59 protein-coding genes (1 of these 59 only partly in view) are annotated in these 54,243 nt (G+C 69.0%); 25 read left to right on the top strand and 34 right to left on the bottom strand.

The genetic code is table 11. The features are described from left to right. Positions 1–1,073, bottom strand: the 5' portion of a protein-coding gene (locus M8I34_RS41725; RefSeq protein WP_250055627.1) for a NucA/NucB deoxyribonuclease domain-containing protein. The gene continues 235 nt to the left of window position 1, outside the view; only the first 1,073 of its 1,308 coding nucleotides appear in the window; it begins with the start codon at positions 1,071–1,073; the stop codon falls past the left edge of the window. Between the two features lie 159 nt (positions 1,074–1,232). Here M8I34_RS41725 and M8I34_RS41480 point away from each other — a divergent pair, with 159 nt between their 5' ends. Further along, positions 1,233–1,364: a hypothetical protein gene (locus M8I34_RS41480; RefSeq protein ID WP_284051054.1), complete on the top strand. Its 132-nt coding sequence runs from the start codon at positions 1,233–1,235 to the stop codon at positions 1,362–1,364. An 895-nt stretch (positions 1,365–2,259) separates the two neighbouring features. Next, positions 2,260–4,266, top strand: a complete 2,007-nt coding sequence (locus tag M8I34_RS42040) for a DUF742 domain-containing protein (protein ID WP_374211019.1) — start codon at positions 2,260–2,262, stop codon at positions 4,264–4,266. Positions 4,267–4,348: 82 nt separating this feature from the next. Here M8I34_RS42040 and M8I34_RS32420 read toward each other — a convergent pair whose 3' ends face one another. Continuing rightward, positions 4,349–5,071, bottom strand: coding sequence for a hypothetical protein (locus tag M8I34_RS32420; protein WP_250055625.1), 723 nt, complete (start codon positions 5,069–5,071; stop codon positions 4,349–4,351). Positions 5,072–5,394: 323 nt separating this feature from the next. Here M8I34_RS32420 and M8I34_RS32415 point away from each other — a divergent pair, with 323 nt between their 5' ends. Further along, entirely contained in the window at positions 5,395–6,057 is a 663-nt protein-coding gene (locus M8I34_RS32415) for a ParA family protein (protein WP_250055623.1), read from the top strand. Then, positions 6,057–7,175 (top strand): ParB/RepB/Spo0J family partition protein, encoded by a 1,119-nt coding sequence (locus tag M8I34_RS32410; RefSeq protein ID WP_250055621.1) that lies wholly within the window; start codon positions 6,057–6,059, stop codon positions 7,173–7,175. Before M8I34_RS32415 ends, M8I34_RS32410 begins: the two co-directional genes overlap by 1 nt. 74 nt (positions 7,176–7,249) lie before the next feature. Here M8I34_RS32410 and M8I34_RS32405 read toward each other — a convergent pair whose 3' ends face one another. From M8I34_RS32405 to M8I34_RS32300, 22 genes are all read right to left on the bottom strand, one after another. Beyond that, complete coding sequence (locus M8I34_RS32405) at positions 7,250–7,600, bottom strand: hypothetical protein (RefSeq protein ID WP_250055619.1); 351 nt, start codon at positions 7,598–7,600, stop codon at positions 7,250–7,252. After that, positions 7,597–8,154, bottom strand: coding sequence for a WhiB family transcriptional regulator (locus M8I34_RS32400; protein WP_250055617.1), 558 nt, complete (start codon positions 8,152–8,154; stop codon positions 7,597–7,599). Before M8I34_RS32400 ends, M8I34_RS32405 begins: the two co-directional genes overlap by 4 nt. Then, on the bottom strand, positions 8,151–8,609 hold the full coding sequence (locus M8I34_RS32395; protein ID WP_250055615.1) for a hypothetical protein: 459 nt from the start codon (positions 8,607–8,609) through the stop codon (positions 8,151–8,153). Before M8I34_RS32395 ends, M8I34_RS32400 begins: the two co-directional genes overlap by 4 nt. Continuing rightward, positions 8,606–9,286: a GGDEF domain-containing protein gene (locus tag M8I34_RS32390; RefSeq protein WP_250055613.1), complete on the bottom strand. Its 681-nt coding sequence runs from the start codon at positions 9,284–9,286 to the stop codon at positions 8,606–8,608. Before M8I34_RS32390 ends, M8I34_RS32395 begins: the two co-directional genes overlap by 4 nt. Before the next feature lie 164 nt (positions 9,287–9,450). Beyond that, positions 9,451–10,143 (bottom strand): hypothetical protein, encoded by a 693-nt coding sequence (locus M8I34_RS32385; protein WP_250055611.1) that lies wholly within the window; start codon positions 10,141–10,143, stop codon positions 9,451–9,453. 65 nt (positions 10,144–10,208) lie between these two features. Then, on the bottom strand, positions 10,209–10,703 hold the full coding sequence (locus M8I34_RS32380) for an AAA family ATPase (protein ID WP_250055609.1): 495 nt from the start codon (positions 10,701–10,703) through the stop codon (positions 10,209–10,211). 79 nt (positions 10,704–10,782) lie between these two features. Next, on the bottom strand, positions 10,783–11,457 hold the full coding sequence (locus M8I34_RS32375; RefSeq protein WP_250055607.1) for a hypothetical protein: 675 nt from the start codon (positions 11,455–11,457) through the stop codon (positions 10,783–10,785). Between the two features lie 52 nt (positions 11,458–11,509). Then, the gene (locus M8I34_RS32370) at positions 11,510–12,076 is read right to left on the bottom strand and encodes a hypothetical protein (RefSeq protein ID WP_250055605.1); all 567 of its coding nucleotides are present in this window, start codon (positions 12,074–12,076) and stop codon (positions 11,510–11,512) included. Positions 12,077–12,123: 47 nt separating this feature from the next. Continuing rightward, positions 12,124–12,615 (bottom strand): Pycsar system effector family protein, encoded by a 492-nt coding sequence (locus tag M8I34_RS32365; protein WP_250055603.1) that lies wholly within the window; start codon positions 12,613–12,615, stop codon positions 12,124–12,126. Positions 12,616–12,711: 96 nt separating this feature from the next. Further along, a complete protein-coding gene (locus tag M8I34_RS32360; RefSeq protein WP_250055601.1) occupies positions 12,712–13,368 on the bottom strand; it encodes a DivIVA domain-containing protein in 657 nt (218 codons plus the stop codon). Positions 13,369–13,384: 16 nt separating this feature from the next. Next, positions 13,385–13,936, bottom strand: coding sequence for a hypothetical protein (locus tag M8I34_RS32355; protein ID WP_250055599.1), 552 nt, complete (start codon positions 13,934–13,936; stop codon positions 13,385–13,387). Between the two features lie 120 nt (positions 13,937–14,056). Then, positions 14,057–14,506, bottom strand: coding sequence for an RRQRL motif-containing zinc-binding protein (locus M8I34_RS32350; RefSeq protein ID WP_250055597.1), 450 nt, complete (start codon positions 14,504–14,506; stop codon positions 14,057–14,059). 3 nt (positions 14,507–14,509) lie between these two features. Then, positions 14,510–15,064: a hypothetical protein gene (locus tag M8I34_RS32345; protein WP_250055595.1), complete on the bottom strand. Its 555-nt coding sequence runs from the start codon at positions 15,062–15,064 to the stop codon at positions 14,510–14,512. 97 nt (positions 15,065–15,161) lie between these two features. Then, entirely contained in the window at positions 15,162–15,650 is a 489-nt protein-coding gene (locus tag M8I34_RS32340; RefSeq protein WP_250055593.1) for a hypothetical protein, read from the bottom strand. Between the two features lie 130 nt (positions 15,651–15,780). Further along, positions 15,781–15,963 (bottom strand): hypothetical protein, encoded by a 183-nt coding sequence (locus M8I34_RS32335; RefSeq protein WP_250055591.1) that lies wholly within the window; start codon positions 15,961–15,963, stop codon positions 15,781–15,783. Positions 15,964–15,977: 14 nt separating this feature from the next. After that, positions 15,978–17,462 (bottom strand): hypothetical protein, encoded by a 1,485-nt coding sequence (locus M8I34_RS32330; RefSeq protein ID WP_250055589.1) that lies wholly within the window; start codon positions 17,460–17,462, stop codon positions 15,978–15,980. Positions 17,463–17,658: 196 nt separating this feature from the next. Further along, on the bottom strand, positions 17,659–19,815 hold the full coding sequence (locus M8I34_RS32325) for a hypothetical protein (protein WP_250055580.1): 2,157 nt from the start codon (positions 19,813–19,815) through the stop codon (positions 17,659–17,661). Further along, on the bottom strand, positions 19,815–20,267 hold the full coding sequence (locus M8I34_RS32320) for a hypothetical protein (RefSeq protein WP_250055578.1): 453 nt from the start codon (positions 20,265–20,267) through the stop codon (positions 19,815–19,817). The genes M8I34_RS32325 and M8I34_RS32320 overlap by 1 nt, the downstream gene beginning before the upstream one ends. Positions 20,268–20,382: 115 nt before the next feature. Then, positions 20,383–20,577: a hypothetical protein gene (locus tag M8I34_RS32315; RefSeq protein WP_250055577.1), complete on the bottom strand. Its 195-nt coding sequence runs from the start codon at positions 20,575–20,577 to the stop codon at positions 20,383–20,385. Between the two features lie 498 nt (positions 20,578–21,075). Further along, positions 21,076–21,321: a hypothetical protein gene (locus M8I34_RS32310; RefSeq protein ID WP_250055574.1), complete on the bottom strand. Its 246-nt coding sequence runs from the start codon at positions 21,319–21,321 to the stop codon at positions 21,076–21,078. A 129-nt stretch (positions 21,322–21,450) separates the two neighbouring features. Then, complete coding sequence (locus M8I34_RS32305) at positions 21,451–22,125, bottom strand: hypothetical protein (protein WP_250055572.1); 675 nt, start codon at positions 22,123–22,125, stop codon at positions 21,451–21,453. 270 nt (positions 22,126–22,395) lie between these two features. After that, positions 22,396–22,794, bottom strand: coding sequence for a hypothetical protein (locus M8I34_RS32300; RefSeq protein ID WP_250055570.1), 399 nt, complete (start codon positions 22,792–22,794; stop codon positions 22,396–22,398). Positions 22,795–22,983: 189 nt separating this feature from the next. Between M8I34_RS32300 and M8I34_RS32295 the strand changes: the two genes are divergently transcribed. The 4 genes from M8I34_RS32295 (at position 22,984) to M8I34_RS32280 (ending at position 26,411) form a co-directional block, all read left to right on the top strand. Beyond that, entirely contained in the window at positions 22,984–23,343 is a 360-nt protein-coding gene (locus M8I34_RS32295) for a putative quinol monooxygenase (protein ID WP_250055568.1), read from the top strand. After that, entirely contained in the window at positions 23,340–24,593 is a 1,254-nt protein-coding gene (locus M8I34_RS32290; RefSeq protein WP_250055566.1) for a helix-turn-helix transcriptional regulator, read from the top strand. Before M8I34_RS32295 ends, M8I34_RS32290 begins: the two co-directional genes overlap by 4 nt. Positions 24,594–24,801: 208 nt before the next feature. Next, positions 24,802–25,842 (top strand): AAA family ATPase, encoded by a 1,041-nt coding sequence (locus M8I34_RS32285; protein ID WP_250055564.1) that lies wholly within the window; start codon positions 24,802–24,804, stop codon positions 25,840–25,842. After that, positions 25,839–26,411 carry a guanylate kinase gene (locus M8I34_RS32280; protein ID WP_250055563.1) on the top strand — a complete coding sequence of 191 codons (573 nt, stop codon included), beginning with the start codon at positions 25,839–25,841 and terminating at the stop codon, positions 26,409–26,411. Before M8I34_RS32285 ends, M8I34_RS32280 begins: the two co-directional genes overlap by 4 nt. A gap of 7 nt (positions 26,412–26,418) precedes the next feature. Here M8I34_RS32280 and M8I34_RS32275 read toward each other — a convergent pair whose 3' ends face one another. Both M8I34_RS32275 and M8I34_RS32270 read right to left on the bottom strand, forming a co-directional pair. Beyond that, entirely contained in the window at positions 26,419–27,258 is an 840-nt protein-coding gene (locus tag M8I34_RS32275) for an NAD(P)-dependent oxidoreductase (RefSeq protein WP_250055561.1), read from the bottom strand. A 4-nt stretch (positions 27,259–27,262) separates the two neighbouring features. Further along, positions 27,263–27,910 carry an HAD family hydrolase gene (locus M8I34_RS32270; protein ID WP_250055559.1) on the bottom strand — a complete coding sequence of 216 codons (648 nt, stop codon included), beginning with the start codon at positions 27,908–27,910 and terminating at the stop codon, positions 27,263–27,265. 42 nt (positions 27,911–27,952) lie between these two features. Between M8I34_RS32270 and M8I34_RS41475 the strand changes: the two genes are divergently transcribed. Continuing rightward, on the top strand, positions 27,953–28,324 hold the full coding sequence (locus tag M8I34_RS41475; protein WP_308372731.1) for a helix-turn-helix transcriptional regulator: 372 nt from the start codon (positions 27,953–27,955) through the stop codon (positions 28,322–28,324). A 914-nt stretch (positions 28,325–29,238) separates the two neighbouring features. On the opposite strand, the gene M8I34_RS32265 is transcribed toward M8I34_RS41475, so the two are convergent. Next, positions 29,239–29,445, bottom strand: a complete 207-nt coding sequence (locus tag M8I34_RS32265) for a hypothetical protein (RefSeq protein ID WP_250055557.1) — start codon at positions 29,443–29,445, stop codon at positions 29,239–29,241. A 7-nt stretch (positions 29,446–29,452) separates the two neighbouring features. Between M8I34_RS32265 and M8I34_RS32260 the strand changes: the two genes are divergently transcribed. Further along, positions 29,453–30,886 (top strand): hypothetical protein, encoded by a 1,434-nt coding sequence (locus M8I34_RS32260; RefSeq protein ID WP_250055555.1) that lies wholly within the window; start codon positions 29,453–29,455, stop codon positions 30,884–30,886. 262 nt (positions 30,887–31,148) lie between these two features. After that, complete coding sequence (locus M8I34_RS42035) at positions 31,149–31,631, top strand: helix-turn-helix transcriptional regulator (RefSeq protein ID WP_374211018.1); 483 nt, start codon at positions 31,149–31,151, stop codon at positions 31,629–31,631. A gap of 215 nt (positions 31,632–31,846) precedes the next feature. Here M8I34_RS42035 and M8I34_RS32255 read toward each other — a convergent pair whose 3' ends face one another. Next, positions 31,847–32,089: a hypothetical protein gene (locus tag M8I34_RS32255; protein WP_250055553.1), complete on the bottom strand. Its 243-nt coding sequence runs from the start codon at positions 32,087–32,089 to the stop codon at positions 31,847–31,849. A 166-nt stretch (positions 32,090–32,255) separates the two neighbouring features. On the opposite strand from M8I34_RS32255, the gene M8I34_RS32250 reads away from it, so the two are divergent. From M8I34_RS32250 to M8I34_RS32230, 5 genes are all read left to right on the top strand, one after another. Next, complete coding sequence (locus tag M8I34_RS32250; RefSeq protein WP_250055551.1) at positions 32,256–34,622, top strand: SpoIIE family protein phosphatase; 2,367 nt, start codon at positions 32,256–32,258, stop codon at positions 34,620–34,622. Positions 34,623–34,649: 27 nt separating this feature from the next. Then, entirely contained in the window at positions 34,650–35,252 is a 603-nt protein-coding gene (locus tag M8I34_RS32245) for a hypothetical protein (protein WP_250055549.1), read from the top strand. 290 nt (positions 35,253–35,542) lie between these two features. Next, positions 35,543–36,319 carry a Ku protein gene (locus tag M8I34_RS32240; RefSeq protein ID WP_250055547.1) on the top strand — a complete coding sequence of 259 codons (777 nt, stop codon included), beginning with the start codon at positions 35,543–35,545 and terminating at the stop codon, positions 36,317–36,319. 284 nt (positions 36,320–36,603) lie between these two features. Further along, positions 36,604–36,801 carry a hypothetical protein gene (locus tag M8I34_RS32235; protein ID WP_250055545.1) on the top strand — a complete coding sequence of 66 codons (198 nt, stop codon included), beginning with the start codon at positions 36,604–36,606 and terminating at the stop codon, positions 36,799–36,801. A 170-nt stretch (positions 36,802–36,971) separates the two neighbouring features. After that, positions 36,972–37,796, top strand: coding sequence for a hypothetical protein (locus tag M8I34_RS32230; protein ID WP_250055543.1), 825 nt, complete (start codon positions 36,972–36,974; stop codon positions 37,794–37,796). Between the two features lie 234 nt (positions 37,797–38,030). On the opposite strand, the gene M8I34_RS32225 is transcribed toward M8I34_RS32230, so the two are convergent. Then, entirely contained in the window at positions 38,031–38,930 is a 900-nt protein-coding gene (locus tag M8I34_RS32225) for a DUF4231 domain-containing protein (protein WP_250055534.1), read from the bottom strand. 205 nt (positions 38,931–39,135) lie between these two features. Between M8I34_RS32225 and M8I34_RS32220 the strand changes: the two genes are divergently transcribed. Further along, positions 39,136–39,396 carry a hypothetical protein gene (locus tag M8I34_RS32220; RefSeq protein WP_250055532.1) on the top strand — a complete coding sequence of 87 codons (261 nt, stop codon included), beginning with the start codon at positions 39,136–39,138 and terminating at the stop codon, positions 39,394–39,396. A 261-nt stretch (positions 39,397–39,657) separates the two neighbouring features. Beyond that, positions 39,658–40,062, top strand: a complete 405-nt coding sequence (locus M8I34_RS32215; protein WP_250055530.1) for a hypothetical protein — start codon at positions 39,658–39,660, stop codon at positions 40,060–40,062. A 43-nt stretch (positions 40,063–40,105) separates the two neighbouring features. Here M8I34_RS32215 and M8I34_RS32210 read toward each other — a convergent pair whose 3' ends face one another. Then, entirely contained in the window at positions 40,106–42,781 is a 2,676-nt protein-coding gene (locus M8I34_RS32210) for an ATP/GTP-binding protein (RefSeq protein WP_250055528.1), read from the bottom strand. A 200-nt stretch (positions 42,782–42,981) separates the two neighbouring features. On the opposite strand from M8I34_RS32210, the gene M8I34_RS32205 reads away from it, so the two are divergent. Further along, positions 42,982–43,257 (top strand): hypothetical protein, encoded by a 276-nt coding sequence (locus tag M8I34_RS32205; protein WP_250055526.1) that lies wholly within the window; start codon positions 42,982–42,984, stop codon positions 43,255–43,257. Here the strand turns inward: M8I34_RS32205 and M8I34_RS32200 are convergent. Next, complete coding sequence (locus tag M8I34_RS32200; RefSeq protein WP_250055524.1) at positions 43,221–45,029, bottom strand: zeta toxin family protein; 1,809 nt, start codon at positions 45,027–45,029, stop codon at positions 43,221–43,223. The genes M8I34_RS32205 and M8I34_RS32200 overlap by 37 nt on opposite strands. Before the next feature lie 150 nt (positions 45,030–45,179). Between M8I34_RS32200 and M8I34_RS32195 the strand changes: the two genes are divergently transcribed. The 3 genes from M8I34_RS32195 to M8I34_RS32185 all read left to right on the top strand — a co-directional run bounded on the left by M8I34_RS32195 (position 45,180) and on the right by M8I34_RS32185 (position 49,133). After that, positions 45,180–47,279, top strand: a complete 2,100-nt coding sequence (locus M8I34_RS32195) for a helix-turn-helix transcriptional regulator (protein ID WP_250055521.1) — start codon at positions 45,180–45,182, stop codon at positions 47,277–47,279. A 6-nt stretch (positions 47,280–47,285) separates the two neighbouring features. Beyond that, entirely contained in the window at positions 47,286–47,843 is a 558-nt protein-coding gene (locus tag M8I34_RS32190) for an XRE family transcriptional regulator (protein WP_250055519.1), read from the top strand. Positions 47,844–48,320: 477 nt separating this feature from the next. Beyond that, complete coding sequence (locus M8I34_RS32185) at positions 48,321–49,133, top strand: hypothetical protein (RefSeq protein ID WP_250055517.1); 813 nt, start codon at positions 48,321–48,323, stop codon at positions 49,131–49,133. 149 nt (positions 49,134–49,282) lie between these two features. Here the strand turns inward: M8I34_RS32185 and M8I34_RS32180 are convergent, their stop codons facing one another. Beyond that, the gene (locus tag M8I34_RS32180) at positions 49,283–49,498 is read right to left on the bottom strand and encodes a hypothetical protein (RefSeq protein ID WP_250055515.1); all 216 of its coding nucleotides are present in this window, start codon (positions 49,496–49,498) and stop codon (positions 49,283–49,285) included. A gap of 195 nt (positions 49,499–49,693) precedes the next feature. Here M8I34_RS32180 and M8I34_RS32175 point away from each other — a divergent pair, with 195 nt between their 5' ends. The 3 genes from M8I34_RS32175 to M8I34_RS32165 all read left to right on the top strand — a co-directional run bounded on the left by M8I34_RS32175 (position 49,694) and on the right by M8I34_RS32165 (position 51,304). Then, the gene (locus tag M8I34_RS32175) at positions 49,694–50,287 is read left to right on the top strand and encodes a helix-turn-helix domain-containing protein (RefSeq protein WP_250055513.1); all 594 of its coding nucleotides are present in this window, start codon (positions 49,694–49,696) and stop codon (positions 50,285–50,287) included. Positions 50,288–50,375: 88 nt separating this feature from the next. Further along, positions 50,376–51,167 (top strand): hypothetical protein, encoded by a 792-nt coding sequence (locus M8I34_RS32170; RefSeq protein ID WP_250055511.1) that lies wholly within the window; start codon positions 50,376–50,378, stop codon positions 51,165–51,167. Beyond that, positions 51,164–51,304, top strand: coding sequence for a hypothetical protein (locus M8I34_RS32165; protein WP_250055509.1), 141 nt, complete (start codon positions 51,164–51,166; stop codon positions 51,302–51,304). The genes M8I34_RS32170 and M8I34_RS32165 overlap by 4 nt, the downstream gene beginning before the upstream one ends. A 929-nt stretch (positions 51,305–52,233) precedes the next feature. On the opposite strand, the gene M8I34_RS32160 is transcribed toward M8I34_RS32165, so the two are convergent. After that, complete coding sequence (locus M8I34_RS32160; protein WP_250055507.1) at positions 52,234–52,653, bottom strand: hypothetical protein; 420 nt, start codon at positions 52,651–52,653, stop codon at positions 52,234–52,236. Next, the gene (locus tag M8I34_RS32155; RefSeq protein WP_250055506.1) at positions 52,647–53,297 is read right to left on the bottom strand and encodes a MarR family transcriptional regulator; all 651 of its coding nucleotides are present in this window, start codon (positions 53,295–53,297) and stop codon (positions 52,647–52,649) included. Before M8I34_RS32155 ends, M8I34_RS32160 begins: the two co-directional genes overlap by 7 nt. Between the last annotated feature and the right edge of the window lie 946 nt (positions 53,298–54,243).

The following is a 54,243-nucleotide window of genomic DNA, read 5'->3' as shown; positions in this document are numbered from 1 at the left end:
TTGTAGGCCTGGGTGGCGTTGGCGTCCCAGTCCTTGTACAGGCGCATCAGCCGCTTTCCTGAAGCGATGGAGCCCGGGATGGACTTCCCGTCGTGCGTGGGCCAGGTGGTGGCGGGTTTGGTCTGGGCATCGTAGATGTGCTGCGCGACCTCACCGTGAGCGGTGGAGGAGCGGGAGTAATGCATGACCGGCACCACGCGGTCGAAGATCGCAGCAGAGGCCGCAGCGCCCACGTAGCTCGCCGAGTCCTGACGCACTCCGGTTTCGGTCACCTTGATATCACCGGCACCTATGTCTTGCGGGACATGGGTGTTGGGCTGGATGACGCAGCGGGAGACGCCGTCGCGGCTGTAACCCTGGGCCCGGGTGGATGAGACGGTCACGGTGGCAGTAGCGCCTGCGTTCCACTGATCTCGGGTGAGGTACTTCGTGTTCTCGCCGGCGACCGTGCAGGCCGCGTTGGAGCCGTCCGAGCCGCTGTAACCAGCGGTCTTCCAGTAGATACCGAAAGTCTTGTTGCTGTTGGGGGTACCTTCGGTGATCTTGTAGTTGCGGATGGCAGCCTGCATCGTGTTGGTACGGCTGCCCTCGGCGCCGGTGCCCGCGATCACCACGTCGAACTTGGCTTTCGCGACAACCTTGCCGTCCTTCTTAAAGAAGTGCCCCGACTTCTTGATTGCACAGAAGTTGTAGTGGTCGATGACCGCCGAGTCCTCACGGTTGCCCAGCTCGGTCTGGCACGACGCGATAGTGACATTCCCCTGCCCGGCAGCCACACCCTGATGCCGCTTGGCGTACGTCTGGTCCGAGCGGTAGGTCTTGCCATGGCGCGCGCCCCAGTACTCACCCTTCTCGGTCAGGGTCGCCGGCTCAGCCCTGAGCGCCTGGGGCCTCTTGTGTTGAGCCAGCCACGTTGCGACGTCGTCACCGATGTCAGGCAGGTCCTTGACGTCGGCGACCTGGTACACGCCGTCTTCGGCCGCCGTGTCCTGGCTGCCGCTGTTGGCGTGCGCGGCTGTCGGGACAGCGACCAGCATCAGTCCGGAAAGCCCTGCAAACACACGTCTTTTCACGATTCTCCCCGTTTTCCGTTTGTACTGCTGACGCATACTCACACGAGCGCAGAAGGTGCACGACCGGATTTAATCGGACACAACTGGCCTGAACTTGCCACTCTTTTAGTCATTAACTGACCAAATAGGTCACATTCGTCAGGTACTTCCATACGCCGGATGGCTGTCCCGGATGCGCTGACGCCCCCACCCGCCGCCCCGCAGCCACAGCTCGGGAACTGCTCCTTGGGAAGCGGCAGGGGCGGCGACCAACTCGTCACCGCCGCTGGCGTACTCCTCGCCGCCGCGTAGTCCCCCGCCCCACCTGCGCGGGCCCGGGCCGGTCATCCGGATCGGGCCGCGCTGTGTTCGCGAGGGCCGCAAGCCGTGCTCGCGGCCGCTCGGCCGGGTCCTTGTCGCCCTTGGTCCGGTTCGGTACCAGGCTGACCGCGACGAGACTGCGCTCCGCGCCCTACCGGCGGTGCACAGTCGGCATCAGCCGGCGCCTACTGGAAGTCCCGCATCAGGGGCGGCCGAGCACGAGGAGCGTATCGGTCAGGGTCGGCGTCGAAGACGGGAAGGCACTCGCCCCAATACATCAGCAGTGTGCGAGCGATCGTGCCCGCTGCGCGGGCGGGCGTCGTGCGGACGGCTGGCCGATTTAGCTCCGTCCTCAGAATTGATCTTCTGTGCCCAAGCAATCATGTCGTCCTCGCAAGGCCGCTCCAGGGCTGACCCAGCACGAAGGCGACGTGGCATCAGCGACCCCACGCACCGTGGAAGTTCGGATGCAACGGCAATCCGGGCTCCCAGGGCTGCGCCGTGTTGAGTCAGATGTCGACTGCTTCTGCCGCGCCATTCGCAACCCGCGATGGCGACGCCAGGAGCGCCACGCAGCAGCGGTAGCTGCAACCAGCGCTGCGCCAAGGAATTCGGTCGGCAACTGCGTAACCAGCTGTTGAATCATCAGGTCGAGTGCGTGGTGCATCAGATCTCCACAGGCAGCGCGGATGCGCCGGGGTCGGTCGTATGAGGGGCCGCACGTTCCGGTGGACATCGGGCGGCGAAGTACACGCTGCGTCTGGTGAGATGAGCAGGTCCACTTGTTCACGTGTCCGGCGGACAAGATCGGACAATGACTGGGTTGTGCGTACGCGTAGGGGGAAAGTTGGCGCAGGGAAGAAGGCGGACACGCCCGTGGGGTCCGTTGAAGGGTGTCTCCGAAGAGGCCAACAACCTGGCGATGCTGTTGCGTGCTTGGTTGAACGAGGCAGACATGTCGCTGGACCGCCTCATGCCAGAGCTAAAGCCGGAGCACTTCATGAGCGGCCGGATACCTAGCCGTACAACCGTGTCGGAGCGGCTGGCAGGTGTGCGATTGGAGTGGGAGTTCGTCGAAGCCGTGGCGGATGCGTGCTCTCCTCGCAGCACGGCCCAGCATCAGTTCCTGCTGGAACAGGCCCGCGCGATTCAGAACCAGACCGCCAAGCAGGCTGCTGGTCCGAGGGAACTCGCGGAATCATCCCGGGAAGCGGGCGCCCGGGCGGCAGAACTTGTTGCTGTGCAGCGACAGTCGTTGGTCCTTTCCGACAAGCTCCTGCTGGCAATGGAGCGTGCCGTCGAGTTGGAACGAGAGCGCAACAACGCCAACCAGATGGTTCTCGTGCTGTTGGCCATGGTGGACCGGTTGCAGCGCAACATCGAGACCCTGTCCGCGGAACGCGACGGACGGCGCCCGTCTAGTGCCCGGCACACCAACGTGGAGGAAATCCACGAACGGCTGGCTCGCAGCGAGGAGCAGCGCAGAACCGCTGAAGCCGAACTTGAGCGGGCGCGAGCGGAGCGGAGCAAAGCTGATCGGCTTGCCGAAGAGGCTGCGGAACAGCTCCAGGCACTCAAGGAGGAACTGGAAAGTCTGCGTCAAGGTGGTCCGGGTGCCCCGCAGCAGCCCGACGAGAAGGAGTCTGCAGTCGCAACCAGCGTGGCGATGCGAGACGCTATCGACGCTGATGCTGACGACATCGACCAAGCCCTCGCCAAGGCAAGCCGGCATCTGGACGCCGGTGCCAACCGCCTGGTCCGACTGGCCGACGAGCTCCACCAGAACGCCTCGATCTCGTTGGACATCTCTGCGGACAACCTACTCAGCAGCAACGATGCGGCGGACAACCTCAAGACCCGTTCCGATGCCGGAGGTCTGGCACAGCCAGACGCGGGAGAGGAAAGCGCCTCAGACAATGCTCAAGACCTGGAGGAGGCAGTGCTCCGCACGTACCAGTACAAGCGCGGTCTCCCCGGTTTTCTCGACTTCGTTAGTGACCAGGCGAGGCTCGTCCCTGGCCTGGTTGCCCTGTTACGTACGCGGAGCTTCGACAACGATGCGAACGAGATCCTGGACTTTGCAGGACGGAGCGGCTCTTCCGACGCGATCATTACCTGTCTACCGGCGCTACGGGACAACGGGCATGACCCTGATGCATACCGGATCATCAACGCTGCGGGGAGGGAGCGCACGAGCGGCGACCTGGTCGACCTTGTGCACGCGTTGCGGGAGGCGGGCCTGGGGTCTCAGGCGTACCAGGTGCTGACTGCCGCCGGGCGCCACCGTCCCATCAACACGCTCCTGCCCCTGCTGGACGGCCTCGACAGCCTCCGGGACAGCGAGTGGGTCCTTGAAGCCGCTGCCAAAGACCGGTCATCAGCATCCTGCGATGCTCTCGCCAGTGCGCTGCGCGATTCTGGCTGGCACGACACAGCCGCGATCCTCGACCAAGCCCGGGCCCTCATCCCCACCCCGCCAACAGAAGTTCCTGCGGGACAGCAAGGGGATGCTATGGCGTATCCGTACGCAGTATCGTCCGATTTTCCTCCCGTCCGGCTACACCTGCGCATTCCCTCCTTCCAGCCCAGAGAGATCGATGAGCCCTTGGTAAAGCCTTACGCCATGAGCGGTGGAAGGACACGTCCGCGCATGAACCTTCCGGCCGACGCTCTGGTCACGACTCTGGCGGACGAATCGCAGGTGCAGTCCTTGAACATCCCTGAGCATCGACGAATCTGCCGTCTGTGCAAGCAACCCAAATCGGTGGAGAGGATTTGCAGTGTGCTGTCGCTTCCTCTGGGCGTGGCCCGCATCCTGGTAGCAGACCTAGCCGAGGCTGGCCTGGTTGCCGTCCATACGTCACCTTCGCCACCTTCGCCACCGGCAACATGATGTTCGGCTGATGCTGCGACGGCCCCGGTCGGGCTCCGGCCAGTAGGCATCCCGGGAACCCGGCCTCTGAGCGAGACCCGCGTCAGGGCAGGACCCGGACATTAGCCGCGGTTTGGCTTATGACTTCGGAGACTAGGGCGAGGGCGTCATCGCACTGTTGTCGAACTCCCGCCAGGTCTCTGGTGTTGCGGGCAGTGCCGCGGGAGGAGCTCGGGTCTTCGTAATCGAGGTCGTGGACGATGGCGTTGCGGGCCTTGAAGAAGTCGTCCAGTTGCTTGAGCCGGGTGTGGCTGATCTGGGCGTTGGTGATTCCGAGGGTGTCTCGGAGCCGGCTCTTGAGGTCGCCACTTCCTTGGAAGCTCGCCTTCGTACGTGCGGCGACGTAGAGCCTGATCATCTCCTCGCGTGGCGTCGGGCTCAGGATGGCGTCTGCCAACGGGGCGGAAGGTCCCTCTGCCAGTTCCAGTTTCACGTAGTCGTTGAACTTGCGGGCTGCGTCGGCATTTCCCTCTATGAGCAGGGGGACGGTGTCGCGGAGGAGGCGCTTACAACTGGCGTCCAGGCCACTGGAGGTGAAGACGATCGCCGCGCGAAGCAGGTCTGTTTCGTCCCGCCCGAGCCGGCCGCGGGCATCCCTTCCTGATGCCTGTTGTTTCGCGCTTCTGACCAGGGCGAGTCCATCGAAGACTCCTTGGACGGATTGGTGAGCTGCCGTCAGGAAGCGCCAGGCGTGGGTTACGGCGGAGCCTCGAGGCTTGCTCCATAGAGGAGTTAGCTCGATTGATGTGTAGCCGTTGCCGCCCATGGGCTTCGCCGCCTGTCCGTGCTGCACACAGTGCTGCCGGCCAGCTCCGTGATGTCGGCAGCCTAGACACCTCGCTACTGGGTTTTGTGGTTTATTCATATTTTCTGGAGGAATGCCGAGAGTCGGCTCGGCAGGCCTGCCGACTCCTTCGGACAGCTGACCTCTTGAAGGCTGTGGTTTACCGCGGTAAACGACACGACTGGGTCCGCAATAGGGGATCAATTACATGAATCGCCCATGCCGGTGCAGGTCAGACGCCTGTTATCTGCGATGATTCGGCTTGCCCGAAGTACCGGAACGTGCGGGAAGCATACGGAGCATCAATGACTGCCAGCGTCTACGTCGTCTCTATCGACCCCCAAGCCTCCACTGTGTGGTGGGCGAACCGAATCACTGACCTGCCCTTCGACTTCTCCCAGGAGCATGAGACTCCGGAGAACCTCGCGATCCTCAAGGACACGGGGGCAAGGGTCCACGTCATCGCCAACCAGAAGGGTGGCGTGGGAAAGACCACCACCACCCTCAACCTCGGTGCTGTCGTCGCCGACGTCGTGGCCTCCAGCCAGAAGGGGCTCCAGCACGTCTTCATCGATACCCCCGGCAGCCTCCAGGACGAGAATCTCCTCCTCGAAGCGTTGAAGTACGCGCACGACGTGATCGTGCCGATTCCGCCCGAGGGCCTCGCCTTCGATCCCACCGCGCGCACGATCCGGAAGGTGATCGAGCCCAGTGGGCTCCCCTTCAAGGTCGTCATCAACAACTGGGATCCCCGCGACGGCACTGCGGACCTGGAGGACACCAAGGAGTACGTGGACGCCGAGGGGTGGCCGCGCGCCAACAACGTCATCCGCCGCTACAAGATCCACACGCGGGCATCCGTCGAAGGCCGCGTCGTCACGCAGTACCCGAAGAACCGTGTCGCCATGGAGGCCCGCGAGGACTTCTTCCGTCTGGCGCTTGAGCTCGGGTACGGGGGGACCGTCTGATGACCGGCCGCCGTACCAGCCTCGCATCACTCGCCGGCCAGAAGGTCGACGACGTACCCGGCAAGAGCGACCCTCTGCTGCTGACACTCCCCCTCGAGAAGCTGGTCCCCACCCGCTTCAATCCGCGCCGCAACTTCGGCTCAGAGGAGGATCTCAAAGAGTTCGGGCTCAAGCTGAAGAGGCGCCAGCTGCAGCCGGCCGTAGTCGTATCCCGCAGCGGCTACCTCAAGCTGTGGCCTGAAGAGGAAGACAACGTCGGCGAGACGCCCTACGTCATCGCCAACGGGGAACGCCGTTACCGCGGATCCCATGCGGCAGGGCTCACGACTCTCAACGTCGTCCACAACGAAGACGTCGCCAAGAGCCGGGCAGATTTTCTCGACGCCGTCCTCTCCGAGAACAACGACCGCGAAGACCTGGACCCGATCGAGCGCGCTCTCGGCATCGAAACGATGGTCACGGAGCTCGGCGGAGCCGACAAGGTCGCTGCGCACTACGGCAAGACCAAGGGCTGGGTAAGCCAGCAGCGCAAACTCCTGAAGCTCACTCCTGCGCTCCAGGACCTCGTGAGCAAGGGCGATCTGCCGATCCGTGTCGCTCGGGACATCGCCGGCCTGTCGGCGGCAGAGCAGGCGGCCGCGTGGAAGGAAGAACTGCGACGCCGGGCCGCTGCCCAAGCTGGCTCGCGTCCTCGTAGGGCCAAAGCTCAAATCGACAATGCTCCGGCCAAGCAGTCTCAGACCAAGGAACTCGAAGCTGGGCAGAAGGCGGCGTCCTCATCGGAGCGGTTTACCGCGGTAAACCGCTCCGAGATGCCGGAGAGTGCCGAGAACGCGGAGAGTCAGGTACCAGCGGTTCCACCTCAGGCGGCTGCTGGCACCCCAGCAGTAGCGGCGGTTGCTGCTGAAGCGGACCCGTCGGAGACGGACACGGTCAGCCAGCCGAAGCGGCTGCCGTACGACAACCCCTTCTACATTGTTCAGCATCTGCACATGAAGATGGCCAGCGACCACTTCGTCGAGGGCGGGCGCGCTTGGATGGCAGTCCTACGCAAGCAGCACCCCGAGGAGTACCAGGCACTGCTGCGAGATCTGAGCGAGCAGGAGCAGCCAGCCTGACGTCGGCGCTGAACGAAAAAAGCGGCCCCCGTCGCCCGGATCGAGGTCCGGGCGACGGGGGCCGCTTCGTGTGCTCAGGTGGGGTTGGCGGCGATGAGCCGGAGTGCAGGTGAGGCGGGGTCGTCCAGCAGCAGCGCGGACTGCAGCACGTGCAGCTCGGTGACGGCCAGGAACATCGGCTCGGTAGGGGTGCGTGGCAGGTGCAGGTAGCCGGTGACACGGAGCTCGTCGCCCGGGGTCAGGTCGTGAAGTACCGCGTGTGCCATCACCGGGTCGGTGACACTGCACGGTAGGACCAAGTCGTCCGTGCCGTCGTGCGTGGGGGAGACGGTGAGGCGAAACCGTGCGGTCGACCGGGTGGCGTCCCGCGGCATGGTCGGCTCATCCAGGAACCCGTCGAGAACAAGCAGGTCCGTGAGCGTCATGCCGCCTCCTTCAGGGCTTCTGCGAGGGCCGCGAGGTTCTGCGCCTGCCGGGCCGGAGTCATCGGCTCACGCCACGGCTCGTACGGGGCGGGCCGGCTGGGGATGAGCTCCAGCTGAAGGCGGGCGAGGGCTTGTTCGCGGACGGTCGGTGGGGCGACGCGGGCCGCGCGCTTCTGCTGGCGTCGGCGGCGGTCCTGGTCGGCGACGACCGCGGCCCAGTCCTCACCGAGCCGTGCGGTGAGCTGCTTGCGCAGCTGCTTGCGGTCGCGGGCGGTGGTCGCCGCCCACACCCCGGTCTTCGTCAAGTCGGGGTTGGCGAGCGCCCACTTCAGGCACCCCTTGACGATCGGGCAGCCGGAGCAGGCGTACTTGACCTTGGTGAGCGCCTTCTCTCGGGCGCGGGGGTCTTCGTCGGTGTTGCGGATGTCCTCGATGGAGAACAGGGCGGGGGTCGTGCGGCAGCGCAGCGGCTGGTCGGTGTGAGGGAAGGGGATCCGGTCGTCGGCGGGGATGAAGGTCGGCGGCTGGGGGACGCCGGCGCGGGAGCCGCTCATGAGGTGCCCTCCGGAGCGAGGTGGGGGAGCTGGAGGAGGACCTGGTCCACAAGGTCCTGCGGTGGGCGCCACGGTCCGAGCTGGCCGTGCAGCCACGGGATGGGGAGCGCGAGTTCCTGGACGTCGGCGAGGACCAGATGGTGCGCGCCGGGCTGTGCCCACTTCGAGCACGGCGCGGTACCGACGGCGTCCTGGTGGCATCCGACGAGGCGGGCCACGCCGATGACAGCCCGGGTGTACAGGGTGCGGTCGCGGATCGCAGTAGCGACCAGCGGGTCGCGCAGCGGGGCCCGCTCGGTGACCTGCCCGGCGTGCAGCAGCAGCCATCCGCGCCAGGACCAGGGGGCCGGCCGGTTCTCCACGTGCTTCCCAGCCAGGATGCAGGCCGCCCAAGGCTGGCGGATCGTGATGCCCCGGATCCCGGTGTCCGGGTCGGCGGTGGTGGTCTCGCTCATGCAGCACGCCCCAGGGAGTCGGTGCCCGGCCGTCCGGCGCGGCGGCCGTTGATGGAGGGCACCGTGGCGTGCTGCGGTCCGGCGAGGACCGCGCGGCCGGTGTGCTTGCCCGCGTACATCGCGGCGTCGGCAGCCCGCTGGAGCAGGCTCAGGTCCGTCGTTCCAAGGACGTCGGGGGAGGCGGCACCGACCGACGCGGCGACGTCGACCAGGGCGCCGTCGCCGACCTGGACGGGCTGGGCGAGCAGCGTGGTCAGGTGCGCGAGTCGGATCTCGCGGCGGGCTCGCCCGATCCGTACGGCCACGGCGAACTCGTCTCCTCCGAGGCGGCCGACCGCGCCGCGGCTGCCCGCCCAGGTGGTGAGCCGCTGTGCGGTGACGGCCAGGACGCGGTCGCCGGCAGCGTGTCCGCCGGGTCCGTCGTTGATCTGCTTGAAGTGGTCCAGGTCCACCATGACCACTAGGGCGTGGTCGCCGTACCGGTCGGCGATCTGCCGGGCGCGGGTGGTGTAGCCGTCACGGCCAAGCAAGCCCGTCAGGGGGTCGCGGCGGGCGGCGGCGAGCTTGCGGTGCAGGCTGACCGCGTGCACGGTCCAGCCGGTCAGCGGCACGGCAAGGGTGGTGATGAAGAGAGCGCGTTGCCCGATCGGGGCCTGTACGCGCACGGTGGAGGCCATACTGGTCTCTCCCTCTCGTCTTGTACGGGATGGGTGGCCCGAGGCAGGCGTCGGTTTCCAGGCCGTGTGCGCCTGCCTCGGGGCGTATCTGCGGCGGAACACCGCGACCGCCCCGGCCGGTGGGCCGGGGCAGCACGGAGGAGCGCCGCGTTCCTGCGGAAAGGTCAGGCGTCAGCCGTGGTGCTGGCAGCCACGCGCTCGGTGAACTTCGGAGCGTCGGCGGCACGCACCCATTCGCCGTCGGTGATGAGCCTGGTGTCGTCGGCGGGCGTCTTGTGGTCGCCCCAGAACGGGTGGAGGACCGGTACTCCACCGCTCCACCGGTCGAAGTGCCGCCAGGTGAAGTACGGGTGGGCCGGGTCGTCGTAGAAGCACTCGCCCGCCGGGACGTACGCCTCGGTGAGATCGAAGACCTTGCCGGTACCCGGGTGGGTCCATTCGGTGCGGCCGATCTCGTCTTCCGGGATCGGGTGGCCGCCGGCGTCGATGCGGCGGTCCATCCAGGAGACGGTGACCTGGCAGCCGCGGTGGTCCCATGTGTTCGGGTACGGCTGGCCGACGGAGTGGTAGTCGACGTGGACGTCCAGTTCGGTCAGCGGCCGGCGGCCGCGCAGTTCAGTGCGGACCAGGCGGGCGCGGCCGGCCTCGATCGGCTCGGTGTACGGGTCGTCGAAGCGACCGGTGCCGCCGCCGTTGACGAGCCAGCCGCTGACCGAGGCGTAGACGCGGCCTTCGCGGTCGGGGGCGTCCTCGGTGAACGCCCAGTCGGCGATCACCAGCGGGACATCGCCCGCGAAGAGCAGGGTCCCGTGCTCGGTGTCGGCGATCGTGTGGTCGGCGGTGTTCCAGTCCTTCATGGCGAGTCCTCCGGGTAGTGATGGATGGAGCGAGCAGGTCTGCGGTTCGGGATCGGGTGCGTGGATCAGCGCAGGGCGCCAGCAGTGGCGGTGAGTTCCGAGGCCAGGTGCACCGAGACGAACCCTTCGGCGTGCAGCTGGTCGGTGGTGGGCAGGAGCTGGTGATGCTCGCGCACGATGTGCGAGGGCACCACGCGGTCGCGGCACGCGTTCTGCGCCTCCACCATGGCCAGCGGGATGTCGAACAGGACCGCGACCGCAGGGCGCTGCCAGTAGCGGGCGCGGGCGATGAGCCCGGCCCTGACGTTCGGGTAGACGTTGGTGGAGTCCACCAGGACGGGCAGGCTGCGAGAGAGCCGGGCGTCCAGGAGCAGGGTCTGGATCTGGACGGCGACCGGGGTGGCGGACTGGTCGGCCTCGGAGTCGGTGGCAAGGCACCGATAGGTGTCCAGGGACACGCGCCAGCTGTTGGGGTAGCGGGCGGCGAAGGTGGATTTGCCGGAGCCCGGGGGGCCGACGAGGGCGCAGAGTGTGCCTGCGGGGCTGATCAGAGGGTTCATCAGATCCTTCCAGCGGTGCGGGCGGCTGATTGGCCACCGCACCGCCCCGGCCGGGGGCCGGGGCGGAACGGGTAGCCCGTCAGGCGGTGGCGTGCAGGCCGGTGAGGTCGTCGTCCAGGAGGTCGTCCTGGTCGTGGTCCTCGGTGTCGGCTGCGGACGGGGCGGCGGGGAGGCCGGCGGCGCGGGCGGCGAGCTGGTGGCGGATCTGTTCCATGCCGGTGATCGGCACCGGCTGGTCGCCCTCACCGGTCAGCAGCGTGAAGCACGGCTTGGTGTTGCCGTACTTGTTCTGCTGGCTGCGGTAGTGCAGCCAGACGCCAGGAGCGAGGAAGAAGGACGCCTCGCCGTCCTCGTAGCCGCGCCACCGGTCCTCGTCCCGCAGGAGCTGGTCGCCCTGGTCGATCCGCCACGAGGCCGAGGCAGCGCGGGAGGCGGCGTCGTTCTCGGTGGCGGCGGCGACCTGTGCCAGGCCCTCGTCCAGGGTGGCCGGGGCCTGGCTGTGCGGCCGGCCCCGGCGGGCCTGGATCAGCAAGCGGCGCACCGGCGACAGGATCAGGTCGGCGAGGTCGTTGATCGCGACGGCAGCGATGACTGCGATGGCGCCGGTGGCCGCCAGGCGCCAGTCGCCCGACCAGGTCTCGGGGTAGTAGGTGTAGCCAGCCCAGGCGCCGAGGGCGCCGCCGATCAGCATGGTGGCGATGTCGACGGCTTCCGTGGTGGCGTCGGCGAGGGCCAGCAGGGTTGTTCGCTTCATGGTGTGCTCCTTGGTTCGTCGGCCTGTCGGGGACAGCAGGTACGGAGGCGGGTCAGGACCGGGGGAAGGGGTGGAGGGTGAAGGTGTGGCCGGGGCCGTAGGTGTGGGGCTTGGCGGTCAGCACGTCGGGGTGCTCGTCGGCGGCGGCCAGCAGCTCGGTCTCGATCCAGCTCGTGGTGCGCTGGAGAACCAGGCGCTGCGGGTGGAAGTCGGTGAGGAGGAGCGGGATGTCGTCCGCGGAGCGGCGCGCGTTGTGCAGGTGGCGGCGGATGATGTCGCGGGCGGTCTCGTCGTCCGGGCGGTCGGGCAGCGGCCTGGGCAGCGCCCGGCAGGTTCCGGCGTGGGTGTTGGCGAGCTCGGCGGCCCGCTGCTGGGTCAGGAAGTCGCTGCCGGGGCGGTCCTTGTGCCGGGCAGTGACGTAGGTGCACCCGAGGCAGGCCACGGCGTAGTACTGGCCGCTCCAGCTGGAGGCAGTGGTGTAGACGAGGACGACGGCGCCGGCGAGGCCGAGGTATCGCTGGGCGACGATGACGCCCTCAGGCGCCCACGTCTCCGGCCAGGGCTCGGGGGTGGTCTCCAGCTCGGCCTGGGCGGTGGTGCGGGAGAAGAGGGTCAGCATCAGGATCAGGACTCCTCGAGATTGTGCGGGCGGTTGGTTGGTGCGGGTTACAGCGACGCGAGCGCGGTGGAGGCCGGCGCCGCGATGGCCGCGAGGACCAGGAGGCCCAGGGCGGCGAGGATGAGGTTGACCGCCGTGCCGAGCGTGGTGAACTTGCGGACGGCCAGGACGGACAGGACCCGCAGGTCGGCAATGCGGTGGTCCTGGGCCAGCACCTCGGAGATCTCGTAGTCAGAGAGCTGCGCGAGGTGGGGAAAGCTCCCCGGCGCGGGCGTGTGGCCTGCGCCCCCGAGGTGGGGACGGACCACCAGGAGGAGTAAGGCCGCGGCCGCGGCGAGGGTGAGGACTGCCAGACCGCCGATCATCCTGGTGGTGATCGGCAGTGGTTTGTCGGCAAGGCTGGCGATACCGGCCAGGACGGCCCCGGTGAACGCGAGCAGCAGCGACGCTTTGGAGTCGGTGCGGCTGATCTGGACGGCCACCTCAGCGAGCTTGGTGGTCAGGTTCTGGTCGGTCGTGGCGGGCAGGGCGGTGGTCACGGGCGGCTCCAGGTCGTCTGGGCCGGGCTGTCCGGCTCCCCGTCACCACCCGGGCCGCGTGTGCGGTGCGGGTGGATCAGGCAACCGTCAGACCGGTCAGGTGGTGACCAGGTCCGGCAGCGCGACGGCCCGGCAGGTCTCCGCGTGCTCCTGCGCCCAGCGCTTGAGCTTGCCGCCCTCGAACCGGTTCTCCATGAAGGAGGTCCGGCTCTCGGCGGTGTCGCTGACGATGCGGTCCTCTTCCTCGCGGTAGCCGCAGCCGGAGCAGAGGCTGACCAGCAGCAGCGTCACCGTGCTGCCGTAGGCACCGCGGGCCTTGACGTAGAGGGTCAGGACGACGTCCGCGCCGACGAGGTTGCGGTACCGGGCGACGACGCCCTCCGGGTTCGAGGCCGGGTTGGCGGCGAGCTGGGCCTTCAACCGCGCGATCTCTCCCTTGAGCTCCCGGACCTTTTCGTCGGCCAGCCGCTCGATCCGGTTCGCCCGCTCCTGCGCCTCGTTGAGCAGTTGGTCACCGAGGCGTGAGGAGCGCTTGGCCGCAGCGAGGCGCTCCTCGTGCGTACGAGCGGTAGCCGCTGCCCGCTCTAGGTACTGGTTCCGGTCCTGGTCCAGCTTGCGTTGCAGTTCCAGGACGCGGTCGCGCTGGGCATCCAGTTCCTTCGCCAGACGCTCCGCCTTGCCACGGGCGAGGGGTAAGGCGCCCGCGTGGGAGATGAGTTCGGCGAGGCGGGGTGTGCTGATGATCCTGGGCATGCTGGCTCCTTTGTGGTCAGCGGATGATGGGGCGCAGGCTCAGGCCACGCAGGGCGAGGGTGGAGGCGGTGGTCCAGGCCAGGGCGGTCAGCCCGGTGGCGACGTCGCGGCCGGCGGCCGGGGTCTGGGACCAGACCATGAAGGTGGTGGCGGCGCCGTAGGCGATCCAGGTCAGCCGGGCGCCGACCGCGCCGGTGAGGAAGCCGAGGCCGAGGGAGCCGAGGCCGAGGCACTGCCACAGGAGGTAGGCGGTGGTGGCGGTGAGCGGCAGGCCGACGGTGTGGGCGGCAAGGTAGGCGTGGACCGGGCGGTCGATGGTGTGCAGCCACTGAGTGAGCTGGTGCCAGTCCTGGTGGCTGGCCCAGCCGAGTACCGCGGGGATGGTCAGTTTCAGCAGTACGGCGAGCACGACCAGGCCGACGGCGCCGAGGGCGATGGTGACGCCGATCGGGAGGTCGCCCGGCGTGCTGGACTGCGGCCGGGGCGGCGCCGGACGGCGAGGCGGCGGAATCCGCTTGCCGTCGGGGATGGTCTCCATCGGCGGCACGCGGTCGGGGCGGTCGGTCATAGGTCTCCTTGCGGTGGTGTGGCGGACGGTGTGGTGCTGTGGGCGGGCCGCTGTCCGGCTCCCCGTCACCACCCGCTGTGCGGTGGGTGGATCAGGCAACCGGCAGACGCGGTCGGGGAGTCAGGCGGCCTGCTGAGCGGGCGGCAGGCAGACGTAGGTGCCGGGCAGGGCGGGTGTGCCGTCGTGGCACTCCAGGCAGCTGCCGAGGGTGCGCAGTGGGAGGCAGTGGTAGTACCGCTTCTGGCAGGACGGGCAGGTCTGACGTGCTGCCATGGCCTTATCGAGGGCTGCTTCTTTGGCGAGGGTCATCGGCCGGACCGGCAGGGCGAGGGCGACCTCGTACAGCCAGGCCCGGCGCATCCCGCTGCGGCACTCGATCTCGGCGACGGGGGCCTGGCCGCCGGGCCGCAGCTGCATCTCGCGCAGCTGGCGGCGGGTGGCCAGCCCCTTGGGTGCCTGGCGCCATAAGTAGACGGGCAGTTGGTCGTCGGCGTACATCTCCACGTCCCGGATGGCCGGCTCGTTGTGCGGCGGCGTCGGGGCGTCGGCGTCGTGGGCTGCGGTGGTCATCGGTCAGGCGGCGCGCAGTCGCTGTTGGAGCTGCTTGACGACTCGGGCGGCTTCGGCGTCGTCGGCGGCGGTCGCCTTGTCCATCGCCCGCCGCATGCGCGGGGGCTGGGTCTGGACACCGCTCACGTCGCGCAGGGCTGCGATCCACCGCTCGCGGGCCTTGGAGCGGCCCATCTGGTCGACGGCGACGAGCTCGTAGAGCAGCGTCTCGTCCAGGTCGCGGGCGGTCTTGTTGCGGCGGGCGTTGATGAGGGTGACGGTGCCGCCGCCTTTGCCGGGCCGCAGGCCGGTGGTGCTGTAGAGCTGGCGCGGCTTGGCCCGCAGGAGGTCGGCGGTCTGGTCGGCCTTGTCCTGGGGGATGTTGGCTGCGGCGGCCTGCGTGCTGGTGAACAGCTGGAGGAGGCCGCCGGGGGTGGTGAGGACGATCTCGGTGACGGCCAGGGGCCGGCGGCCGAAGTGGTCGGCGACCAGGGCGGCCGCCTTGGGGGCTTGGGCGTTGATGTACGCGAGGGTGGAGCGGCTGCCCATCAGCCGGTAGCGGCCGGTCTCCAGGGGCATGGTGTCTCCTTGCGGTCGCGGCCGGGGCTGTCCCGGCTCCCTCCCGTCACCCGGCCCCGCTCGTGTGCGGCGGGGTTGGGTGGCGAGGGGCAGCCGTTCAGCGCCGGGCGGCGCGGCGGCCGCGGGTGCGGCGGGTGTTGATGTCGACGCGTGCGCGACCTCGGGCCCTGACGTCGATGTGCGTCGAACCGCTGCCTCGGCCTGTGCCCAGGAGCTTGAGGAGGACCACGCCGCCGATGCCGACGCCCACGGCGATGGCGCCGGCCTTGATGAGGGCGGCGAGTGCGGTGAGGAACGCGGCGGCGAACCACAGGCCCACGCAGAGTGCCAGGACGATCACCGCGATCAGCGCGGCGTTGATCAGGCGGGGGTCGGCTCCGGGCCGGGTGGGCTGGGGGAGGGGGACGTAGGCCGGCTGTCCGTCGAGGCCGGCGACCAGCTGCATGCCGGGCGGCGTGCGGTAGGGGGCGACGGCGCCGTGCGGCGTGGGGGCGGTGTAGATCGTGTACGCCTCGGGCTCGTCCACCGCGTGGACGACGAGCGGATCGTGGCGGGCGCCGTTGGGCGGGTCGGGGTATCGGGGCATGATGGTGTCCTCCTCGGTCAAAGGGGAGCGGGCGGCAGATCATTGGCGTGAGAGGCCGCTCGGGCGCTTCGGTGCCCTCGCCGGTCCCAGGGCGTTTCGGTCGCCCTGGGGCCAGCGGGACCACCGCGCGTCAGTGGCGGGGGTTGAGCGCGCCGTAGCGCGCGGGCAGTGCGTCCGCGTCGGCGGTGGTGGTGTGCCGGGGCAGCAGCACGGAGATCTCCGCGCCCTCGGGTTCGGCAACCAGCGGCCGGTCGGTCAGCGGCACCAGGTTGACCTCGTAGTCCGGGATCTCGTCGTTGGTCTCGTCGTTCATGTCGTTCCTTCCGGTCAGGCCGCGCTGGATGCGGCGGAGTCGAGCAGGGTGATGGCCTCTTCGATCACCGAGTCCTCGAAGCCGGGCTCGTCGGCGAGGCGCTTGTTCGCGGTGCGGACGCGGTCTCCGACCCAGGTCTCGCCCTTGCCGTAGCGGTTTGCGAGGGCTTCAAGGTCGGGGGTCTCGTTGTTCAGCAGGCACTTTGCGACGTACCGCTCAGCCTCATCGCGCTGTCGCTCGCGCACATCGCGAGGGACGCGACCACCGATTTCCGAGGCGCTTTCCGAGGCGCTCGGGGCCGGGATCGCGAGGAGAGTGCCGCCATTTTTCGAGGCACTTTCCGAGGTGTGGCCCGAAGAAATCGAGGCGCGGCGACGGCTGCCTTCCGAGGCGCCCTGACGGGCCTGCTCGCGCTTCTGGGCACGCTCCTGGGCCTGCTGACGCTTGATCCGCTCTGCCTCTTCGTGCGCCCGCGCCTCGGCCTGGGCCTTGGTCTCCAGCGCCCTGGCCTCGGCTTCTGCCGTCTCCTGCCGTGCCTTGGCTTCGCCTTCGGCTTTGATGATCTCGGCCCGGCGCTGGGCTTCGCGGTCGCGGGCCTGTTCCTCGATTTCCGCCTCGGTGCGCAGGCGGTCTGCCTCGATTTTTGCCTCGCGTGCCGCCTTCGCGGCCTCGCGTTCCGCGCGCTCACGCTCGATGCGGTCGGTCTCGCGAGCCTTCTCGATTTCTGCCTGGCTCTTGATCCGGAGCGCCTCGTTTTGTGCCGCGATCCGCTCGCGTTCCAGCTTGGCTGCGTGCTCGCGTTGTGCGTGTTCCTCCTCGATTTTGGCCTTGCGTTCCACCTCGGCGCGCTCCTCGCGCTTCCTCGCGTTCTCCTCTTCGCGCTGGCGCTCGGCTTCGTCGCGCGTCTCCTGGGCCTTGCGCTGACGCTCGGCTTCCTCACGTGCGGCGAACGCGTCGATGACTCCGCCGTAGTGGTCGAGGCGCTTGGCGACGTACTTGCGGTAGCCGGAGGCGGCCTCGGACAGCAGGATCAGCAGCACCGGGGCGATGGAGTGCAGGAGGATGCCGCCGGCGTCCGGGTGCTGGGGGATCAGGTGGAAGGTGCCATCCGGGTACAGGCTGGTCCAGCAGTTCATGACCCAGGTGGAGAGGCCGGCCGTCCAGCGCAGGAGGAAGGGGAACCCGTTGGGCTTGTAGTCGCCCTGTTCGGCCAGGACGCCGTCCACGTACAGGACGGTGATCAGGGCGAGGGAGGCCAGCGGGTCCAGCATCCAGGCGATGTACCAGGGGATGTCGTGGGTCGTCGCGAAGCGCGTCACGTTCACGCAAGTGAAGACGAGGGCGCCGCCACCGAGGGCGAGCAGGGCCTTGGTGACGAGCTTTCCGACGCTCCGGAGCTTGGCGATGGCCTCCTGGGCCTCGTCCCGGTCCTTCTTCGTGGCGGGGGGCCGCGCGCTCGGCGGCGGATCGGGCCGCCTTCGGGGGGACTTGTTGACCATGCGCGTTGATTACCTTCCGTAGTGTTCGCGAGGTGTTCGTGGGGGTGTTCGGCGCACTGTTCGCGGGGGACAAACAGTGGTATTTCAGGCGGATATCTGAGTGTTCGGCGAAGAACAGCCCAGAGTTCCTAAGGGAGAGAGGGGGCGCGGACAGTTCGGGAGCGCCGAACTGTCCGCACCAGCCCTCTAGTTACGCTCAGCTTCCTTCGGCGAGGGGGTCGCGGACGATGTCGTACTCGCCGTAGGTCTCGGAGTCCTCGATGACGCCGGTGCCCAGCAGCTCCGACCTCAACCGGTTCCACCAGCTCCGCGGCTCCTTCAGCGCCACGCGCAGCCACAGGCCGGAGAGCTCCTTGGGCTCGAACGACGCCTTTCCGGCAGCAAACCATTCGTGCAGGCGCCCCAGGATGGCGGCGCGGCAGTCGTCGGGGCTGAGTTGCTGGTCCTCCTCCACGGGGGAGGGCAGGGAGAAGGTCGGGGCACCATCGGCGGGCGGCTCGATCTCCTTCTCGATCGTCAGCCCCTCGTAGGCACCGGGCTCCGGGTCCTCGTTCAGCAGGTCCTGGAGCATCTCCAGCATCTCCTCGGTCTCCTTGGCGAGCATTTCCTCGTCCACCTCCACGTCCTCCTCGTCCTCGTCGGCCATCTCCTCGTCCAGGTCGTCCCGGCCGCCGGTCTCCTCGGCCGCGGCGGGCACCTCGGCCTGCGGAGGCGCCGGCGGAGCGACCGGGGCCGCGCCGCTGGACGCCAGGAGGGGAGTGGTGAAGCTGGTGCGGTTGGTCCACAGCGGCCCGAGCGCGTCAGCCGTCACCGAGTCCAGCGGGGTGCGGACGTTCATTCCGGCCGTCACCGCGGCTGCGAGGGTGTCGCGGTCCGCGAAGTACGTGCGGGCGGTGACCGCCCACCGTTCCTGGGGGATGCCCATCCCGGCCGCGTAGAGGTAGCCCGGCTTGCGGTTGCCCCAGCCCGGGAACGCCCCGGCCTCGATGGCCTCCGGCGGCAGCACATACGCCGCCTCCGCACCGTCGGCGAGCCCGTAGGCCATGCCCGCGGGGTGGTTGGAGCGGGCGGTGGTGTCCATCTGGTCGTGCGTCGCGCGCTGGATGGAGGTCTCCACCCAGCCCCCGGCCGCACGGATGGTGCGCAGCACCTTCGCGTACGCGTCGCCGTCGGCGTAGTCCGCGGCTTCCTCGCAGATGATGAGGAGGAAGTTCAAGCCGCAGCCGGGCTCCCAGCGGGCCAGGCCCTTGGCCGCCAGGTAGGCGGCACGGGCCTTGATGACCGGGCCCATCTGCTTGAAGAACCGCTTCACGTCGCGCTCTTCGGTGATCCACATGTCGGCGGCGTGCCGGATGTGGCCGTAGTCCTGGTCGGGCTTGGCGCAGTCGAGCAGGACGATGCTGACCTCGGAGCGGGTGGACGCCTCGGCGACCAGGACCGCGTTGCCTGCGGTCTTGCCGGCGCCGTTGACGCCTTGGGCCACGGCATGTTCGACGTTGCCGGTCTCCAGGCCCTTGGGGTCGCGTAGTACGCCGCAGAGGTTCAGCAGCAAGTCCTCGCCGTCCTCGTAGCGGCCCAGCGGCACCGGGGTGTCGCCGAAGCTGCTTCCGAATGCGGACGGGCCGGGCCAGCGGACGCCTTCCTTGAGGAGGTCGGCGACCTGCACCCGCACCGTGATGTCGCTGACGTCGTCGTCGTTGACGGTGTGCGTGATGCGGCCGGCACCGACCTTCAGTGCGCTGGCCAGCGCCGGGATCTTGCGGGCGAGCTCATCGGCGGTGGCGCCGTCCTTGGCCTCCACCTTGGCGGTGACCGTGCCGCGCCCGTTGGACTCGGCCTCCTTCAGCTCGTGCTGGGCGAGCCCGATCTGCGACTCCAGCTTCGACCATTTCGAGGTGCCCTTGCCCTCCTTGGCCTTTCCGAACGCGGACCAGAGGTTGTTGGCGATGCTCATCCCGGTTCCGGCCAGCAGCCAGGACCCGGCGGTGGCAGCAGTGTCCACTCCGATGACCGTGCCGAGCGTGACGCCCGCGGTCACCGCGCCGCAGTTGACGGCGTGCAGGATCCGGGTGTCCCGGTCGGCCTTGGCCCGCACGTCCAATTTCTGCATGAACTGGGTGAGGCCGTAGCCGGTGGCGGCCAGGGCGAGGGTCGTGATGGACGAGGTGACCGGGTTGGTCGCCGCGACCAGGTGCAGGCCCTCCACCACGAAGCTGCCGCCGAGGGTGACGGCCCACGGGCCGCCGTACTTGATGAGGTTGCGGCGCTCCTGGGGGCCGTCCTCGAGGTTGACGTCGACCTCGCGGCGTCCCCGGCGGGGGCGGGAGGTGCGGTAGCTGTTGCGGCGTCCCATCAGGCGACCTTCCCGCCGGCCTCGTCGCCGCGGCCGGCCGCGCCCCTGGGCTTGTCGCCGATGGAGAAGCCCGGCTTCTTGGCGCCCTTGCCCTCGCGGGCCTTCTTCTCGGCCTCGATCTCGGGCTGGATGAAGTGCCGGACGAAGGAGGCGTACATCTTCACGCCCGACAGGCCCAGCGCCTTGGCGGCCGACGCACCGGCACGCAGGTGCGCGCCGACGAGCTTGCCGCGGACCTTGGACTGGAGGCCGAAGGTGTACCACTTGCCCTTGTACTGGGAGAGGATCGCGGCCACGACGTCCGCGTCCATCGCGACCCGCATGGACAGCTCCAGGCCGATCGCGCGGAGGATGCGGGCGTAGTTGTAGAGGTCTCGGTCGGTCCTGAACTCGACCTTCTCCAGCTTCGTGACGAGCTGGGAGAGGTTGGTGCCGACGTCGCTGTCGCTCACGGTGGTCCTTCCGTCTGGGAGCGGGGAGAGGTGTGTGGAGCTCGGCAGCTCCCCGTCACCGCCCGTCCCGGCCGGGGCCGGTGCGGGCGGATCAGGCAACCGCCGGATCCGGGGCCTACTTGGCGTGGCTGGCGTTGGAGAGGGCGTTGTTGATGCCGGTGCCGAACGCGTCGATGGCGCTGGCGAGCGGCGAGGTGGCGAGGGCGTATCCGCACAGGAGGGCGCACACCAGCAGGGCGGGGCGGGAGTCCATTCGCCAGCTGACGTACGTGCCCAGGCCGGCGAAGAGGAAGAGGGGGAGAGCGATCACTGTTTCCTCCGTTGATCGTGATGTCCGGGCTGTCCGGCTCCCTTGCGACTCAGCCCGCACCGGCCGGGGCGGGTGCGGGCTGAGCAGGCAACTGGCAGATCGGCGAGGGCGGGTCAGCGGGCCAGGAGCACCGCGGCGATGATGACGAGCGGCCCGACCATGCCGAGCGCGTAGATGAACTTCATGTCGTCTCCTTCCTGGTCAGTGGCGCTTGTGCATGCCTCATGAGGCCCTCTCAGGCGAGCTGCTGTGGACGTCGTGAACGTGGTGGCCAGCCTTGAACGCTGCTTGCGCTGCCCGGTCGGAGAGAGCGAGCAGGGCGCGGGCCAGCGGGTGTGTCAGGCCGTGGAGTTCGAGCGCCCGCGCCGCGAGATGCTGGGCGGCGCGGGCGCGCCTCATCTGATTGCTCAGCTCAGCCGTTCTTTCCGGAGTTGGAGCCGGACGACCTGCGATTGGTTTCAGCGAGCTTCCGCGACATCTCTTCCTTCGAGTCGGACATCAGGCCGCACCCCGCATTCCCGCCGCGGCGCGGACGGCGGCGCGGGCGCCGCCCGCGTCGACCAGGCGGCGGTGTACGTAGTCGCCAAGCCGGCGCTGCGCGGCCACGGTCCGGGCGCGCGGCCAGGCGTCGAGGCGCCGGGCGGCGTCCTCGGCCTCGTAGCCGCGGCTGTCGTCGTCGCGCTCGATGTCGTCAATGACGCCGCCGGTTACGGCGGTGAGGTGGCGTGCGATGCTGATCGGCATCAGGTCCTCCTATTCAGGTCCTGGTACTGACAGCCCCGGAAGGTCAGAGTTCCGGGGCTGTCGCTGTTGACTGCCGTACGAGCAGCCACGGCCGCCACCACCGGGTGGTGGCGACTGTGGTGGTTCGTCTCAGGCAGACCGCATCAACGGGCTGCTGCGCAGGTGGTCCTGGGCGATGCCGGTCATCCGCGCGGTGAGCTGACGGCCGGCCTCGCAGGGCGCGCCGTTCGTGCACGGAGTGCAGGTGGCACGGTGGTCCCGCAGAGCGGTGCGCAGCTGGCCGTACATCGGGGCCGCAGGGGCGGCGGCGATCTGGGCGGTGCGGCGAATCTGCTGCCGCAGTTCGACGACCTGGGCACAGCGACCGGCCTTGCAGCGGGTGCAGTCGCCCTGCAAGTGCTCGGCAAGCTGCTCACGCAGGGGGCGGGTGGCGGCCGGCATCTGGACCGGTGCGGGTGCGACCTGCGGGCGGGGCTTGCGGATCGCGTGGGTGGTGCGGCTGGCGGCCGCCGTGGTCTCTGCGGCGAGCAGGCTCTCCTCCCACTGCTCGGGGGTGATGTCGATGGTGATGCGCTGCGCGCTGCCGTCGCAGCGGCGGCCGCCGGCCGGCTTGTCACCGACGTAGCGGCGGGTGGTCTTCGGGACGGGCACGCCGTCGCGGTGCGGCGTGATCATCGAGCGGGTGAGGCGGCGCCAGGTTCCACAGTCGGGGCAGACCGCCAGGCGGGGTTCGCCGTCGCGGAGGCTGAGGTGCTCGGGCCGCAGGGTGCTGGCCAGGAGCGGCGCACGTCCGTTGTGACGCATGGTGTCTCCCTTGCTGTTGCGTTCTCCGCCGGTCAAGAGCAGGACGAGGTCCTGCTCCTGGTCGACGGGCAGCGCAACGGCTGCGGGTGGCTCACCTGGCTGTGCTCCGGGGGACCGCGTCGTACTCGTCACCCCGGCCGCGCGTGGAAGCGGCGGTCAGCCAGACATATGGAGTTGAGGGGGAGTGGACCTTGGGTCCGGCTCCCTCATCCGGCGCCGCCCGTGGGCGGTTCCGGGTGGGGGAGCCGGGTCCGTGAGGACCCGGCAGAGCTAGGCCGCGAGGGGGAGGGGCTCGGTGGCCGGCGGCGCGATGCGCAGCTGCGCGGCGTAGGGGAGGAGCACATCGACCAGTCGCTCGCGCACCCGGGCGGTGATCGACGGGTCCGCCGCGACGATGTCCCGCGCCGCATCCCGCCGCGCCTCGGACTCCGCGATGACCTCGTTGCGCGCCTTGGTCTTGCCCTTCGTCACCGCGGCTGCGGCGTCCCACCTGGCCAGCTCGTCCGTAGTCACCAGCCCGTACATCTCCAGCGGCGTACCGAACGCGATGTCCAGGTCGATGTAGCCGAACTCCGGCAGCTCCATCTCGATGGCATCCAGCAGCGCGAGCGTCTCGGCGTCGAACACCTCGGTGGCGAGGCTGGCGGCGGGGCGGCGGGTGAGGTTCATGGGTGGTGCTCCCTTCGGTAGGAGCCCGCGACAGAGGCGGGTCAGGTGCATCCGGGCAGGCCAAATGAGCGCCTTCTGGCGGCCCATCCCTTGCGGGGTGGAACACGATGGACAGTAGTAGCACTGCAAGTGCGAGTCAACACTTACGATGCTAGCTAGCACTAGTGCTTTAGATGTGAGAATGTGTGCATGCCTACGCGATGTGGAGAGGACGACTTCGTGGCCAGCGGATACGCACTGATGGTGCGATTCACCCTGCGAGACACCCCGGCAGCCCTGCAGTTCGACTCCTTGGTTGCCCGGACCATCGAGGGGGTCCGCACCGAGGCCGGCACGCTTGTATACGCGGTGCACACCCCGGTGGACGAGCCGCTGGTTCGGGTCTTCTACGAGCTGTACGCCAATCGCGCTGCGTTCGAGGTGCACGAGGAACAGCCCCACACCCAGCACTTCCTCGTCGCCCGCGAAGAGCTCTTGAGCCACGTCGAGGTGACGTTCCTCGATGAGCTGAGGAGTCTGAGCAAGCGCCCCGAAACGGAGCAGTCGTGAAGCCGACCGGCAAGAACGTCGATCCTCAGGACCGGGCTTTTGGACAGCGCGTCCAGAAGTTCCGGAAGGAACGCGACCGTACACAGGCCGAGCTCGCGGCAGCCCTGGGAAAGACCAGCAGCTGGCTCTCCCAGGTCGAGAGGGGCGTGCAACCTGTGCAGCGGATGGACCTGCTCCAACAGATCGCTGACGAGCTCGGCGTGTCTGTCCAGCAGCTGCGTCCCGGCCTTCCAGCAGACGGGCCATCACAGGAGCCCCTCACTCAGTCGCTCTCGAACGACCTGGACGAGACCCGTCGCCTGCTGTCCGGCCACCCGGCGCTCCACACTCTGTTGGCCACCAAGGACCGCTCCGAGACAACGCGGCCTCTGGAGTCGCTGCAGAGCGACATCGACGACCTCTGGGACCTGACCCACGCCGGGCAACTGGCGCAGGTCAGCGCCCTTGCCGTGCAGTTGCTTCCCGAGCTTGAACGCACTGTTCGTACGACCCCTGGCAAGCGCCAGGCAGAGCTGTACCTGCTGTTGTCCCGGGCCTACCAGGCGCTGTCCGCCGCATTCGTGCGACAGGACGAGGCAGATGCGGCCTGGGTAGCTGCCGACCGCGCGGTCTTCGCAGCCGAACGGTCCAGTAACCCTCTCCACGTGTGCGCCAGCGTGTTCCGCATGGTGCAAGCGTTCGTACGCCTTCGTAGTCTCGGACAGGCCGAACACGCTGCGCAGACCGCGATCAGCGCGCTGAAGGAGCAGGGCAGCCGGTCGCCAGAAGCACTGTGTGTCCTCGGCTCCCTGCACCTGGCCCTGGCTCTCGTTCGAGCCCGCGCCAGCGCACGAACGGAAGCCAAGGAGGAGATCTCCAAGGCCCGCGCTATCGCCGCGCAACTCGGTGAGAACCGCAACGACTTCAACCTGGAGTTCGGCCCAATCAACGTCGAGATTCAGGCGGTCAGCACCGCCGTAGAACTGGGCGACGCGGGCGAGGCACTGGACATCGGACTCACCCTTGACGCCGCTGAACTCTCGCCTGAGCGGCAAGGCCGGCTCCTGATGGACCTGGGGCGTGCTCATGCGCAGAGGCGCCACGGCGGCGAGGCCCTTGAGTGCCTGCTGAGCGCCGAGGAAATCGCCCCCGAGATCATCCAGACCCATCGAGCTGCCCGCGCGGCAATCCGTGAGCTTGTCCTGGTTGCGGGACCGAACGCACCGCGCAAGCTGCTGGAGCTCGCCGAAAGGGCTGATGCCCTGGACTAGTTCGGCTCCGCTCCAGCCGTCGCTGTGGTGGTCAATAACCACTGGTCTGCGCCCCCTCCAACTGCTTCGTTGTGTGGGGCAATCACAGCGGCAGCGGCGGAAATGGAACATCACAGCGGCTTGTCGAAGCCCGTACGCAGTCCCATTCACGGGTTTTCAACATCCACGTACACATGGGTTTTGAGGGTCGCGACCTAGGCTCGCGGCCATGACGTTGACGGAGGGGCAGAGGGTGGGGAAGGACCGAGTGGGGTGGCGGCCAGACCGGTTGCGTGAGCAGCGGGAGGCCCACGGCCTGACTCTTGAGAGGGCGGGTGAGCGGCTTCGGCAGGTCGCCGAGCAGGCCAAGCTGAAGGGCATCCCCGCCGCGAATCCGCAGACTTTGTGGCAGCACGAGCAGGGCGAGGTTTACCCGGGGCCGCACTACCGTCGCGCCTACTGCCTCCTCTACCGGGCAACCGAGCCCGACCTCGGTCTCCGCACCGCGCTGCCGGGCGAGGAGACGAGCTTCAAGCTCACGCCGATGGACGACCGCCTCAACGGGTCGCACGTCCTGGCCGTCGAACGAGCCATTCACCGCATCGCACCCGGCAGCGGGGACGCCGACCACCTCGCTGCTCTGCAGCAGCGCATCATCGATGCCTGGAAGCGGAGGCACACCGGTGGTGACCCGCACCGTCCTGTCCTGATCCTGGTCGGCGGTTTCGCTGGCAGCGGGAAGACGGAGCTGGCCCGCTTCTTTGTTCAGCTCACCGGGTGGCCACTGCTCGACAAAGACCCGCTGACCCGCCCGCTGGTGGAGAAGCTACTGGTCGCGCTCGGTGGTGACCCGAACGACCGGCACACCGACCTTTACCGCACTCAGGTCCGGCCGGTGGAGTACGACTGCTTGATGCAGTCGGCCATGGCCAACATCCGGTGCGGGATCAGCACGGTGCTGAGCGCACCGTTCATCGCGGAGATGACGGACGCGGCCTGGATGCAGCGCCTGACCAACCGCGCAGGTTCGCTTGGCGTCGACGCCTTCCCGGTGTGGGTGCGCTGCGATGAAGAGTCGATGCGCGAGTACATCGGATTCAGATCCGCGGCGCGGGACGCCTGGAAGCTGTCGCGGTGGGAGGACTACATGTCCACGATCGATCTGGACCTGCGCCCGGCGGTACCGCACCTGGTCGTCGACAACCGCCTGGGGGCCGCTGTGTCCCTCGCGGACCAGGCCCGGCAGGCGATGGGAGCGATGTACGCATGACCGGACGTCAGGGAGTGATCCTCTATGGCCCACCGGCCGCCGGGAAGGACACCGTCACTGCGGCGCTCACCGAGCTGAACCCGCAGTACGCGCAGTTCGCGCGGCTCAAGATCGGGACGGGGAAGTCAGCCGGCTACCGGATGGGTACGGCGGAGCAGCTGTGCGAGCTGGAGGTCGCGGGCGACGTCGTCTACGCGAACAGCCGGTACGGAAACACGTACGTGCTGGATAGGCCGGGGCTGGACGCGGCGTTCGCGGCCGGGGTGCCGGTGGTGCACCTCGGGCAGGTCGACGGCATCCGCGCCCTGGTCGAGGGTTACCCGGCAGCCGCCTGGACGGTTGTGCTGCTGTGGTGTCCGCGCGAGGTGACCGAGCAGCGATCCGTCGGCCGGGGCGACAGCGACGCCACGGCGCGCCTGGCGGCGTGGGATGCGACCCGTGAGGACCTGGACGCGCACCCGGGCATGGCCTGGGACCTGACCGTGGACACCACGGCTTCGTCACCGCAGGAGGCGGCGCGGCTCATCGACCAGTTGCTGGTGCAGCGGGCGGGAGCGGCGACGGCATGAGCGCAGGCTACGGCTGGGCGAGTCGGTCCAAGGCGTCGGTGAGCGTGAGCTCGCTGTCGTCCTTGACGTCGTGCCACCGTGCCAGCGTGAACGCGGCCGCGCGCAGCATCTCCGACGGCAGGCCGGCGGCCGCGAGCGTGTCCGCGGCCTCCTCCAGCTCCGGGCCCCAGCGCCAGGCACGCGCGGCGGTCTTCGCGACATACTCCGGTTCCGCGAGGTACGAGTCGGTGCGCCGGGAAGCGACCTCGATGAGCTCCTGGTCGACGCCGTGCTCGCGGGCCATGCCGACCGCGAGCGCCACCAGCACACGGCTGGTCTTCTGGAAACTGGCGTACGACAGCTTCAGCGCGGATGCCTTCCCGACCTCCGTGCCCAGCACCGCGGTCCGGACGGCAGTGCCCGCGAACAGCGCCTCGATGCTCTCGGTCGCGGCGGCCGGCCCGGACAGGTACAGGGTCGGCGTCTTGCCGCGCACCGGCGGGGAGCCGACGACCCCGCCGTCCACGATGGTCGCGTCCGGTCCGAGCAGCGCGGCGATCCGCTGCGCCCGCGCGGGGCTGATGGCATTCGCCTCCACATACACCCCGGCGAAGCCGCACTCAGCGACGTCGCGGGCCAGGTCCTCGGCGGCGGCCGGCGGGCAGAGGCTGATGACGATGTCGCTGCGGTCCAGCTGCTCGGGCAGCGTGGGCACCGGCGTCAGGCCGGCCTGTTCGGCGCGGGCCGCGGATGCGGTGCTGCGCCCGGCCTCGCACCACAGGACCTCGGCCGCGTTCGCCGCGGCGCAGGCGGCGACGGCGGCGCCCATGCTGCCGGGGTGGAGGATGCCAACGATCGGCTGGTCCACGGTGCTACTCCGTCTCGTTGAGCAGGATGGCGATAGCGTCGGTGACGTCGTCGACGACGTGATGCGCGGGGAGAAGGTCCTCCGGCCAGGGTCGGCCGCGCAGCCAGATCGTGCGCAGGCCGACCTGTTGTCCGCCGCCGATGTCTCCGGCCGGGTTGTCGCCGATCATCCAGCCGCCGTCCGCGAGGCTCACGCCGCAGCGGGCAGCTACGAGTTCGAAGAGGCGCGAGTCCGGCTTGCGGATCTCCAGGTCGCCGGAGACCGCGACGCCGTCGACCAGCTCGGCGAGGCCGGTCCTGGTGAGCTTGGCGCGCTGAATGTCACTGGCGCCGTTGGTGACGATGCCGACCGTCCACGCGGCCGCGCGGAGGTGTGCCAGGCCCTCGAGGACCTCCGGTCGGCATGTGACGGCGGCCGAGATCAGGTCGACGTACTCCTGCCACAGCTGCGCGGCGGGCACCGCCAAGCCGAAGGCGTGGCGCAGCTGGGTGAAGTCGTCGGGCTTCGCACGGTCGGCCAGCTGGGTGCGCAGCCACTGTTCGGCATCTGGAACGAGAGCGTGTGCACGGCACAGGCCGGTCACGGCGTCGCTGAGCGCCGACTGCCGGTCGGCCAGCGTGCCGTCCAGATCGAAAAGCGCGAGGCAGGACACGGGCAAGGACCCTACCGGGCATCGAGAGCACCGCAGTTCGCGATGATGGCGCCTCCCGAATGGAGATCGCATCGTGTATCTTTCAGAGATCCATCGATCTTGAAAGGCTGCGCCATGTCCGACCCGGACCGCTTGAAGCGGGTCGACGCCCTACTTGACGACGTCCTGCCGCCTCCGTCCGTGCGCGCGAAGTTGCGCGTGGCGGCTGGCCTCACGCAGCAGGAAGTCGCAGAGGCCGTGGGCGTAAAGCGTCTCGCCGTAGCCCGTTGGGAGCTGGGTCAGACCCACCCCCGACGTCCCCACCGAGCGGTCTACATGCACCTGCTCAAGCGGCTCGCTCAGCGGTATCCCGATGCCGCTGAGCTGGATGAGGGCATGCCGACGCCGGCCTCGGAATCAAGGGGGTCGGGGTGACGTAAGCCACCGGCCGCGCGCGCCAAGAAGGTGGAGTGGCATCCACTGTGGCCTCGCGCGGCCCGTCTGGGCCGACCGGATTCGCATCCGCGTCGGCCGCCCAGTCTCCGGTTGGCCCCGGTTCTGGGCTCCAGCTCAGAGAGCTGGCTCTGCAATCCAGTAACACCCCCGCTTTGGCAAGCGGGTCGGCAGGCGCCCCGTGGCAGGGGCTCCTTCCAGTCCGTTCCATCGACCCCGGCAAGGGCCGACGGAACACAGCACGACCAGCCCGAGGGCTGCCGCACCACCCGTTCGAATCCCGCAGAGAAGAAAGGTCCGCCTCTGGTTCTTCGTCCGGCCGCCCGCTCCTCACGGAGGGGGCGGTCCTCCCCACCCACAGCGCTAGCCATATGGAAGGTCGGTCTTCGTCATAGTGCACGACCAGCGTCCTCATTGCCAGGCGGTCTCCACCCGGTTCACCCCCATCTATCCGATTCGCCGCTTTGAGAATGGCCCTCAGCGGTATGTTTTTGCGCCCCGCGTGGCGGGATTCATTCGCAGGTCCCTGCCGTTCCGTTCCCGCCTGACGGGAGCACTCGCCCATGGCCGCTCTGTCCACAGGGCAGCCGGGCCAGGGTGCCGGATGAAGATTTTTTCGGCACCTGTCACATCTGGCTCTCGCGCCGTCCCTTCTCCGTACGTGGCCGCTTCGCTTTCTGCTCCTGTCCCGTCCGCTCCTGCGGACCTGTCCGCTTTGGCTGATGGTGTCGCTCCCGACGCCGCGCTCGGGTGCGCGGCTGAGGGGAGGCAGCTGTGAGCAGGACAGCGACGCTGGCACGACCAGGCGAGGCTGAGATGGTGCCGGTTCGCCGACAGCGGGTTCGGGTGCCGATGCGGCTGGTGTCGTCGTCGGCTCCCGATGTCGCGCTGTCGGTCTACGTGAAGATCAAGGCCCTCGGCGCGCGGCCGGAGGGGTGCCAGGCGCGGGCGGAGACGATCGCGTCGTACCTGGGGCTGTCGAAGCCGTCGGTGGAACGGGGCTTGACGGCCTTGTCGCGTCCGGCGTCGGACGGTGTGGTGGAGCTGCGCTCGGAGCGGCGGACGATGCGGGGCGGGCGGGGTACGTCGGCGGTGCGCACCATGCGGCCGATGAAGCGAGCGGAGGCGTTCGTGTGGCTGCCCGTGGCTGCCGCGGAAGACCTCACACCCAGGCAGCTGCGGGCTTACGCGGTCATCGCGTACGCGGAGCAGATGCGCATCGCGCTGACCGAGGCCGAGCTGGCCGGTCATCTGCTGCACCACTCGGGCAAGCGGGCCGGCCAGCCCCTCACCGCGGCGGCGGCCGGTGAGGTCGTCGACGGCCTGGAGGCCGCGCGGTGGGTGACGGTGCAGCGGCGCGCAGGCGCACAGGGCCGCCACTGCTTCGTCGCCCACCACATCGCCCCGACAGCCGCCGAGGAGGTCGACGAGCAGCCGGTCGCGAACGCGTCGCCGACCGCCCAGGAGTGCCCGCAGGAGCCGGTGAAAGACGCTGCGCAGGGCTCGGGCAGTCCGTTGGTTGGTGAGGGATCGGGTTCGCTGGTTGGTGAGGGATCCCTCGCGAATAGGGAATCACCTACGACTGACTCACCTGATGACGAGCGAGCGTTGTTCTCATCCGCCGTAGGCGAGGTACCGGTAGTAGAGGCTGTGGAGAACCCGGCTGACGCGAAGACGCGTACGGATGCGCCGGGTGGTCTCGCGCTGCGCGCGGATGAGAAAACCCATCCCGCCCCCTCGAAGTCGAACATCAAAAAGCGCAGCAGCAGCCGGGGGCCGGTGCGGTCGTCGTACTCCGGACCGGAGTTGTCCATGAGCCCGCAGATCTATGCGGTGCTGGAGCCGGTGCACTGGCTGCTGAAGCGGGTGAACAACCCGTTCGTGGAGCGGAAGATCGGCCAGGAGGCCGGCCGTCAGCTGGCGGGCGGGATGGACGCTGAGCGTCTGCAACACCGGCTGACCGTCCGGTTCGCCGGGACCTCGCCGTCGGAGATCCGTGACCCGGGCCGGTGGCTCCTCGGGGTGGCCCTGCCGCGCTGGGGCTGCGGGCACCTGGACTGCGAGACCGGCGTGCTGTGGTCCAGCGGTCGACCCTGCCCGGTGTGCGAGGACATCGTCGCCGACCGCCGCGCCGATCGGGAACGCGTACGGCGCGAGCAGCGGCTGGCCGCCGGACTGTGCCCAGAGCACGGCAGCCGGCCCGGCCCCTCCGGTGCGTGCGGCGAGTGCGAGCTCGACCGTGCGGCGGCCGTGGTCCCGACGCAGCGCGAGTTGGCGGGTCCACCGCGCGGTTCCTGCACTGAGTGCGGCTGCCGGATCTTCTTGGTCGGTTCAGCCCTCACGGACGGTCTGTGCAAGCCCTGCCGCACCGAGGCAGCTGCCGCTTCGGCCGTGGAGCGTCTCGCCCTGGCCGAAGCGGCCGGAACGGTCCGCTGCTCCGGCGTTGGTGGAGTGCCGTGCAGCCGTGACGCGCTGCCAAACCGGAGCGTCTGCGCGCGGCACCTGGCTGAGGTACTGGCGCTGACCGGGGCGGAGGCGTCCTGATGCACGAGACCGTCCATCTCGACCGCAGCGGTGGGAGTGAAGGGCGTGACGACATCTGGTTGGATGCGGTGTCGGTCCGACCCGGCGCGTGGGGGACGACCGCGTGGGAATCCCGCCGGGCCGTGCGGTCCGGCGGCCGACCCCGGGCACGTGGGGGAGGACCGGAATCACCTACGACTGAGACTCACCCGCTGACGAGTCCGCCCCAGGGCGTGGCGGACTACCTGGGGTGGCTGGTGGTGTGCTGGCTCGTTCACCAGTTATGAGTCCTCCTTTGCTGTCCCAACGAGATGCCGCCGCTGTGTGCGGGGTGAGCCGGACCACTATCCGCCGTCGTCGGGAGGCAGGTAGTTTCCCAAATGCTGTGCGGGATGGTGTGCTCGGCTGGCTGATTCCGGAGGACGACTTGCGTGCGGCCGGGCTGCAGCTGTCTCGGTCGGCAGGTCTCGCAGGGCGAAACGAGGCTGATCCGGCGATGGGGTCTGACAGGCGGGATAGCCCGGTGCTGGACCGGCAGTTGGTCGAGGAATGTCCACCCTGTGAGCTGGCGGAGGCGGAGGTTGGCCGGCTTCGTCACTTGCTCGGTCTCCAGGAACAGCAGTTGACGGTGCTTCGGCGTGCTCTGCATGTTCTGACTGCTGATCCCCCTTCCGGAAGTGATCAGCGAGGTGCAGGGCAGGGGCGGGGTGCGGGTGACGTCGTCCGCCCACGGGGTGAGGCTGGGGCCGACGAGACTCACCGGTGAGACCCCTGGCTGGTCCCGTCTCGGTGGGCAGCATCGCCGATGTCCACTCCGCGTCCAGCACCGTCCGTTCTCCGACGGATGTGGCCCAGACACTCCTCGGCAGCGGCTCGAGGATGCCGATCTGCTCGCCGCCCAGCTGGCGGGCAGCGATGAGCTCCTCCACGACGAGCCGTCTCCTCGGTGGAGCCTGCCGGAAGGGCGTCACGATATTGGGGTCAGCGGCGGATTTGGATGGTGACCTTGATGGCTGTTCCGCCGACGATTGCCGCGCCGAGTGCTGCCACGGGCCCGACGAGTTCGGTGTGTCCGGTAAGGATCAGGAGTACTTCCGCGAGCGCGGTGAGCAGTGCCGCCATGGCCAGGAGCCAGCGGATGCTGCTGGTGATGAAGCGGGTGGGGGTCGGGGGGCCGTCGGGGGAGGCGGCGGACATCTGATTCTCCTTGGTGAGGTGCGTCATTGGCCGGTTGGTATGTCTGACGATGCACCTGCGGGGGAGGTGTTCAAAGCGGTTGGATGTTGTGCAGGCGACAACGTGGGGTTGTCCCGGGACAACTGTGGTGGCGTGGATGGGTGTGAAGAGGGCGGGCCGGCCGTGGGCTTCGGCGCGGGGCAACTGCGCGGAGATGAACCGTCTCGTGGAGACGGTGCGGTCCTGGCTGGATCAGGCCTCCGTGACGGTGACGGCCTTTCACCGCCGGCTGACCGCTGACCACTTCCATGACCAGCTTGTGCCGTCGCTTCGGAAGCTGCGTGATCTGCTCGCAGGAGAGGACCTGTCGTGGGAGCTTGTTGAAGCGGCCGCCGACGTGTGTTTCCCCGGCGAGTCGGCGACACAGACGGAGACCCGGCTCGCTCCGCTGCGAGAGTTATGGGAGGTTGCCCAGGCCGCGCCGGCGGCGGTGAGCGGCGATGTGCTGCCGTCGGTGGCCCGCGAGCTGCTGGAGGCCAAGGACAGGACCATTGCCGCCTACCAGGAGATCGATCGGGCCCGGCAGGCGTTCCAGGCGAGCGAGCGCGGTCGCCTTCAAGCTCTGCAGATGGCCACCATGGTGTTCGTCCTGCTCGGCCAGGCGCAAGCCACTATCGCGGATCTGAAACGGCAGGTCGACGGCTTGCAGATCGCTGTGCCCCCGGCCCCCGCGCAACTTGCTCTCGTGGAGCAGCACCTGAAGCGGGCGGTGGTGCAAGAGCACGATCTGCGCAGTGAACTGGGGCGGGCCGAGCACGAGCGTGACACCGCCCAGCAGGTCGCGGATCACGCCGCGCGGCGCATCCAGCAGCTGGAGCGTGAGCTCGCACAGCTCAGGGACGAAGGCGGTCAGCCACCGGAGACACCCGTTGCTCTCGATGCCCTCCCGGTTGTGCGGGAGGCGGACGTGCCGGCAGGCAGCGCAGCTTTCGAACAGATCGAGGAGGCACTGGGCAAGGTTCGTTCCGTGCTCGATCGTGAGCACGAGGCAGTGCAGGAAGCCGCCGACGAGGTGGGCTGGCACCCCATGCCGGATAACGGCGCAGTGGTGGCGGGGGAGGTTCTCGACACAGAGGTTGGGTTGTCCCGAACTACTGCGGACAACCCGCCTTCAGGCGAGACGGGGGCCGATGCCCAGCGCTACCGTCAGGCGGGCACAGAGCGCGTCCGGTACGTCGGGGCGGCAACGCGGCGGATCGCCCGCGGCACAGATCTCGATGAGACTTTGGTCGGGCTGTGCCGGGCGGTGGTCCCCACGTTCGCCGACGCGATCCTGGTGTATCTGCGTGACCCGCTGCCGGTGGGCGACGAACGGCCGACCGGCCCGGTGGTGCTGCGGCTGCGCCGTACAGACCGCATGCCGGAAAAGCCGGGCACCGATGGCGCCCGGCTGCCGGTGCTGCCCGCGCAGCCAGACCTGGGCTCGTCAATGGGCAGTGCGGCCGAGCGGGTCGAAGTGCAGCCTGGTGGTGCGCTGGCGAAGGTGCTGCGAGGCGTGCGCCCGCTGGTCGGGGAGGCGCCGGCGGCGGGCACGGCACTGGCGGAGCTGTTGGGCCCGATCACCCGGCTGCCGAGCGGCCATCGGGTGGTCCTGGCGCCACTGCGCGGGCGCCGACGGGTGATCGGCACGGCGGTGTACGTGCGGCGAGCGGACCGTCCGGCGTTTGAGCCGGACGATCTGCTGGTGGCAGCGCAGCTGGCGACGCATACAGCACTGAGCGTGGAAAAGACGATCCTGGATGGTCGCGAGGCCTTTGCCGCGGGCGCGCTGCAGCGCCGGATGCTGCCGGACGCGCTGCCGGAGCTGAGCGGTATTCGGCTGGCCAGCCGGTATCTGCTGGCCAGCGATACGGCGCGGGTGGGCGGTGACTGGTACGACGCGTTCCCGCTGCCGGGCGGCCGGGTGGCCCTGGTCGTCGGCGATGTCATGGGGCATTCGATGACCGAGGCCGCGGTCATGGGGCAATTGCGTGCCATGACACAACCGTTGGCGGGCGAAGGCCTGCCGCCGCAGGAGGTACTGCGCAGACTCGATCGGGTGGCGCTGGATCTGAGTTTCGAAGTGATGGCGACGTGCCTGTTCGCGGTGTACGACCCGGTCGTGGACCAGGTCTTCATCGCGAACGCGGGGCATCCGCCGCCCGTGATGCTGCACCGCGGTGGCCGGGCGGAGGTGCTGCGGGTACCGCCGGGCGCGCCGATCGGCGTGGGCGGGGTGGACTTCGAGGCGGTGGCGCTGGACGCCCCGGCGGGCGCCACCCTCGTTCTCTATACAGACGGGCTGGTGGAGTCACGGATCCGTGACGTGTGGACCGGTATCGAGCAGCTGCGGGAACGGTTGACGCAGACGGCCCGGCTGACGGGCCCCAATCCGCCGCCGCTGGAGCCGTTGTGCGACGAGGTCCTGGACATGCTGGGGCCCGGCGACCGCGATGACGACATCGCGCTGCTGGCGGCCCGGTTCGACGGGGGCGCACATCCCCGGAATGCCAGCGCTCGAATCCGTCCACAGCGAGGGTGACACTGGAAGAGGAGGGCGGTGGCGAGCATGAGCTGGAAGCCCTGGAAGTCGTATACCAGTGGTGGCGACGCCGAGGACTTCATGGGCACTGACCACATGACGGAGGCAGAGAAAAGACACGCCTGGCCCGGGGACTACGACGACGAGTACGAGTACGAGGAGGACTACGAAGAGGAAGAGAAGCCCCCTCTGGAGACGGAGTGGCAGTACCTTCGGGAAAGGGCGCATGACCTTGAAGCCGACCTTGCTTCGCTGAAGGTCGACTCGGAGAGCAAGGGATTGGGCATGGAGCCCCACGGTCGGCTCCGGAAAGCCATGGACGCCGCAAGCCATCTGCTGGCATCAACCCCCCACGAGCGACTCGCGAATGCCGTTGAACGAGAACTGGAGTACGTCCGTTACGGCTTGGACAAGCATCGGGAGTGGATGGGCCGAGAGCTGGGTCGCCGAGGCCGGGACCGAGAGCGTGACAAGCGCGAGCGGGAGCGCGACGCGGAGACCCGCTCGTACCGGAATGCCGTGGTGTCCCGCTCGAAGGGCTACACACCACCCTCCGGAATACGGCAGCTCGAAAAAGACCTTGAACGCGCTCGTCACCCCAACTACCGACTCCCTCGCACGGGGGACTGACTGTGGCGAACATCCCGCTTCGGGGCGCACATACACCGTCCCGTCCAGGTCCACCTGTGCTGCCGGCGCGTGGGCTGGGCTTCCTACCGTGTCGGGCCAATAGTCACTAACGGTGACCGTCAAACCCGATCACGCAACGAATACGCGAGACCTGAACATGCGAGCTCACCAGTCCCGACGCCGCATACCGGCTGTCTCTACACAGCACCGGCCCGCCGGAGACGGACGGTCGTCCCCGGACGGGTGCTGAAGGGCGGCGCCCTAGGTGTGCTGTGCATACCGTCGAAGCCATGCGATCGCTCTGGCAGGGCACGGTCTCCTTCGGCCTGGTCGCGCTCCCCGTGGACATCTACGCGGCGACTGAGGATCACGGTCCTGGCCTCCATCTCGTGCACGCCGTCGACGGCGGCCGCGTCCGCCACCGGCGGGTTTGCGAGCTGGACGGCCGTGAGGTCGGGCCGGAGGAGACCGCCCGCGGCTGGGAGGCCCCCGACGGCCGCACCGTGGTCATCCACGATGCAGATCTCGAGGCCCTGCCGCTGCCCACGAAGCGTGTGATCGAGGTCGTCGGGTTCGTCGGCGAGACCGACGTCGACCCGCTGCTGTATGCCCGCCCGTACTGGGTGGGCGCCCACGGCCCCGGGGCCCAGAAGCCGTACGCCCTGCTGGTCGAGGCCCTGGCCCGGTCCGGCCGGCTGGCGGTGTGCAAGGTCGCCCTCCGGTCTCGGGAGCGGCTGTCCGTCCTGCGGCCGCGCAACGGAATCCTGGTGCTGCACACCCTGCACTGGCCCGAGGAGATCCGTGACCCCGGCGACCTGTCCAGCCCGGCACCGACCACCGACCGGGAGCTGGAGATCGCCGAGCTGCTGATGACCGAGATGGCAGGCGTGGACATCACCGAGCTGCACGACGACTACGCCCAGGCGCTGAACCTCCTCGTGGACACCCTCGCCGCCGGCCGCACGGCAGCGCCGCCGCTTGAGCCGCAGCCGCCGGTGGACCTGATGGCCGCGCTGGAGGCATCCGTACGCGACGCCCGGCGCGCCCGCAATGGGGGCCACGCTTAGCAGAATTTCCTGCGAGGCGTCTATTCCGCTTTTGTTCGATTTGATTCAATGCGCGTAATTGACGCATCTCGTATGCGGCGCAGGGTGGCGAACCCTGGCGAATTCCATAGGCGCCGGAAAACGACCGTTTGGCCCGGGCACATGCCATAAGAATGTTCGTCGGACGATTCTGGTGTGACGCCTCGTCCGGCTGCCCCTTGGCTGGGCAGACCTCGTTATGACCGACGCCGAGCGCAAAGGAGCACGGCGCACACCGGGCGACCGTGAATGTGCGTTGACCTGCAATGACCAACCTTCTGACACAGGCATGGCCCGAGTACGTCGCGGGCGTTGCCGTTCTGGTGACCGGCTGGGCCGGGGCCCAGGCCCTCAAGGCTCTGCGCCGCCGGCGTCGTCGGCGGCCCCCGGCCGAGCTGCCGCAGATTCCCGTCCAGGACGCCGAAATGCCGCAGGTGTCCTCCCCGGACAGGGCCGGCGAGTAGCTCTTTTTTGCTTTAGTTTTCTATTTTCTGGAGCAGTAATTTCGATGCCTACAGAGAAAGTCGTCCGTCAGACGACAAATAGCGTCGTCCGGCAGACGACATCACCCGAACACCCCGAAGCAGAATCCAATCGCCATTACGCGTGGCAGCACCTGCGGACCCCGCAGCCTTTGCAGGAAGACGAGTGGGCCGGCGAGTTGGCTAGACCCGTCACCACCCTGCGAACCAGCGGACTCCTGAGCGAAGTCGCCGACAAGTACGACTTGGTGACCCAGCTCATCGAGCGCCAGGCGGCGGACGAGGCCACCGAGACGGACCTGCTCGCCGCGCTCCTGGTGCTCCGCACGCTGCGCGACAAACTCAAGCTCGATGAAGGACGCATCATCGGCGCGGCGCGCACGAAGGGCGTGACCTGGGCGCGGGTGGCCACCGCGCTGGAGATGCGCACCCGTCAGTCCGCCGAGCGCCGATACCTGCAACTGCGCACGGACCTCGACGACACCCACGGCGACTCTCTGAACCAGGCCGACCGCGTGGATTACTACCGCTCCCAACGCGACCGCCGCGCCGAGGCCCAGTGGGCCGACCGGCATCAGGACGAGATCGTCGCCCTGGCACGCCGGCTCCTGGCCGTCCCCGATCTACAGCAGCGCGCCGACCGGTCCACGAACGCAGCGAGCGCCAACGCTCGGGCTGCCGAACTCGCCGAAAAGAACGGCGCACCCCTTCCGGCGCCCATCCGTATGCCCTGGCCCGGCCAGCTCGCCGAGTACCTGAAGGACAGCACCGACGCGGCTTGGCCGACCTCCGCGAAGCGGAAACAGATGCACATGCTCTTCGGCCTCATCGGGCACGCCGTCGACCCCAACTACATTGACCTGAGCGACCACGACGACATCATCCGCGACATCCGCCAGCTCTACCGCGACGCCGGCCCCGCCGCCCCCCGCGTCCGCTACGAGCACCGCTGGTCGGCGGTTTGCCCCAGCTGCTGAGCGGCCGCCGCACCGGGCGCCACGGGCGAGTGCTCAACATGGTGGGTGCAACAGGAACCGCAACGCGGCCCTGTTGCACCCCTGAACTGCACAAAGAGCCGAACACAGGCGCACGCGAAGACGGCGTGAAGGCCACCGCTTCCCCCCTGTACCGGAAGGGTGCTCGGGCAACACCTGGACACTGAAAGAGCCTGCCCACCCCGCAACGTGACGCCCTCAGGCCCCGTGACGGGCTCAGCCCTGGGGCTGGCCGTTCTGCACAGTCTGCTCGGCGGGCTGGTCCAGCTGCTGCTGACGCCGCCGCTGCTCATTGCGCAGATCCTCGACCCGCTTGGTGAACAGCGCCAGCGCCTGGCCCTCCTGCCCTGCCCCGAAATCGCCGTACGGGCCGACGCCGAGGGCATAGCCGTTGGCCTCCTCCTCAATGGAGTCGGCCGTCTGCTGCAAGAAGTAGCTGCGCTCCCGGTACTTGTAGTAGCCGGTGAAGGTGGACGCGAGCGTGATGGAGACACTGATCACCACCAGCGTGACGCTCTGCCAAGTCAACTCTTTGCCAGTTTCTAGGCCAGCGACCAAGGTGCTGAACGCCGACCCGACCATGACGAGGGACTGCAACGAGTTGTGGACGCGACGATACTTGCGGCTGTCCTTCTGGTACTGCTCGATGAGGCCAGCGGTATCCGCACGGTAGAGGCTGCGGCGCTCGCTGAGCGAGGGGTGGGCCACTGCGGCCAGGAAGCGCAGGGCGTCCCGGTTCGTCGCCAGGCCGTCCTCGATCGCTTCCTTGCTATGCAACCGGCGAAGGCGGAATGCGGTAAAGACGGCCGCGCCCAGAGAAGCGAAGAAGACCACGCCACACGGGATGGCGACCCTTAGCACCTCGGCAAGCAGCCCCCAGTGCGTCATGGTCCAGGAAGTCGCGACGAGCGCCGTGGTGATCGCGAGGGCCACGGATATCCGGTGCCTGCGGACGAGCGCATTACGGTCGGCCAGCTCGTGCTCCCACGTCCGTACCAGTGCACGCAGCCGGTGGATCTGGAGTTGCTCGTTCCTCTCCAGCTGACGCTCAGCGGTGCTCAGCCCCTCCTCCGCCGCGGTCAGACGGCGGGGCTCGTCGTGTGGTTCACGGCTCAACGGAATGCCCTTCGCATGTCACCGGCAGGTCAGCAGCGATCACTGCTGACCCTTCCACGTGACCGGTCGCGGTGTCAGCGAGATCGATCCCATCGAGCCATCCCCTGTCGTGGGCCCACTGTGCGACGAGGCCCTGGCCATGCCCTGGTCGGCTTCTGGAATAATCGGCCCGGTCAGCAGCTCGCCCATCACATGGAGTGCCCCCATGGCCGAAGACCCCCTCGCTCAGAGCGAGCTTGCTGCGCTGACCCGCCGGTTCGAGGAAGACGCCCAGACGACCGACCGCGAGTTCGGCATCGTCAAGAGCGACCTGACCGCGCTGCGCCTTCAGGTCGGCAACCTCGATCAGAAGGTCGACCGCCTGGGTGAGAAGCTCGATGGCTTCATCGCCGAGCAGCGACGCGTCAACGCCACGCTCGTGGAGCTGATGTCCTCCCTCGCGGGCAAGGACCCCAACGCCAGCTGAGCATTCGGACTGTGCCCGGAAGATGAAGTCGTGTGGCTCCGCCGGACCGGCGGAGCCACAGCGCGTTCTGGGGGCGCGCACAGGCGCTCGCGCCCAGCGCGGGCCGGCGGTCGCGCTGGGGGCGTGCGTCGGACGTTCTCAGCCATTGCAGACAACGAATCGGGCATCCTCCCAGCACGTCGCGTGCCGTACCGCGAGGGGCTCAATGATCGACGACAGCGTCCTGATCCGGGGCGCGCACCGTCCTTGGGAGGTCACCCCATGTCCGACATCATCGTCCTCGCTGATGATCCCGACCTTGCCCACCTGATCGACCTCATCGATATCCTCCCGCATCCGAGTGTCACGGGCTTCTGGGGAGAGGGCAGCAACAGCATCAGCTCCAAGCTCGGATACCGGATCAAGGAGATCCTCCGCGGCAGAGGACAAGCGGCCGATGTGGACTACCTCGCTGTGTACGTCCTGAAGTACCTCGGACACGGCAACAAGCACATCACCGAGGAGCAGATCACGCGCCATCTGACCGGGGTTGGCGGTCTGCCTGCCGCCGGCCACGCGTGGGTGGAAGATGCCACCCGCACCGCTTGGACGCTGGTCACCCGGTACAGCCTCCCGAGCTGGCGCAGGGGCATTCAGCCCCCCGGGCAGGCATGGATCGAAGACTGACACCAACTCGTGGCTCCGCCGGTTCCGGCGGAGCCACAGTGCGTTATGGGGTGGCGGGCAGGTGCTCGCGCCTGGCGGTAACCAGGCTGTGCCAGCGGGCGCGGGTGGCGTGCTCGTCGTCGAGCCACTGAGCCTGGGAGTCAGGAGCAGTGGGGGAGTGCCGGTCGGCCATGAAGTGAGCGATGTCGGTGTAGTAGGCGTAGTCGCCGCTGCCGGTCAGCTCGCGCAGTCGACCGATGCTGGCGGTGATGCCTTCGTGGTCGTCGCGAACGGCGTAGTGGAAGCACAGAACAAGCTCCAGCGTCGCTTCCACGGAGGCCAGGCCGGCGACGCTGATCTCGGTGCGCAGGGCGTGGGCGCGGTCCTCCACCTCCGCAGTGCCGGCGTCGCGGGCGAGGGCGGCGATCTGGGTGGTGAGGGTGGTGGCGCGCAGGTCGAGGCCGGACAGCAGCTGCTCGGCGAGATCGAGTTCGTCGTCGGCGCGGGCCGGGTCGGTGAAGGCGAGGACGAAGGCCCTCTGTGCCTGAGAGGTGGCCCGCTCGCCCGCGACGCCATGTTCTTCGGCCTCGGTCCGGGCGGCCTCGTACGCGGCCGCCGCGCGGTCCATGTCGCCGTGGGGCCACCAGACGTCGCCTTCGATGCGGTGGTGGCGGCCGGCCCAGCCGAGGGTGCGGGCGGTGGCCAGGGCGGTGGGGAAGTCGCCGGCGGACCGGGCGAGGTGGGCCAGGCCGCGCTGGGCGGCAGGGGCGAGTCGGCCGCCGCCGTCGGCGACGAGTTGCATCCCGTGCTGGGAGGCGGCGGAGCGCCCGAGGTCGCGCTGAGCCTTGGCCAGGTAGTAGACGGCCATCTCGTACAGTTCGTCCGGCAGCCGGCCGGTGTCGACCACCGCGGTGAGCCGCTCGGCGGTGCGCTCGCGGTGCTCGTGCTGGCGCCGTGCGAGGGCGCTGAGCATCTCCACCAGGGCGTCGGCCGCCGTCTCCAGGTGGTTCTCGGATCGATCGTTGCGTGCCGCGGCGGTGAGCGGCTCCCAGACGGAGTCGCTGACGTAGGTCCAGGCCGCTTGTGTCAGCCAGCCGAGATCGAGCCGGAAGTCGCGGGCGAGGGTCAGGCCCTGGCGCAGGCAGCCGATCAGCACCATCCGCCCGGGTGCCGTGCTGGTGGTCCACTGCTCTCCGAGGGCGGCGAAGGCGCGTTCTGCGGCCTGCTGCCAGTCGCGCGGTGACCAGCGGTCGTCCGAGGCGTCGTCGGCGGTGCGCAGGGTGGAGCGGATCAGGGCGTGGAGGTGGAAGGGCCACAGGCCGAACGGGTTGTGATGGACGAAGGGCCGCTCCAGCAGGCGGAGGGCCGGTGCGTCATGGGTCGTGCCAGCTGCCTGGGTGGCCAGGGCGAGGTCGAAGGCGTCGAGGAGGCTGACCGAGCGCAGGACATGGCGTTCGTCGGGGGTGAGGTCGGACAGGGTGCGTGCGATCAGGGCCGGGAAGTCGTGGTCGAAGTCGGCGGGCTGAGGTGTGCGGCCGGTGCGCCGGATCTCCAGGAACCGCATCACGGACAGGTCGAGGTAGAGCGGCAGTCCGTGCGAGTGGGCGGTGATGACCTCCCGCAGTTCCTCGCCGATGAGGGGCTGTCCGGCGCTGCTGAGGCGGCGGGCGAGGTAGTCGTCGCAGTCCTCGGGGGAGAAGTCGCCGATCAGGATCTGCCGCCCGCGGCCGCCGGCCGTGGCGGTGCGGGCGTGCGGGAGCGCGTGGTCGGCCAGGCCGGGCCAGGCCGTGGGGCCAGTCCAGTCGAGCTGGCCTTGCAGGGCTTGGTCGGCCCATTGCAGCCGGCTGCGGCCGGTGACTACGAAGAAGGCGTTCGGCATCAGCCACACGACGCGCTGCAGGAGCCGCTCCAGGTCCCGGTGGGTGCGGTCGCCGGTCTCCTCAAAGGCGTCGAGCAAGATCACCGGAGTCACGGCCTTGTCCGCGGGCAGCTGGGCGAGCTCCCAGGCCAGCAGGTGCGGATAGAAGGACAGCGCGTCCAGGTCCGGCTCGGCCTCCAGGAGGTCGGCGAGCCGGGCGCAGCCGGCCAGCGCCCGGACCGACTGCCGGCGCTCGCGCAGGGCCCGCACCAGAGTGCCGGTCACCTGGCCGACCGCGGTGCCGACGGTGCCCGGCAGCAGCAGCGCCTGGGCGACGTCGCCGAGCGCGGACTGCATCTGCTGCGGCAGCGCCTTCCCGAACTGGCTCGCCAGCCCGCCGCGCCGCAGGTACTCCTCCAGAGGTTCGCCAGGGTGGTGGTGTTCCCAGTACCGGCGCAGCGCCAGGTCGAAGGCGGGCAGGGGCCGGCCGAGCTGGGCGAGCGCGAGCCGGATGGTGAGGACGACGCGCTCGAAGTCGGTGTTGGCGGAGCGGGAAAGGTCAATCCGTACCGGCAGGATCCGTCCGGTGGGCCAGCTGTGGGGCGGCCACTGGGCGGGCCGGTCCGCGCTGCTGGCGAGGGAGGCTTCGAGCTTGCGGGAGAGCGTCGTCTTCCCGATGCCGCCAACACCGTGGAAGACCAGCACGTTGCGCCGGGGCGCTTCGAGGTCTTCGACGTCGAAGGCCGCCTCACCGATGCGCTGCACGTGCTCGGCGAGCACGGCCGCGACCGCCTCCCACTGCGTCTGCCGGTTGGTGAACGCCTCGTCCGTGCCTACCTGTCGGTCGTTTGTACTGAACAGCGCCCGCAGATCCCCCGCCACGCCAACCCCCACTCGATGATCAACCGGCCCCAACCTACGCCCCGCCCCCGGGCCTTGAGACCAGCATCCCCGAAGGACGAGGGGGCCACAGCGCGCCTTCCCGCCCTTCGCCCTTGCGGCCGGTCGCGTGGCTGCCGTGCGGCCGGGTCGGTAGGACAATGGCGAGTTCCCTTGCAAGATCGAAAAGGAGGGTGGTCACTGTGCCCGACCCCAACACCCCTGACTTCTCCGCGCTGGAGGGAGGCGAAGAGCAGCAGGCGTTCGACGCCGTCCGTGCGGTGGTGAACTGGTACACCACCCAGCTTGCCGCCGAACACCGGAAGCCGGTGTCCGATGAGACGCGCATGGGCGAGTTGAAGGCGGCTCGGCAGGCCGCTCTCGACGACCAGGCGCAACTGGCGACCGCCGACCCGGAGGAGGCGGCCCGTGTGGCGACCGTCTACGCGGCCCGGCTGAAGGAGCTGACGCAGTCGTAGCCCCGGCGGGGGAGCGGCAGAGGCCAGGCTGACGGGTGCGGCGGGTCGATCCAGGCCGGCTGCACCCGTGCGGGCATCAGGGGACGGGCGAGCGCGGCGATGTCGTCCAGCTCACGGCGGTGCCGCGGCAGTGCCTTGCGAAGCGCCCGGTACAGCGCGAGGAACTGGGCGGCCTCCTGCTCGGTGTACGGCCGGTGCCGCTCTGCGGCCAGCGCCCACGCCGCTCGCCGACCGCCGCCCTGCTCCTGGCGCAGCAGGGCCTGGCCGTCCCGGCGAATCACCGTCACGGCCGCGACTGCCGGGTGGGAGACGGCGAGGTCGACGACGTCGGGGACCGCGCGGAAGCAGCAGCTGTGGCCGGCCTTGGTGGTGAACCGGGCCGGGAGGCCAAGCTGCTGAGCGCGGGCGTAGCGCAGCGCGGTCGCCAGGCGGCTGTCGGCCTCCCGGACAGCCAACACCACCAGCTCGACGGGGTAGCCGTCGCTCGCGAACGGCAGCGCACTGGCCATCCACTCCTGCGCGCTGCCCGGGGCGGCCTCGATGAGCACGTCGCCGCGCTGGGAGCGCACCATCGCCTCGGCCCGGGCGAACCAGGAGCGGTAGTCGGCTCGGACCGCCGCGCCCGCACCCCGCGGATCATCCTGGAGCAGTTGCAGGTAGTCAGGGTGGGCGGCTTTGAAGTCGTCGCCCACCAGCCGCGTCGTTCCCGGCCGCATCGCCCGCCGCACCAGGGTGGCAGCGGAGGTCTTGCTCGCGCCGGGCTGCCCGATCACGTACACCGCTCGCGGATCGGGCCGGGGCACGATGCCGCCGAGGTACGACGGCGCGATCAGCTCGTCGAAAATCCATTGATGCTCGGCGGCCGACAACCGGTGGTAGTCGACACCGGGCGCCTGGAGCCGGGGCTGCGCGATCCGGCGGACCGGCTCGGCCAGGGCAGCGGCGCGCTCAACATCCCGCTGGACGGCCAGGCGCTGGTCTTCACATACGAGCTCGCGGTGCACACGTCGGTCGGTGCGGGCCAGGTCCCGGCGGAAGACGGCCGTCTCCCGGGCGCTCCACGGCCGCCCCCTCTCACGCACCGCTGCCCGCTCGGCCGCCGGACGCCGCCGCCAGGCACCGTCGACGAGCTCGTTGTCGTAGAGCACCGTGAAGTCCCGCCGCACGACGCTGATCCGGTCAACCAGCCCTTCGGCCTCGATGACCGCCAGCGTCCGCAGCATCTGGGTCGCGCAGGTGTCGTGGTTCTCCCACGACACATAGCGCTCCTCCGTCAGGAAGCGATCCGAGATCCCGAGCTGGCTCCAAGCCTCCGCGGCCGCCACCCCCACCACCTCAACCCGGCAGCCTGCTCTTCGGTACGCGGCAGCCGACGCACGGAGCTCGTCGGCATCGGCGAGAGCGGACTCGACCACCGCATCGAACCCGCTGGCGCGCACATGCTCCTCGACGGCAGCCTGCCAGCGGCGCGTATCGGGCCGGACCTTGACTCCTGCCGTGCGGACGTCGGCGGCCAGCAGTTCGCCGTAGCGCTGGTGCGCTGCCTTGTAGAGGTCCCGGCAGATCCGTACCGCGCCGCCGCGGCGGTCCAGTGCCGCCTGCACGAGATCGGCGATCTCGGTCTTCCCGGCCCCCGGTTGGCCTCCGACGATCACCACGACCGGCTGGTCCTGCGGAACAGCACTGCTGGTGCACGCCGGAAGGATCACCTGAGTCAGAACGCCGCGGCTCTCCTGGTCGGGCAGAGCCACCGGTACGACGTCCTCGCTCACTGCATCTCCTCCGACGGACGGCCCTCAGGTAAAGCCGTTTTCGATCTTCGCGGAGACCATAGCAGTCATGCGCGATCAACGAGCGATCGAATGAGCGAAATAAAGCCTATTCGACGCGCGATCCGATAGGGTCAGGGTGGAGGTGAGCTTGTGCCCACAGAGGAAGAAGCGCTGTTCAGCGCAGTTGACGCGCTGCTCGAACAGGTCGCTCAGGACGACCTGCCGCCACCCGCCGAACGCAAGCGCCTGCGCGAGGCGGCCGGGCTGAGCCAGGCACAGATCGCCACGGCGCTGGGTGCGCGGCGGGAGGCGGTGGGGAACTGGGAGGCTGGGCGGACCGAGCCGCGGCCGCCGAAGCGCGCCGCCTACGCCCGCCTGCTGGAGGGTCTCGCCAGCCGCTTCCCCTCCACCGCCCCGGCGGTGCCGGCCGCGTTCTCCGGCACACCCACCGAACCGCCGCCAGCCCCGGCGGCCGCGCCGGAGGAACCGGCGGTGAAGAAGGCGGTGTCCACCTCGAGGCGTCCCGCCGCGCGCAAGGCCGCGCCCAAGAAGCCGGTGGCCTCTCCGGCCGCCGCGGCCGGGACCGATGAGCGGTTCGCCAACGGCCCGCTCGGCGTGCTGGACGGCGACGGTTCGCTGTACTGCGTCGGTGGCCTGGTGCTGGACTGCCCCGCCAAGACCGTCCCGGCGCTCGTGGAGTGGACGCTGGCCGAGGCTCGTCTGGGTTCGCCGCGACTGCACCGTCACGGCAAGGACGGCGATCCGCTGATCGTGCTGACCCACTCCGCCGCCGAACGCTTCGGGCTGCCGGCCATCCTGGAGGACCGGCGCGGGCTGCGCCTGCCCGACGACCACAAGGTCATCAAGCAGCTCACGAAGGCCGGGTGGCAGCTCAGCGGCCGCGGATTCAGCCCCTGGACCAGGATTTTCCGGCCCATGCAGCAGGGCAAGCGGCGCTGCGTGCAGCTGGCCGTCCTGCCCTGGGACGCACTCGACGTCCGCTCCTGGGGCGACACCGGCCACCTGCCGGCACCGGACGTCGCCGCGGTGCTCGGCACCTACGCCACCCGCGTCCTGACCCCGCGCGGCACCACCGCGGTCTGCGGCCTGGAATTGATGACCGCGCTGCGCCCGCCGACCCGCGCCGTCAAGGACGAGGCCACCGGTGCGTTCGTGCCGGGGCCGGTGCCCGGATCGCTGACGCGGCCGATCGCCCCGGCGTGGCCGGAGGCCCCCGACGAACACCCCGTCCTGGCCGGGAGGTTCCCCGCGCACCACGTCCGGACCCCGGCCGAGACGCTCAATGAGGAGTCCTGGACCTGGTTCCGGCAGCTGACCGACCAGGAGGTGGCCGAGGGCTACACCCACGCGGTGGGCATCGACGTGAACATGGCCTTTGCCGCGGCCGCCAACCGCCTCAACGTCGGCCTGGGCCCCGCGCGGGAGGTCACCGCGCCCGAATTCGATCCGAAGCTGCCCGGCTCCTGGCTGGTGGACCTCTCCGGCATCGAGACCGATCCGCGCCTGCCCAGCCCGTTCACGCCGGACGGCGAACGCCCGGACGGGCCGGCCTGGTACTCGACGACCACCGTCGGCTACGCCACCGAGCTCGGCGCCCACGTGGAGCCGATCCAGGCGTTCGTGCGCGAGGAATCGGGCTACTACCTGGATCCTTGGTACCAGCGCCTGCGCGACGCCTACGTGGCCACCATGGCCGACCTCGGCGTCACCACCGGCATGTCCGAGAACGAGTTCCTCGCCGCGATGGCCGACTACAAGTCCGTCGACCCGCAGGCCGCCGCAGTGCTGTCGGCAATCAAGGCCACCGCGAAGGGCGGCATCGGCAAGCTCCAGGAACGGCCGCGCAGCATCCGCCACAAGCGCGGAGAGCCGTGGCCGGCCCTCAAGCGCGAGGCATGGAGCCCGCACGTCCGGGCCGAGGTCATCGCCAAGACCCGCACCAACACGCACCGCAAGATGACCCGCCTGGCAGCCGTCGGCCTCTACCCCGTGGCCGTCAACCACGACTGCGCCGTCTACCTCTCCCACGGGCCCAGCCCGCTGGACTTCCTGCCGCACACCGACGACGGCAAGCCGCTGCCCGGCGGATTCCGGCTCGGCGTCAGCCCCGGGATGGTCAAGCACGAAGGCACCCAGAGCTTCCTGTGGCTCGCCGAGATGATCGAAAACCAGCACGCCAACCCCGCCCGCGAGATCAAGGGCCCCAGCATCCTCAACGAGGGGGAGTAGGCACTGATGGGCATCCTCGGAGACAGCCTCGACAAGGCCGCGGCCGCCACCGCCACCCGCCCGATCCCCAAGAGCGCCGGCGCGCAGATGCGGTACCTGGTCAAGCAGGAAAAGGGCTCCACCAAGGCAGTCGCCCAGCTCCTGGGCGTCTCACAGCGCACGGTCGAGCGGTACGTCAAAGCCCAGATCCGCCGCCCCCGTAAGGAACTCGCCGCCCGCATAGAGCGCGAGGTCCGCAAGAGGTGGCAGCCGAAGGTGCGCCAGAAGGCCCAGCAGCGCGCCGCCTCCACCGGCGGGATCGTCATCGAGACCCGGGCGCGATTCGGCTTCACCGCCGCTCCCGGCACGACCGATGACGGCCGGATCCGGCTAATCACCCAGCACCTGCCCCCGGCCTACGCCGCCCGACTCTTCGACGCCCAGGCCGCCGGGGCCACCGAGCAACAGTTGCAGAACATCGCCGCCGAGGGCCTCCAGGAGATGTACTTCAAGGACCGCGGACGCCGCGCCGACGGTCTGCTGGTGGAGTTCACCGACATCGACTACGTCGAACTCGACTTCTGACAGACCAGCATGTGCAGAGGGCCTGGAACCGGGGTTCCCGGCCCTCTGCACATTTCTGGACGACTGTGACCACATTTCAGTTGGCCGATCGGGTGCTCAGCAGCAATCTGATCCCGGCCATGAGGGCCCCCTGAGGGGACTCGCCGCTGCTGCTTTCTCCGTCTCCTCTCCCTGCGCCCGGTTGCGCCGCCGCCTTCGCCCGACCGCGGTGAGAGCGGTCATGGCCAGAGCCACGAGCAGCTCGGACGGTAACTGCGTGAGCAGGCCGCGGCCGACCTCGACAGCGATCTCTTGCAGGGACATAGGGGCCTCCGTGTTCGTCAGCAAGTGATGCCACGGTTGTAGTCCGGTGTTGCTCGCAGATGGCGAGAAGTGATCGAGGTCAGGCGAAGCTGCGGCCCCATGTGGAGAAATCCCTGATGGGAGGCCAGCGCAACTTCTACGATCTGCGGGAATTGCGGAACACGAAGGGGAGTTATGGCCGGCCCGGACAGAGCACACACCCAGGAAGAGTTCACCCAGGCGCTGCGGCAGCTGGTCTCCGAAACCGGCAGAAGCACTGAAGACATCGCCAAGCAAGGTGGCCTCTCGGGAAACACGGTGCGCGGCGTGACGGCAGGGAAGAACTGGCCGCAGCAGCGCACCCTGGAACAGCTTGTTCGCGCCTGCGGACAGGAACCCAGGCTCTGGGTAGAGGCATGGGCACCCCTCAACGACGCCCGCCCTCAGCCGGGGCGGTTGAACAAAAATGACTTACAGGAGCAGATTGACGCGCTTGAGTCCGAAGTGACCACGCTTCGCGGACAGGTGCGGTCCCTCCGCGCCTCCTTGGAACAGGGGGAGTGCGGGGACCAGCGGCGCGCACAACGCAAGGCGGACGCCTACTACGTCTTCCTGACTCAGATGCCAAACCCAGAGTTCCGGCGGGCCAAATGTGAGGAGGGAGGCCGCGCCTCGCCCGTGCGCTCATACGTAGAGCCCGCCTACGCAGCCACCGAGGTTGAGTCCTTCCTCAAGGAGGTCAACAAGCTTGCCACCATTGAGGACCTTCCCAACCTGGCACTGAAGCTGGCCACCAGCCCGTTGCCCGACGAAATCACCTCCTTTTCGCCGTACCTGTCGGAGTCCCGGCCCTCCGACTACGCCAAGAGCGATGTGGACGAATACTTCTCGAAGCTCCAGGCTTGTGTGCATCAGTACCTGCGCGACTGCACCGACAAGCGACCTCACGTTCCGTCTAACAGAACATGGGTGAATCGAGGAGGAGTAGGACTCGGCCAACACATCTAACCAACCGAACGCGCCGCCGCCGAGGAAGTGCTCCGTCTGTCTACCGCACTGCCCACCGCGATCCCACAAGAAGCGGCCAGCTGCTTATCGCCGGGGGCTGCGAGGACCGGGTCGGGGAGGACAGGTACCGCCAGCCCTTCTCGGCGCGGTCAGTGTCCCAGGGCCCGCAGTGCCGCGCGCAGCAGCGTGGGCAAGTCCGCCGGGTCCGCCAACAGAAGCGCGAGGGTGGCCAGGACAAGCACCACGACCGGCCGCGCGCTGCCGGTGAGGACGGCGGGGACGTCGGCGGGGCGGGCCCGGCGCAGCGCGTACAGGCCGAAGGAGGCGAGCACGGCCAGCGCGCACAGAGCGATCAGGGGATACATGGGGGTGGTCCTTCCTTCGACACTGGCCGGAGCCCCGGCCTCACCCCTTCGCCCGTCTCGACCGGCCCCACACAGTACGAACCCGCGTAACTCCCGCGTGATCCCCACCACACCTTGACGCCACGGCAGTTGAGACCCGCATCCGCGCAGTCCGGCCGCGATCTATCCACAGGTCAGATCGGGTTCGATGCGGCGATGGACATCACCAACACCTCCCAGCAGCAGCCCGTCGGCGGCAGGCGCGGCCGGTTCCGTGAAGCGCTGGAGCGCGCCGAGCAGGAACTGTTCACCCGGCCGGTGCCGAAATCCGCGCAGGCGCGGATGAAATTCCTCTTCACGCGCGCCAAGGGCTCGACAAAGGCTGTGGCGGAGCGCCTGGGCGTCTCGCAGCGCACTGTCCAGCGCTACCGCCAGGGCGCCTCCTCCAAGCCCCACAAGCGTCTCCAGGCCGCCCTGGAGACCGAGACCGTCCAGGAGTGGCAACCGCAGGTTCGTGCGCAGGCCAGAGCACATGCGGCCACCACGGGCGGCCTGCGGATCGAGACCCGCGCCGTGTTCGGATTCAGCGGAGCCCGCGGCAGCTCCGATGACGGCCGCACACGCCAGATCACCGTCCGCGCCTCGCCCTCAGCGACCGCCCGCATCCTCACCGCCCAGGCCGCCGGAGCGACGGATGACCAGCTGCACCCTCTGGTTGCGCAGGCCCTTGCGGAGTCCTATTTCCAGGGCGGCGCCGACGTCAAATTCGAGGATGTCGACTACATAGATTTCTCGTTCAACGCATCCTGACCCGGCACCAGGTGTAAAAAGGGTCGGGCCCCGCTCTGGAATCCCAGAGGGCGGCCCGCTCCAATTCCGACACGAAATACGAGGCCCGATGACCACCATCCCGCCCCGTCGGCGCCCCCGATTCGCCCCGTCCCCACCGGCAGCCAGCCGGCCGTCGGTCGACCCGGCCCAGATCGGCCGACGCTCGGTACGCCGCCGCGCCACCGGTATGACGCACGCCGAGGCCGAGGCCGCGCTGAAGTACGCGCAGTTCGACCGCCGCCAGGCCCTGCGGCATGAGGACTCGGCCAACGACGGCGGCCGCGGTGAGGCTGAACTCGCGGAGTGGGAGCGCATCATCGCCCTGCTCGCGGGCACCGGCGAGGTCTACGACCCGCAGGCCGACGCCGTCGTCCAGGACGAGCAGCGCGCGCAAGCCGAGCGCAAGGAGGCATGGGAGAAGGCCGAAGCCGCACGGCGCATGGAGGCAGAGCGCGTGGCCGCGCGCAGCGACGAGCTGATGCGTCTGGCCGGATCCGGCGGGCTGGACTCCACTGTGCCGACGCAGACCGGGGACGAAGCCGTACGCGACCACCTGGAAGGGGTCGACTACCGCGTGCCACGCGTGAACAGCTGGCTCGCCCAGGCCCTCGCCGACCACACCGGCCACTACGCCGACCCCGCCGCCCGCACAGCCGCCGTCGGATCGCTGCCGGTACCGGTCAGGGCCCGCGCCGCCCTGTTGGCCGCACTCTCCCGCACCGGCATCCCGGCCGTCGACAAGCAGCTGGAGTTCGTCGGCCGCCTCGCCGTGGCTGACCCGGCCGCCACAACCGCGCTCGCCGCGTGGCTCGACACCACCCTCGCCGCCGCGGCCGCGGGAAAGGACGACAAGGCGTGAACGCGGCCGACGACGCGGTGGCCACCTGGAGCGACCACAGCAACATCGGGCACCACTACGAGGACCTACTCGCCGATGGCCGAGTCATCTCCTGGACCGAGCCGCCGTTCGGCGAGACGCTCCACCCGGTCCTGTGAGGCGGCCTGTGAGCCTGGGGGCACTCTCCAGGTCCGATCTGGTCACCGAAAGTAATGGGCGGGTGTCACGCCCCCTGTCACGCCCCCTGCCACGCCGCCGCCCAAATGCCCGATATGGCGATGCATGTCCGGTGCCCACCCGGCCCTGGCCCCCACCCCGGGGGCGGATTCCGCGTGACACCCCGACGCCAGCACTACCGCGCCCATCACGCTCCGTCCGCGCCGCCCGGTCAGCGGATGCCGCGCACGCGGCGCCAGGTTCGTCCGTACCGTCCCGCAGCTACCCGCCCGCGCCCGCCTGGCTGTGGGCGGGGGAGACCAGGCCGAACTGTGTAATCGAAGCCGCGTTTCCCCTGGTGGATGAGCTCCACTGTGTACCTGTGTACCGCCGGCCCTTCCGGACCGTTCCCCGGTCCTCGGTCCTCGGGCCGGACGATAGGTCGCCAGTGCAGCAGGACCCAGGACCCAGCAAGCTGGGTCCTGGGTCCCCCTTTTCCCTGGCAGAGAGCCCCTGGACCCAGCTGGGTCCAGGGGCCAGGCCCCGGTTCGTCCGTACCGGGGTCCAGCGGTCCGCTCTGCTGCTCGGTGCAGGGCCGGTGGGTGGGGTGGTGGGTGGTGCTGCTTGGTGGCTGGGTGCGGGTGGTTGTGGGCTCCGGAGAGCGATGACACTCCAAGGCCGACCCAAGGTGGCGCGGGTGCTGCTCGGGTAGCAGCGTGCTGCAAAAGCAGCGGCGCCGTGCAGCAAACGGTGTTCGTCTGCTGCACGGCGCCGCCGTACGGGTCTCAGCTGCTGCCAGTGGCCCACCGCTCCATCGCGTTTCCCGCCTACCGGAACCGTGCGTCCAGGTCTGACACTCGACGCCGCGCACGAAAGCGGCGCCGCGCCCCTGTTGGAGGGGGGCGGCGCCGCTTCGCGGAGAAACGCCGGCCTACCCGGCGGCCCGGATCGCCCGGAGGGGCGCCTGGGGCTGACGCTTCGGCGGGGCCGTCTCGTACAGGGGGGCGGTGATCTCGGGCAGCTCACCGGCGGCGATGCGCTCAGCAGCGTCCTGGATGGCCTCCTCCAACTCCTCCTGAGAGGCGTAGGAGGCGACGTACGGGTGCAGGTAGTACGTGCGGTACTTCCGGTCCTCGGGCCGCAGCACCAGTTTCCGGCTCTCCAGCAGCGCCATCGCGGTGTTCGCGGAGTTCCGGGACAGGCCCACCCGGGCCCCCAGCTCCGCCTGGGAGGCGTTCACCTCACCACCAGGCTCCTGGCGCTCCACAAGGGCGCTCAGGAGGTCCTGAGCGGCCTTGGTGAGGTCCAGCCGGTACAGCATTCCGAAACCGGCGCTCGCCTGGATCAGCATGCCTGCCCCTCCTTCTCGACACCCTCATCGTCCCCGTCCTCGGCCCCGAGCTCCAGCTGCACGCTCCGCGGCGGCCGCGGGGCGCGCACCTCCGGGAAGGCCCCCTCCGCCGCGCCATTGCGCAGCGCCTCCAGGATCTCCTGCTGCACATCGCCGTTGCCCTCGAAGCCGAGCAGCGGGTTCACGAAGATCAGGCCGGTGTCGACGCGCTGCAGCATGTGCCACTCCTCCAGCCGCCCCAGTGCCCGGGTCACGTTCGACCGCTCCACGCCCAGCTTCTCCGCGATCTTCTTGTGCGTTGCCCGGAGCCACCCTTCGCGCTGTCGGCCGATGCACCACAGCAGCACCGCGGACTGAATCGGTGACATTCCGTGCTGGGCGATCAGCACCGCCAGGACGTCGGCGAGGAAGTCGTTGGAGACCACGCTGTAGCCGGACCGCCCGTACATCTCGTGGGGCGCGCGGTACGTGTACCGGACGTTGACGTCCATCTGCTGCACCGGCCGCTTGCGGGTCGGCGGCTTGATGTCCTGCCCCAGCCGAGAGGACAGGGTCTCGCGAAAGGCGCTGTCACCGCCGGGCTGAACAGCGGCGATCCGGCCCTTACTGCGGCCGGAGGCAGGGCGCTTGGGCTGGGGGGCCATCGACGGTCGTCCTGTTCCTCGATCTTGGGCGGTCGCGACGGACCCTAACAGTTGTCCAACCTCAGTTGGCAGATTTGTACACGCTGGCGTGGCGCTTTGGTGTCGGCGCCGACACAAGCGATTCCGGCCCTACCCCTTCGAAAGCTGCTCTCACCAGCAACGATCCACACTTGTACAAGCTAGCTTGGCCAATATGGGTGTCGGTGTGGCACCACGGACACATTTCCGCAGGTCAATGTGTCAGCGCCGACACATATCCCTCCGCGTAACCGCAGGTCAGGGGCGGTTTCTTGCAACGGCCCTCTTTTCCTTAAGACGCACGCGCGCGCGAGGCATCGGCTGGCTCCTCACGCGCGCGAAGGAGCCAGCACCTGCTCCCGGGGCTGAGGACCTGCGACCGACGGCACGTCCCCTCGGCGCCGACACGGTGCGCACGCTGACGCTGCATCACCCCGGAGGTCGACACTCGCTCGTCCGCGCCTGCGCTCCCCGCGAAGGCCCCGGCCTTTGCTCCGACGCCCGAAGCGACCCCCTGGGTGTTCCCGCGCCCCTCTGCCCCTCCTCGGTCCTTCACTCGCCGCTCACCGCTTCCCTCTCTGAATTCCTACACCACCGTTCCAATTTCTGTCTCACCGCGCAATCCGCTACCGTATTCGCGCCCTTATATTCGCGCCCTTATATTCGCGGAACATGAGAACTTGCCCCTCCTTTGCTTTCTATTTCCTCTGCCTCCATTAGGCATACGGCAATCATCGCTTATGGCCTCAACGTTGGGTGCTATCCATTCCAGAATCAATCTTGCTCATAGTTTGAAGCACACCCACCCCGGCCCGCGAACGCACCCCCTCTCTTGTTCGGGCGGCCAACCCCTGTTCGTGCTGGTCCCGACTGCCTGTCACCACCCCTCTCCTGTAGCTGGCTTGGCCCGTAGGGCCGTCTCGCCCCT

The sequence above is a fragment of the Streptomyces sp. MCA2 genome, from assembly GCF_023544705.1.
GTDB classification, from domain to species: domain Bacteria; phylum Actinomycetota; class Actinomycetes; order Streptomycetales; family Streptomycetaceae; genus Streptomyces; species Streptomyces decoyicus.
Note: the sequence above shows the minus strand (reverse complement) of the source record. Positions and strands in the feature narration are given on the sequence as shown.

Excerpts from the sequence above, each read along its gene's own strand:
- M8I34_RS32355 (WP_250055599.1), bottom strand. The coding sequence starts at position 13,936 with ATGACCGACCGCCCCGACCGCGTGCCGCCGATGGAGACCATCCCCGAC.
- M8I34_RS32155 (WP_250055506.1), bottom strand. The coding sequence starts at position 53,297 with ATGGCCCCCCAGCCCAAGCGCCCTGCCTCCGGCCGCAGTAAGGGCCGG.
- M8I34_RS32240 (WP_250055547.1), top strand. The coding sequence starts at position 35,543 with ATGCGATCGCTCTGGCAGGGCACGGTCTCCTTCGGCCTGGTCGCGCTC.
- M8I34_RS32260 (WP_250055555.1), top strand. The coding sequence starts at position 29,453 with ATGAAGCGAGCGGAGGCGTTCGTGTGGCTGCCCGTGGCTGCCGCGGAA.
- M8I34_RS32335 (WP_250055591.1), bottom strand. The coding sequence starts at position 15,963 with ATGAACGACGAGACCAACGACGAGATCCCGGACTACGAGGTCAACCTG.
- M8I34_RS32185 (WP_250055517.1), top strand. The coding sequence starts at position 48,321 with ATGGCCGGCCCGGACAGAGCACACACCCAGGAAGAGTTCACCCAGGCG.
- M8I34_RS32245 (WP_250055549.1), top strand. The coding sequence starts at position 34,650 with ATGAGCTGGAAGCCCTGGAAGTCGTATACCAGTGGTGGCGACGCCGAG.
- M8I34_RS32420 (WP_250055625.1), bottom strand. The coding sequence starts at position 5,071 with ATGGGCGGCAACGGCTACACATCAATCGAGCTAACTCCTCTATGGAGC.
- M8I34_RS32235 (WP_250055545.1), top strand. The coding sequence starts at position 36,604 with ATGACCAACCTTCTGACACAGGCATGGCCCGAGTACGTCGCGGGCGTT.
- M8I34_RS41475 (WP_308372731.1), top strand. The coding sequence starts at position 27,953 with ATGATGGCGCCTCCCGAATGGAGATCGCATCGTGTATCTTTCAGAGAT.
- M8I34_RS32255 (WP_250055553.1), bottom strand. The coding sequence starts at position 32,089 with ATGACGCACCTCACCAAGGAGAATCAGATGTCCGCCGCCTCCCCCGAC.
- M8I34_RS32325 (WP_250055580.1), bottom strand. The coding sequence starts at position 19,815 with ATGGGACGCCGCAACAGCTACCGCACCTCCCGCCCCCGCCGGGGACGC.
- M8I34_RS32170 (WP_250055511.1), top strand. The coding sequence starts at position 50,376 with ATGACCACCATCCCGCCCCGTCGGCGCCCCCGATTCGCCCCGTCCCCA.
- M8I34_RS32310 (WP_250055574.1), bottom strand. The coding sequence starts at position 21,321 with ATGCCGATCAGCATCGCACGCCACCTCACCGCCGTAACCGGCGGCGTC.
- M8I34_RS32345 (WP_250055595.1), bottom strand. The coding sequence starts at position 15,064 with ATGCCCCTGGAGACCGGCCGCTACCGGCTGATGGGCAGCCGCTCCACC.
- M8I34_RS32340 (WP_250055593.1), bottom strand. The coding sequence starts at position 15,650 with ATGCCCCGATACCCCGACCCGCCCAACGGCGCCCGCCACGATCCGCTC.
- M8I34_RS32415 (WP_250055623.1), top strand. The coding sequence starts at position 5,395 with ATGACTGCCAGCGTCTACGTCGTCTCTATCGACCCCCAAGCCTCCACT.
- M8I34_RS32305 (WP_250055572.1), bottom strand. The coding sequence starts at position 22,125 with ATGCGTCACAACGGACGTGCGCCGCTCCTGGCCAGCACCCTGCGGCCC.
- M8I34_RS32300 (WP_250055570.1), bottom strand. The coding sequence starts at position 22,794 with ATGAACCTCACCCGCCGCCCCGCCGCCAGCCTCGCCACCGAGGTGTTC.
- M8I34_RS32295 (WP_250055568.1), top strand. The coding sequence starts at position 22,984 with ATGCCTACGCGATGTGGAGAGGACGACTTCGTGGCCAGCGGATACGCA.
- M8I34_RS32250 (WP_250055551.1), top strand. The coding sequence starts at position 32,256 with ATGAACCGTCTCGTGGAGACGGTGCGGTCCTGGCTGGATCAGGCCTCC.
- M8I34_RS32350 (WP_250055597.1), bottom strand. The coding sequence starts at position 14,506 with ATGACCACCGCAGCCCACGACGCCGACGCCCCGACGCCGCCGCACAAC.
- M8I34_RS32175 (WP_250055513.1), top strand. The coding sequence starts at position 49,694 with ATGGACATCACCAACACCTCCCAGCAGCAGCCCGTCGGCGGCAGGCGC.
- M8I34_RS32330 (WP_250055589.1), bottom strand. The coding sequence starts at position 17,462 with ATGGTCAACAAGTCCCCCCGAAGGCGGCCCGATCCGCCGCCGAGCGCG.
- M8I34_RS32285 (WP_250055564.1), top strand. The coding sequence starts at position 24,802 with ATGACGTTGACGGAGGGGCAGAGGGTGGGGAAGGACCGAGTGGGGTGG.
- M8I34_RS32380 (WP_250055609.1), bottom strand. The coding sequence starts at position 10,703 with ATGAACCCTCTGATCAGCCCCGCAGGCACACTCTGCGCCCTCGTCGGC.
- M8I34_RS32400 (WP_250055617.1), bottom strand. The coding sequence starts at position 8,154 with ATGAGCGGCTCCCGCGCCGGCGTCCCCCAGCCGCCGACCTTCATCCCC.
- M8I34_RS32180 (WP_250055515.1), bottom strand. The coding sequence starts at position 49,498 with ATGTATCCCCTGATCGCTCTGTGCGCGCTGGCCGTGCTCGCCTCCTTC.
- M8I34_RS32395 (WP_250055615.1), bottom strand. The coding sequence starts at position 8,609 with ATGAGCGAGACCACCACCGCCGACCCGGACACCGGGATCCGGGGCATC.
- M8I34_RS32215 (WP_250055530.1), top strand. The coding sequence starts at position 39,658 with ATGTCCGACATCATCGTCCTCGCTGATGATCCCGACCTTGCCCACCTG.
- M8I34_RS32410 (WP_250055621.1), top strand. The coding sequence starts at position 6,057 with ATGACCGGCCGCCGTACCAGCCTCGCATCACTCGCCGGCCAGAAGGTC.
- M8I34_RS32220 (WP_250055532.1), top strand. The coding sequence starts at position 39,136 with ATGGCCGAAGACCCCCTCGCTCAGAGCGAGCTTGCTGCGCTGACCCGC.
- M8I34_RS32360 (WP_250055601.1), bottom strand. The coding sequence starts at position 13,368 with ATGCCCAGGATCATCAGCACACCCCGCCTCGCCGAACTCATCTCCCAC.
- M8I34_RS32390 (WP_250055613.1), bottom strand. The coding sequence starts at position 9,286 with ATGGCCTCCACCGTGCGCGTACAGGCCCCGATCGGGCAACGCGCTCTC.
- M8I34_RS42035 (WP_374211018.1), top strand. The coding sequence starts at position 31,149 with ATGAGTCCTCCTTTGCTGTCCCAACGAGATGCCGCCGCTGTGTGCGGG.
- M8I34_RS32265 (WP_250055557.1), bottom strand. The coding sequence starts at position 29,445 with ATGGTGCGCACCGCCGACGTACCCCGCCCGCCCCGCATCGTCCGCCGC.
- M8I34_RS41480 (WP_284051054.1), top strand. The coding sequence starts at position 1,233 with ATGGCTGTCCCGGATGCGCTGACGCCCCCACCCGCCGCCCCGCAGCCA.
- M8I34_RS32370 (WP_250055605.1), bottom strand. The coding sequence starts at position 12,076 with ATGCTGACCCTCTTCTCCCGCACCACCGCCCAGGCCGAGCTGGAGACC.
- M8I34_RS32190 (WP_250055519.1), top strand. The coding sequence starts at position 47,286 with ATGGGCATCCTCGGAGACAGCCTCGACAAGGCCGCGGCCGCCACCGCC.
- M8I34_RS32385 (WP_250055611.1), bottom strand. The coding sequence starts at position 10,143 with ATGAAGGACTGGAACACCGCCGACCACACGATCGCCGACACCGAGCAC.
- M8I34_RS32375 (WP_250055607.1), bottom strand. The coding sequence starts at position 11,457 with ATGAAGCGAACAACCCTGCTGGCCCTCGCCGACGCCACCACGGAAGCC.
- M8I34_RS32405 (WP_250055619.1), bottom strand. The coding sequence starts at position 7,600 with ATGACGCTCACGGACCTGCTTGTTCTCGACGGGTTCCTGGATGAGCCG.
- M8I34_RS32280 (WP_250055563.1), top strand. The coding sequence starts at position 25,839 with ATGACCGGACGTCAGGGAGTGATCCTCTATGGCCCACCGGCCGCCGGG.
- M8I34_RS32160 (WP_250055507.1), bottom strand. The coding sequence starts at position 52,653 with ATGCTGATCCAGGCGAGCGCCGGTTTCGGAATGCTGTACCGGCTGGAC.